At 44.1% G+C, this 44,283-nt stretch carries 41 protein-coding genes and 1 riboswitch; of the genes, 25 read left to right on the forward strand and 16 right to left on the reverse strand.

Translation table 11 applies throughout. The annotated features are described in order from the left end of the window. Positions 1-193 precede the first annotated feature (193 nt). Complete coding sequence (locus tag QUF61_RS04140) at positions 194-463, reverse strand: PAAR domain-containing protein (RefSeq protein WP_103922546.1); 270 nt, start codon at positions 461-463, stop codon at positions 194-196. A 109-nt stretch (positions 464-572) separates the two neighbouring features. Here QUF61_RS04140 and purE point away from each other — a divergent pair, with 109 nt between their 5' ends. The 5 genes from purE (at position 573) to QUF61_RS04165 (ending at position 2,784) form a co-directional block, all read left to right on the forward strand. After that, positions 573-1,085 (forward strand): 5-(carboxyamino)imidazole ribonucleotide mutase, encoded by a 513-nt coding sequence (gene purE, locus QUF61_RS04145; RefSeq protein ID WP_289680620.1) that lies wholly within the window; start codon positions 573-575, stop codon positions 1,083-1,085. 14 nt (positions 1,086-1,099) lie between these two features. Continuing rightward, a complete protein-coding gene (locus QUF61_RS04150) occupies positions 1,100-1,672 on the forward strand; it encodes an L-threonylcarbamoyladenylate synthase (protein ID WP_289680621.1) in 573 nt (190 codons plus the stop codon). Further along, positions 1,669-1,899, forward strand: coding sequence for a molybdopterin converting factor subunit 1 (gene moaD, locus QUF61_RS04155; protein ID WP_103922549.1), 231 nt, complete (start codon positions 1,669-1,671; stop codon positions 1,897-1,899). The genes QUF61_RS04150 and moaD overlap by 4 nt, the downstream gene beginning before the upstream one ends. A 1-nt stretch (position 1,900) precedes the next feature. Further along, complete coding sequence (locus tag QUF61_RS04160; protein WP_289680623.1) at positions 1,901-2,344, forward strand: molybdenum cofactor biosynthesis protein MoaE; 444 nt, start codon at positions 1,901-1,903, stop codon at positions 2,342-2,344. Positions 2,345-2,466: 122 nt separating this feature from the next. Continuing rightward, the gene (locus tag QUF61_RS04165; RefSeq protein WP_103922551.1) at positions 2,467-2,784 is read left to right on the forward strand and encodes a c-type cytochrome; all 318 of its coding nucleotides are present in this window, start codon (positions 2,467-2,469) and stop codon (positions 2,782-2,784) included. Here QUF61_RS04165 and QUF61_RS18170 read toward each other — a convergent pair. Further along, the gene (locus QUF61_RS18170; RefSeq protein ID WP_407079422.1) at positions 2,720-2,884 is read right to left on the reverse strand and encodes a 4Fe-4S binding protein; all 165 of its coding nucleotides are present in this window, start codon (positions 2,882-2,884) and stop codon (positions 2,720-2,722) included. The genes QUF61_RS04165 and QUF61_RS18170 overlap by 65 nt on opposite strands. Here QUF61_RS18170 and QUF61_RS04170 point away from each other — a divergent pair. From QUF61_RS04170 to QUF61_RS04190, 5 genes are all read left to right on the forward strand, one after another. Beyond that, a complete protein-coding gene (locus QUF61_RS04170) occupies positions 2,818-4,089 on the forward strand; it encodes an FCSD flavin-binding domain-containing protein (RefSeq protein ID WP_407079423.1) in 1,272 nt (423 codons plus the stop codon). The genes QUF61_RS18170 and QUF61_RS04170 overlap by 67 nt on opposite strands. Before the next feature lie 29 nt (positions 4,090-4,118). Further along, positions 4,119-4,340, forward strand: a complete 222-nt coding sequence (locus QUF61_RS04175) for a hypothetical protein (protein WP_289680627.1) — start codon at positions 4,119-4,121, stop codon at positions 4,338-4,340. Position 4,341: 1 nt separating this feature from the next. Then, positions 4,342-4,941 carry a lipoprotein insertase outer membrane protein LolB gene (gene lolB, locus QUF61_RS04180; protein ID WP_103922554.1) on the forward strand — a complete coding sequence of 200 codons (600 nt, stop codon included), beginning with the start codon at positions 4,342-4,344 and terminating at the stop codon, positions 4,939-4,941. After that, positions 4,938-6,626: a sensor histidine kinase gene (locus QUF61_RS04185; RefSeq protein WP_103922555.1), complete on the forward strand. Its 1,689-nt coding sequence runs from the start codon at positions 4,938-4,940 to the stop codon at positions 6,624-6,626. Before lolB ends, QUF61_RS04185 begins: the two co-directional genes overlap by 4 nt. A gap of 95 nt (positions 6,627-6,721) precedes the next feature. Beyond that, positions 6,722-8,263: a cytochrome-c peroxidase gene (locus QUF61_RS04190; RefSeq protein ID WP_289680630.1), complete on the forward strand. Its 1,542-nt coding sequence runs from the start codon at positions 6,722-6,724 to the stop codon at positions 8,261-8,263. Between the two features lie 112 nt (positions 8,264-8,375). On the opposite strand, the gene QUF61_RS04195 is transcribed toward QUF61_RS04190, so the two are convergent. Both QUF61_RS04195 and mutL read right to left on the reverse strand, forming a co-directional pair. Then, positions 8,376-9,086, reverse strand: coding sequence for an OmpW/AlkL family protein (locus QUF61_RS04195; protein ID WP_289680631.1), 711 nt, complete (start codon positions 9,084-9,086; stop codon positions 8,376-8,378). Between the two features lie 441 nt (positions 9,087-9,527). Beyond that, positions 9,528-11,402: a DNA mismatch repair endonuclease MutL gene (mutL, locus tag QUF61_RS04200; RefSeq protein WP_289680632.1), complete on the reverse strand. Its 1,875-nt coding sequence runs from the start codon at positions 11,400-11,402 to the stop codon at positions 9,528-9,530. 118 nt (positions 11,403-11,520) lie between these two features. On the opposite strand from mutL, the gene QUF61_RS04205 reads away from it, so the two are divergent. Further along, on the forward strand, positions 11,521-12,546 hold the full coding sequence (locus QUF61_RS04205) for a potassium channel family protein (protein ID WP_103922559.1): 1,026 nt from the start codon (positions 11,521-11,523) through the stop codon (positions 12,544-12,546). A 45-nt stretch (positions 12,547-12,591) separates the two neighbouring features. Here QUF61_RS04205 and QUF61_RS04210 read toward each other — a convergent pair whose 3' ends face one another. Continuing rightward, entirely contained in the window at positions 12,592-13,197 is a 606-nt protein-coding gene (locus tag QUF61_RS04210) for a Tll0287-like domain-containing protein (RefSeq protein WP_177428710.1), read from the reverse strand. Between the two features lie 88 nt (positions 13,198-13,285). On the opposite strand from QUF61_RS04210, the gene QUF61_RS04215 reads away from it, so the two are divergent. The 9 genes from QUF61_RS04215 (at position 13,286) to QUF61_RS04255 (ending at position 23,243) form a co-directional block, all read left to right on the forward strand. Further along, complete coding sequence (locus QUF61_RS04215; RefSeq protein WP_289680634.1) at positions 13,286-14,980, forward strand: ABC1 kinase family protein; 1,695 nt, start codon at positions 13,286-13,288, stop codon at positions 14,978-14,980. Positions 14,981-15,098: 118 nt separating this feature from the next. Beyond that, a complete protein-coding gene (locus QUF61_RS04220) occupies positions 15,099-15,359 on the forward strand; it encodes a hypothetical protein (RefSeq protein ID WP_103922562.1) in 261 nt (86 codons plus the stop codon). Next, positions 15,356-15,748 carry a type II toxin-antitoxin system VapC family toxin gene (locus tag QUF61_RS04225; protein ID WP_103922563.1) on the forward strand — a complete coding sequence of 131 codons (393 nt, stop codon included), beginning with the start codon at positions 15,356-15,358 and terminating at the stop codon, positions 15,746-15,748. The genes QUF61_RS04220 and QUF61_RS04225 overlap by 4 nt, the downstream gene beginning before the upstream one ends. Before the next feature lie 136 nt (positions 15,749-15,884). Continuing rightward, the gene (gene clpS / locus QUF61_RS04230) at positions 15,885-16,274 is read left to right on the forward strand and encodes an ATP-dependent Clp protease adapter ClpS (protein ID WP_289680637.1); all 390 of its coding nucleotides are present in this window, start codon (positions 15,885-15,887) and stop codon (positions 16,272-16,274) included. Positions 16,275-16,293: 19 nt separating this feature from the next. Then, complete coding sequence (clpA, locus tag QUF61_RS04235) at positions 16,294-18,552, forward strand: ATP-dependent Clp protease ATP-binding subunit ClpA (protein ID WP_289680638.1); 2,259 nt, start codon at positions 16,294-16,296, stop codon at positions 18,550-18,552. 57 nt (positions 18,553-18,609) lie between these two features. After that, positions 18,610-19,785 carry a DNA cytosine methyltransferase gene (locus QUF61_RS04240; RefSeq protein ID WP_289680640.1) on the forward strand — a complete coding sequence of 392 codons (1,176 nt, stop codon included), beginning with the start codon at positions 18,610-18,612 and terminating at the stop codon, positions 19,783-19,785. Continuing rightward, complete coding sequence (locus tag QUF61_RS04245) at positions 19,785-20,690, forward strand: NotI family restriction endonuclease (protein ID WP_289680643.1); 906 nt, start codon at positions 19,785-19,787, stop codon at positions 20,688-20,690. The genes QUF61_RS04240 and QUF61_RS04245 overlap by 1 nt, the downstream gene beginning before the upstream one ends. Positions 20,691-20,711: 21 nt before the next feature. Next, positions 20,712-21,896, forward strand: coding sequence for a putative lipid II flippase FtsW (gene ftsW, locus QUF61_RS04250; RefSeq protein WP_289680645.1), 1,185 nt, complete (start codon positions 20,712-20,714; stop codon positions 21,894-21,896). Positions 21,897-21,983: 87 nt separating this feature from the next. Next, complete coding sequence (locus QUF61_RS04255; RefSeq protein WP_103922577.1) at positions 21,984-23,243, forward strand: HlyC/CorC family transporter; 1,260 nt, start codon at positions 21,984-21,986, stop codon at positions 23,241-23,243. A 103-nt stretch (positions 23,244-23,346) separates the two neighbouring features. On the opposite strand, the gene QUF61_RS04260 is transcribed toward QUF61_RS04255, so the two are convergent. The 3 genes from QUF61_RS04260 to ligA all read right to left on the reverse strand — a co-directional run bounded on the left by QUF61_RS04260 (position 23,347) and on the right by ligA (position 28,490). After that, the gene (locus QUF61_RS04260) at positions 23,347-23,877 is read right to left on the reverse strand and encodes a nucleoside triphosphate pyrophosphohydrolase family protein (RefSeq protein ID WP_289680647.1); all 531 of its coding nucleotides are present in this window, start codon (positions 23,875-23,877) and stop codon (positions 23,347-23,349) included. Positions 23,878-23,950: 73 nt separating this feature from the next. After that, positions 23,951-25,786 (reverse strand): TonB-dependent receptor domain-containing protein, encoded by a 1,836-nt coding sequence (locus QUF61_RS04265; protein ID WP_289680649.1) that lies wholly within the window; start codon positions 25,784-25,786, stop codon positions 23,951-23,953. 85 nt (positions 25,787-25,871) lie between these two features. Further along, a riboswitch (cobalamin riboswitch) is annotated at positions 25,872-26,059 on the reverse strand. A gap of 142 nt (positions 26,060-26,201) precedes the next feature. After that, on the reverse strand, positions 26,202-28,490 hold the full coding sequence (gene ligA / locus QUF61_RS04270; RefSeq protein WP_289680651.1) for an NAD-dependent DNA ligase LigA: 2,289 nt from the start codon (positions 28,488-28,490) through the stop codon (positions 26,202-26,204). Positions 28,491-28,582: 92 nt separating this feature from the next. Here ligA and QUF61_RS04275 point away from each other — a divergent pair, with 92 nt between their 5' ends. Beyond that, positions 28,583-29,230 carry a PIN domain-containing protein gene (locus tag QUF61_RS04275; protein ID WP_289680652.1) on the forward strand — a complete coding sequence of 216 codons (648 nt, stop codon included), beginning with the start codon at positions 28,583-28,585 and terminating at the stop codon, positions 29,228-29,230. 32 nt (positions 29,231-29,262) lie between these two features. On the opposite strand, the gene QUF61_RS04280 is transcribed toward QUF61_RS04275, so the two are convergent. The 6 genes from QUF61_RS04280 to QUF61_RS04305 all read right to left on the reverse strand — a co-directional run bounded on the left by QUF61_RS04280 (position 29,263) and on the right by QUF61_RS04305 (position 35,787). Next, positions 29,263-30,654, reverse strand: coding sequence for an MBL fold metallo-hydrolase RNA specificity domain-containing protein (locus tag QUF61_RS04280; RefSeq protein ID WP_103922581.1), 1,392 nt, complete (start codon positions 30,652-30,654; stop codon positions 29,263-29,265). A gap of 35 nt (positions 30,655-30,689) precedes the next feature. Then, on the reverse strand, positions 30,690-31,043 hold the full coding sequence (locus tag QUF61_RS04285) for an acyl-CoA thioesterase (RefSeq protein WP_103922582.1): 354 nt from the start codon (positions 31,041-31,043) through the stop codon (positions 30,690-30,692). A 64-nt stretch (positions 31,044-31,107) separates the two neighbouring features. Then, entirely contained in the window at positions 31,108-32,517 is a 1,410-nt protein-coding gene (locus tag QUF61_RS04290; RefSeq protein ID WP_103922583.1) for a DegQ family serine endoprotease, read from the reverse strand. A 362-nt stretch (positions 32,518-32,879) separates the two neighbouring features. Beyond that, positions 32,880-33,593: a response regulator gene (locus tag QUF61_RS04295; protein ID WP_289680655.1), complete on the reverse strand. Its 714-nt coding sequence runs from the start codon at positions 33,591-33,593 to the stop codon at positions 32,880-32,882. Further along, positions 33,593-35,128, reverse strand: a complete 1,536-nt coding sequence (locus tag QUF61_RS04300) for an ATP-binding protein (protein WP_407080044.1) — start codon at positions 35,126-35,128, stop codon at positions 33,593-33,595. Before QUF61_RS04300 ends, QUF61_RS04295 begins: the two co-directional genes overlap by 1 nt. A 77-nt stretch (positions 35,129-35,205) precedes the next feature. Further along, positions 35,206-35,787, reverse strand: a complete 582-nt coding sequence (locus QUF61_RS04305) for an EF-hand domain-containing protein (RefSeq protein WP_289680658.1) — start codon at positions 35,785-35,787, stop codon at positions 35,206-35,208. A gap of 687 nt (positions 35,788-36,474) precedes the next feature. Here QUF61_RS04305 and QUF61_RS04310 point away from each other — a divergent pair. Genes QUF61_RS04310 through QUF61_RS04320 form a run of 3 tightly spaced genes read left to right on the forward strand, consistent with a single transcriptional unit; the run spans position 36,475 to position 39,590 of the window. Then, entirely contained in the window at positions 36,475-37,908 is a 1,434-nt protein-coding gene (locus QUF61_RS04310; RefSeq protein ID WP_289680659.1) for a hypothetical protein, read from the forward strand. Between the two features lie 12 nt (positions 37,909-37,920). Then, positions 37,921-38,826, forward strand: coding sequence for a metal ABC transporter substrate-binding protein (locus QUF61_RS04315; RefSeq protein WP_289680661.1), 906 nt, complete (start codon positions 37,921-37,923; stop codon positions 38,824-38,826). Continuing rightward, positions 38,826-39,590 carry a metal ABC transporter permease gene (locus tag QUF61_RS04320; protein WP_289680662.1) on the forward strand — a complete coding sequence of 255 codons (765 nt, stop codon included), beginning with the start codon at positions 38,826-38,828 and terminating at the stop codon, positions 39,588-39,590. The genes QUF61_RS04315 and QUF61_RS04320 overlap by 1 nt, the downstream gene beginning before the upstream one ends. A gap of 113 nt (positions 39,591-39,703) precedes the next feature. Here the strand turns inward: QUF61_RS04320 and QUF61_RS04325 are convergent, their stop codons facing one another. Next, entirely contained in the window at positions 39,704-40,096 is a 393-nt protein-coding gene (locus tag QUF61_RS04325; protein ID WP_289680663.1) for a hypothetical protein, read from the reverse strand. 473 nt (positions 40,097-40,569) lie between these two features. Here QUF61_RS04325 and QUF61_RS04330 point away from each other — a divergent pair, with 473 nt between their 5' ends. After that, the gene (locus QUF61_RS04330; protein ID WP_289680665.1) at positions 40,570-43,587 is read left to right on the forward strand and encodes an Eco57I restriction-modification methylase domain-containing protein; all 3,018 of its coding nucleotides are present in this window, start codon (positions 40,570-40,572) and stop codon (positions 43,585-43,587) included. Positions 43,588-43,977: 390 nt separating this feature from the next. Here the strand turns inward: QUF61_RS04330 and QUF61_RS04335 are convergent, their stop codons facing one another. Continuing rightward, a complete protein-coding gene (locus QUF61_RS04335; RefSeq protein ID WP_289680667.1) occupies positions 43,978-44,169 on the reverse strand; it encodes a hypothetical protein in 192 nt (63 codons plus the stop codon). Between the last annotated feature and the right edge of the window lie 114 nt (positions 44,170-44,283).

A 44,283-nucleotide genomic window follows, 5' to 3' on the forward strand; every position in this document is an offset into this window, starting at 1 on the left:
CAGGATTTTTATTCATTTTCAAGGCGTGAAAACAGGCGCATAGCAAGCTATGTAACTGTTTTCACAACGCAGAAAATGGAGGAAAAGACCAGCCAAGTTGCTGAAGTTATAAAATTCTCACTCCTTAGTATAAGACCGAAGCGGTTTTTTGCACCATCAGTGCAAAAAGAAGCTTACGTCGAATTCAGATTAATTAGCCACCAATTAAAACCGTCGGCATACCCATGGCAATCATATCCGGCGGACCCAGGCACATAGCATTATCCAGCATTCTGGCTGCGGGAAACATACCGATTAACACGGTAAAGGAACCTTTGAGTATAGGGCCGCCGACATGGGGTACCACGACATTGGTCATTGGACAGACGTGCATGTCTAATATCCGTGCGGCAGGCATACTGCCAATTAACACGGTTGGAAAACCGATGATAATAGCACCGCCATGCATGGTAGGATCACCCATTCTTGCTGCTGGAAACCCCACATTACCTCCTTGGACTGGAAATTTAATTCAAAATCCGTATAATCACACGGTTTTATTTTTGTTCAATTTTTTTAGTTTTAGGTGAGTAATGATAGCAAATAAATCGATTTTTGTTGCAGTATTAATGGGTTCTGACTCTGATCTGCCTTTGATGCAAACAACATTGGATACGCTTAAAAAACTCGCGGTTCCTTATGAAGTAAAAATCACTTCGGCCCATCGCACACCAACGGCAACCAAAGAATATGTGGCAGACGCTGAAGCGCGTGGCTGCGGCGTGTTTATCGCAGCAGCAGGTCTGGCAGCGCATTTAGCGGGTACGGTTGCAGGCTTAACCCTGAAACCGGTTATTGGTGTACCGATTGATGCAGGCCCGTTGCAGGGTATGGATTCGTTGTTATCAACCGTGCAAATGCCTGGTGGTATCCCGGTTGCTTGCGTTGCCATTGGTAAAGCAGGGGCTAAAAATGCCGCTTATCTGGCTGCTCAAATGTTGTCACTGGCTGATGAAAACCTGACAGAGCGTTTACATCAGGAACGTGCTGATAACGCGGCTGCGGTGATTGCTAAAGACCAAGCCTTGCAGGCACAACACGCTTAATTCTTAAGCCAGTTTTGAGTCCAACACAGCTACGCCGAGTTTGCCACAGCCTGCGCCGTGGCGGCATTATCGCCTACCCCACCGAAGCCGTGTGGGGGTTGGGCTGTGATCCCCGCAATGCAGGCGCGGTACGGCGTTTATTAGCGCTTAAACAACGTCCTATGCACAAGGGGCTGATTCTGGTTGCGGATAATTTGCAGGTATTATCACCCTGGCTATTACCGCTGCCAGAAAAACTGCGCATTCGCATACAACAGCCATCAGTGCATCCCATCACCTGGGTTTTAGCGGCTCACCCGCGATGTCCGCGCTACTTACGTGGCAAACATGATACACTGGCAGTGCGTTTAAGCATTCATCCAGCCGCGCACAATATGCGGAATTTATGCAGGCAATGGCGTGGCCCGTTGGTTTCTACCAGCGCAAATTTTACAGGTCACGTGCCTGCCCGCAGTTTGTGGGATTTGCGGCGTAGTGGCGTATTAAAACAAGTTGATGATTATTTGCCAGGATTGACAGGCGGTTTATCCGTTCCCAGTGAAATTCGCGATCCTGGTAGTGGTAAGGTGATACGGAGTGGCCTATGATTACAGTGCGGTTTTTTGGCAGTTTGCGGGAACAGGTGGGTTTTGCTGAGCAACAAATCAGCGCAGCGCCTGAACAAACAATAGCGCAGGTATGGCAACAGGTTTGCCCTGATTTCCCCCGACCTGAAAATACACTGAGTGCGTTAAACCAGGAATACATGGACTTTAACACCCCGGTTCAGGCAGGTGATGAAGTGGCATTTTTCCCACCTGTGACGGGAGGTTGATATGTCGGTACAACTGACTGAACAGGCATTTAATCCCTGGCAAATACTGCAAACCCATGAAAGTCAGCTTGAGGCGCGTTATGGCAAGGGGCACTGGGGCGCGGCAAGTCATTTTATTGGCACCATGCGGGATTTAAATGAAGGTGACAGCGTACAGGCCATGTTTCTGGAGCATTATCCCGGCATGACTGAGACCTACCTGAAAAAAATCAGTGATGAAGCCCTGCAACGCTGGGATATTCTCGATACCTTGATCTTGCACCGGGTGGGTACCATTTTACCTGGTGAAAATATTGTTCTGGTAGCGGCCTGGGCCAGTCATCGTGGGCCAGCGTTTGATGCCTGTCGTTATTTGATTGAAGAGCTGAAACATCGCGCACCCTTCTGGAAAAGAGAAACCTTGCCCGATCAAGCACGTTGGGTCAGCGAAAATACACCGGCCTGAATACAAGTTGGTGTTCAGTGACCGCTTCTTTTAGCCGGGATACGACTAAAAGCCACTAATACCTCAATATAAACCATTGATTCCAACAAAAAACCCGTAACAAACCAAAGGATTTCCATTTTATGCGATTTCATTTCCCAGGTTTTGGCATTTTATGCATTTGCTTTAGTTTGCTGAGCATAGCAGAAAGTCAGGCAGAAGATTCACTGACGCTGAATCTGCCGATCATGACTTATAATTGTTTCACCTGTCACGGCGACCGGGGTATCAGCCAGGGGGCTGCTCCTTCTTTGCATAAGCTGCCGGCAAAATATATTCGTCAGACCTTGCTGGAATATCGCGCAGATCGTCGTCCTGGTACAATTATGCCACGTATCAGCAAAGGTTTTTCTCCACAAGAATTGAATGCGCTGGCAAATTATATTGCGCAATTACCCTAGGGCATATCCATGAACAGAAGACATTTTTTACAAATGAGCGGTTCCGGTTTGGTGGGATTACTGGGTTTAGCTGGTTGCACTGAAACCCAAGTACGACCAGGTTTTACAAAAGCCAAAGTTATCGTTATTGGCGGCGGTTTTGCAGGCAGTACCGCAGCTAAACACTTACACCTGTTTAATCCTAATCTGGATATTACCTTAATTGAAGCAAATGCGCGTTATACCACAGGGCCTGGCAGTAACTGGGTATTGGCGGGTTTACGCGATATATCTTCCATCCGTTTTAATTATGTAAAATTAGCGCAAAATTATGGCATTCGTTACGTACAGGATACTGTCACAGCAGTTGATGCGGATAAGCAGCAAGTACACCTGCAAACCGGGGCCAAGCTGGATTATGATCGCCTGATTGTTGCGCCCGGTACGGATTTTCGTTGGGATACCATAGAAGGTTATACGCCTGAGATTGCCAATACTTTGATTCCCCATGCCAGTAAGGGTGCTGCGCAACTGGAATTATTACACAAACAACTGCAAACCATGAAAAATGGGCGGCGGGTGGTTATCTCAGTCCCTGCTGCACCTTATTCCTGCCTGGTTGCACCTTATGAACGTATCAGCCTGATTGCACATTATCTGAAACAGCATAAACCACGCTCCCGGATTTTAGTGCTGGATAGTAAGGATAATTTTGCACAGCAGTCTTTATTTGAAAGTGGCTGGAAAAAACTCTACCGTTATAAGCGCAGAAACAGCCTTATCCAGTGGCGCTCCTTATCCAAGGGCGGTAAAGTCGTGGCTGTGGATGCCAAAAAACAACGTCTGATAACGGAATTTGATCATTATAAAGGCGATGTATTGAATGTCATTCCTCCGCAAAAAGCCGCTGCACTGGCAGATATGATTGGTCTAAGCGATGCCTCTGGCTGGTGTCCGGTAAATCCACAGACTTTTGAATCCACCCAAATACCTAAAATCCATGTGATTGGTGATGCCGCGCAAGCCTCACCGATGCCTAAATCTGCTTTTTCCGCTAACTCCCAGGCTAAATCCTGTGCCGCTACTGTTGCCGCATTGCTGGATGGGAAAACCCTGCCCACACCTTCCTGGCTGAATACCTGTTACAGCCTGATCGGGCCGCAGTATGGCATATCCAACACCATGATTTATCGCCTGGACGCTAAGGGTCAGATATTTGCCATGCCCGATGCGGGTGGCGACAGTCCTGCAAATAGTAATAAACAACTGGAAGCGGTCTATGCTGATAGCTGGTATAACAATATTACGCAGAATAGTTTTGCATAGCTTGGTCAAAAAATTTGTGGATCACGCTCATGCGCCAACAAAAAATCAAAGAAACGCCGGTCATCCGCTTTGACTGGGCAATCAAATATCTCCTCAGAGATAAAGCAAATTTTGATGTACTGGAAGGCTTTTTAGCGGAAGGGAAAATTGAAATGGCTCAGAAAATGCGCAAAGATGGTCTGGAACTTACCTTAATCAGTAAATATACCGGCTTATCAATTGCCGAAATTAAACAATTGGATGTAAATTAAGATGCGCCGTCACTTAATACTTTTTTTATGTCTGTTACTCTTATCCGCTTGCAGTCTCACCCCTGAAAAAACAGAAAATGAACAACAACGGCAACAACAGTGGCTAGCCAAGCAAGCACAACTAAATAAGCTCAGCCACTGGAAAATCAATGGCAGTATTGCAGCCTATTCCCAGCAGGAAGACTGGAGTGCGCGTTTTCACTGGCGACAGCAAAATCAGGCTTATAGCTTACGTTTACATGCCCCTCTGGGACAAGGCATGTTGAATTTAAGTGGTGATGAACAGGGGGTTATCTTAAAAACTGCCCAGCAAACCCTGCGCGCAAAAACGCCTGAAGCCCTGCTTAAAGATGATGCCGGTATCAGTATGCCGGTCAGTTATCTGTATTATTGGATACGCGGCTTGCCAGTACCCACGCAGCCGATAACAGCGCAGCAGTGGAACCAGAAAAATCAGCTTGCAGAACTACAACAAAATGGCTGGGTGATTGAATACGAACGTTATCAACAATGGGACGGGGTATTGCTGCCTAAAAAACTGCGTATTAAAAATGACCAGTACCATGCCAAAATCGTGATTTCTCGTTGGGAATTAAAATGAGCGCACAACCCAGCCTATTGCCTCCGATACCCGCTCGCCATGAATACCGTTTAGTGGGTTTATTATTATTAACCGTTTATGCGGTGCATTGGCCCAATTTACCCATCTGGGGCAGTCAGATTCTTCTGGCTTTGCATTTTCTGCTGTTTCTGCTCTGGCAACCTTTATACAATCTGGATAATTTTTTATCGGCTAAAAAACTGCTGTTATCTGTTTTTTTTATGCTGATTTGCGTTCTATTCATGCATCCCTTGTGGTTATTTATCTGGAAAGTCATATTAGCAGGCTTAATGGCAGGACGTGTATTGCCCGATGTGCGTGGCAGAATGCTGAACCTGACGGGGATTGTTTTTCTGTGTCTATGTCTGTTTATTTTTGATCTGCCACGTTTATTTGCAAATCCCTGGCTGGACAGTGCCTTGTATGAGCAGTTTTTTCTGATAACTCCGGTTTTGATTGCACCGTTTTTCTTGCTTAATGCAGAAAAAGCAGATGGCTTAAACAGTGATATTAACTTTTTTCATGGTCTGATTTTTTCTTTATTATTGATACTGATTGCCCTGGTGACGCTGTGGAGCCTGCAATACGCACCCGTGGCTTACCCGGTGGCGCTGTTTCGCGCTGCCTTATTGCTGACTTTAATCATTTTGTTAATCAGTGCTGTCTGGTTGTTAGCCGGTGCCGGACAATCTCTGCAACAACTCTGGTCGCCGCACCTGCCAGGCAGTAGTAGTAGTTTTGAACAATGGTTGGCAACTTTAAGCCAACCCGGCAGTACCAAAACCATGACGCCAGAGCAGTTTCTGGAATCGGGGCTGCAACAACTCAAGCAGATTCCCTGGATTACCGGCGTAGGCTGGACCTCCAATTATGGGCATGGTGCATTAGGTGATGAAGATCGTTATAAAGCCAGCATCATTGCCCAGTCCCTGGAAGTCGTGGTGTTTGCTCGCCACCCCATACAAGGCAGTTATTACGCGCATATCAAACTGTTGGTACAGTTGCTGGAGCATTTTCACCAGGCGCGGCGGCGTGAAGAAGATTTTGCGCAGCAGGCGCATTTGCAGGCGATTCATGAAACCGGGGCCAAACTCACCCATGACATTAAAAACCTGTTACAGTCTTTATATGCTATTACCTCAGCGATTCAGACCAGCCAACCAGCACACTTTGGTGAAACCCAGCGTTTGCTGCAAGGTCAGTTGCCGCACCTGAGCCAGCGCCTGAAACGTACTCTGGACAAGCTGCAACAGCCATCGCAATCAGTCTATTCCACCACGCCAGTGCGGGTCTGGTGGGATAATCTCTGTGCACGTTATCGTAAACGTGATATTGAATTTACCATGCGTATTATGTGGAATGCCAATATTCCGGAAGAGTTATTTGATAATGTGGTAGAAAATCTGATGGAGAACGCCTTAAACAAACGTAACCGGGAATCTGAACTTGAAATCCGGGTCACCCTGGAAACCACGGAAAACCAGGTTTCCTTAACAGTATGCGATAATGGCAGCTCAGTATCACCAGAAATTGAAAAACAGTTGCTTAATCAACCGGTACCATCCCGTGATGGTTTTGGTATTGGTTTATATCAGGCGGCAAAACAAACCATCCACACGGGTTATCGCCTGCATATCACCCATAATCAAACTGGACAAGTTTGTTTTGAATTGGCTAGCGTATAAAAAATGCTGTAAGCGATGCCTATTTGATTCCTGCAAGTTTTAAAATATGTTTCTTTATTCATCATTCTGCACAGCATTTTTTGGATTTATGTACCATGTTTAGTTTTTATCGGATTACCAATACTGGATTTTACATTGGCCTGCTTATTTTATTATCGGCTTGCGGTGGCGGCGGTGGTGGCAGCCCAACCTCTGAAACACCACTCTCCCCGCAAGCTGATATTACAAGCGAAACACCCGCAGAAACATCACCTATAGTTGCTTCTGTATGGGATCAGCAATTAATGGTCTTGATTCAAGAACATGAATTAAGCGGCGATCCCCGCAAGCAGATTTTTCCTTCAATTGAATCCCCCCTGGCGCAATTAGGACGAGACTTGTTTTTCTCCAAGGCACTCGGTGGTGATGTCGATGTGGCTTGCGTCAGTTGTCATCACCCCATGCTGGGTGGTGCAGATGACTTACCCTTAGCAGTCGGTGTCAGTGCAGAACTGCCTGATGTGCTTGGCCCAGGGCGTAAGCAAGCTGCGGTTGCCGGTTTTTTTGATGGTGGCCCGAATGTGGCGCGTAACACACCAACGGTGTTCAATGCCGGTTTATGGCAAAAGGTTTTGCTGCACGATGGTGGCATTGAACGTTTAGAACAGGGGATACGCAGCCCTGAAACCCAATTTGGGCAGCCCGATCCCAATGTTGGCGCAGACCTGGTAACGGCGCAAAACCGTTTTCCACTGAGTACCTTTTCTGAGATGCGTGGTTTTAGCTTTTTTCCACAACACCTCAGCCATGAATACCGCCAGCAAATAGCCTTGCGTCTCAGTCAGCAAAGTTTGCCCAATTACTGGCTAACAGCTTTTCAGCAGGCTTTTAACAGCGATGCCGGGGCTGAGACCTTAATTGATATAAGCCATATCAGCGAAGCTTTAGGTGCGTATGTTAATTCGATGATTTTTGTGGAATCCCCCTGGAAAGCCTATGTTGAAGGGGATTTAAGCGCACTCAGCGACACTGCCAAACGGGGAGCCATCACATTTTTCAGCAGCCATGAGCAAGGCGGCGGCGCTTGTTTTGAATGTCATCAAGGAGATTTTTTCACGGATGAGGATTTTCATGTTTTAGCCATACCGCAAATCGGGCGGGGCAAAGGGCACGGTATAACGGGTGATGATGATTTTGGACACTTTAATGCCACGAAAAATCCCCAGGATCGCCATGCGTTTCGCACGCCAAGCTTGCTCAATGTCGGACAAACCGCGCCTTATGGACATAGCGGCGCTTATTTGACTTTAGAGGCAATTATCCGTCATCAACTGGATATTAATGCTGCCGTTATTGTTTATGATTATCAACTCTCTGCGCTGTCATCCATACAAGCCGGTATTCAGCAGCAAAATGCCAAAACCAATACTGAAAACGCCTTGGCAGATTTGCAAAAACGTACTGAAGATCAAGAAAAACTGCCGGTTATCAATATGAGCGATGAGCAAATTGATGAACTGGCCGCGTTTCTGCACAGTCTTACCGATCCCTGTATTCTTGATAGAGCTTGTCTGGCTCCCTGGCTGCCTGACAATCATAGCGGTGGCCCGGATCATTTACGCTTGAATGCGGTAAATCAGCAGGGTGACTTGTTGTAAAATCTGAGTGAGGGATTACCCGTCATTTAATACAAAAAACCCGTATTTCACTATAGAAATACGGGTTTTTTTATTTAATTTGAAATCAAATCAAAGCGATATAGGGTTCAGCTTAGAAGCTTTTGCCAACACCGATACCGAATACCCAAGGATTCAGTTTAACTTTGGTTTCAACGATACCTGTATCAGAAGTAATTTTGGCAGTAGGCTCTAAAGCAATGTATTTAACATCAGCATTTAAGAACCAGCCATTGTCCATCATGAAATCTGCACCAATTTGTGCGGTTAAACCGAATTCATTTTCAACTTCAGCTTTAGTAATATTATTCAGTACTGAGCTCAGATTATTATCTGCTTTCTCACTATAGAAAAATGTATAGTTGATACCAGCACCAACATAAGGCTGGAATTTAGCGTCAGGCATGAAATGATATTGTGCGATCAAAGCCGGTGGTAATACACCGGTTTCCATGATTTTGAGGCCTTTAGGTGCAGTGCCACCAGTAGGAACTTGTAAAAGAGGAATACTTTCACCACTCACTTCCACATCATGTTTGGTAGGAATATCAAGCAGTAATTCCACACCCCAGTTTTTGGAGATCATGTAGGTGATGTCGATATCCAGAGTGGCTTTACTTTGCGCTTCCACCGCGCTATCTTTTAACTCAGTACCATCAAGCTTCAGATTTTCACTGGTACCACTAGGTGCAATGTTAATAATACGACCACGAACCAGAATGTCACCGGCTTCATGTGCATAAGCAGGAATGCTGGCGGCAAAAGCGGCAGCAATACTGAGAGAGAGTGCGGTTTTTTTCATCATGGACATCTTTCATTCTCCAGAATTAATCAATATTTACAGTGTGGCATGAATACAACACTATAAAGTGTTTGTTATTAGTCTTAAGAAACTATCTATTGCCTATTTACAGGCTCTTAAGATAGGTTTTAGACACGTTAAAATCTCTAAACGTTGTTATTATACCACTTTATAATGAAATTAATATGCCTATTTGATTTTTTATCACAGATAAACCTTATGGTTATTCAATGGGTGTTCGATATACGTGTTGTTTTTTCTGCCCTATGGTTTAAGGAACGAGGATTTTATAATTCTCGAAACCAAGCTGGCCTTTTTCTCCATTTTCTGCGTTATGCCTGTTTGGACTTAGGCAGTTACATAGCTTGCTATGCGCCTGTTTTCATGCCTTGAAAATGAACAAAAATCCTGCGCCCGGTTTCGGTTCTTATTTCATCCTCGTTCCTAACGTCCACGTAAAAACAATTGATCCAACTGCTGCATATCCAGTTGCACCCAGGTTGGACGACCATGATTGCACTGATTGCTACGCGCGGTATTTTCCATATCACGCAGCAGCGCGTTCATTTCATCCAGACTGAGACTGCGGTGCGCGCGTACTGAACCATGACAGGCCATAGTTGCCAATACCCTGTCCATGTGCTCATGCAAACGTGGACTGTTTTCAAAAGTCATCAAATCTGCAATCACATCGCGCAATAATTGCCCAGCATCGGCTTTGCGTAGTAGCACGGGAATCTGACGTAACAAAAGTGTCTCCGGTGCAGCACGGGAGACTTCAAAGCCTAGTTCAGTAAAAAACTTTGTAGATTGCTCCGCTTGATCAGCTTCCCGCTCAGTGACTGAAATACTGACGGGCACTAATAAATGCTGGCTTTGTATGCTTTGTTTAGCATGTGCTGTTTTCATCTGCTCATATACAATACGTTCGTGCGCTGCGTGCATATCCACAATCACTAATCCTTGAGCATTTTCCGCGAGAATATAAATGCCTTGTATCTGCGCCCGTGCATAACCAAGAGGTGGCAATGGATTTTCCGTTGCTGGCGGTAAATGTACTTTTGCGGCAGCATCTGCGGCGGCACTGGCTTGCTGAAAGAACTGGGTATATTGCTGATTTGCTTCTTTAATTTTCAATGGGTGCTGTCTGGGAAGCGGAAATGGGGTATTTTTTTCAGCAAAATCGGGACGGTCTAAAGAGGCAATATTGGCTTTATTTTCAGATATGCTGGCATTTATTGTATTGGCATTCACAGGCGCGTTGGATAATCCCGGGTTTTGTGCTGTATTTTCCGCTTCAGTGGCTTGCGGGCGGGTTTGTGCCAGACAATCAGTCACTGCACGAAACAGAAAATCATGTACCCAGCGACTTTGGGCAAAGCGCACTTCATGTTTGGTGGGGTGTACATTCACATCAACCTGACTGGGATCAATATCCAGATACAGCACATAAGCCGGATGGCGTCCACCGTATAACACGTCCTGAAAAGCCTGACGCACTGCGTGATTAATCAGCTTATCGCGGATAAAACGTCCATTAAGAAAAAAATACTGCATATCAGCCTGGGCGCGGGAAAAAGTGGGACTTGCCACCCAACCGCTGAGTTTCATGCCGCTTTGCGCTGTGTCCACGCTCAGCGCGGCAGCACTGAAATCCTTGCCACACACTTTGGCAATACGCTGTAGTTTTTCATTATCTTCAGTTGCCGGACGTAAGGATAGACTCAGTTTATTGTGATAATTCAGTTGCAGATTCAAATTGAAACGGCTTAAACCGATACGCCGCACCACATCCTGTAAATGCCCCCATTCGGTTTTTTCGCTGCGCAGAAATTTACGCCGCGCGGGGGTGTTATAAAACAGGTCACGGATTTCAACGCAAGTGCCGACCGGGTGACTGGTAATTTCCGGCTCAGCAGAATGATTAGGTTCCAGCATCATCGCATACGCACGCTCGGCATCAATAAAGTGTGAAATTAGTTTCACCCGTGCAACTGAACCGATACTGGCCAGCGCTTCACCACGAAATCCCAGGCTGCCAATTTGTTGCAAATCACGCAGATTATGAATTTTACTGGTCGCATGGCGGCTAAGTGCTAGTTTTAATTGTTCTGCGCGGATACCATGCCCATTATCGCGCACCCGAATCAAGGCAATACCACCCTGCTCAATATCCACTTGAATTTGACTGGCTCCAGCATCCAGACTGTTTTCCAGAAGTTCTTTCACCACCGAGGCAGGACGTTCAACAACTTCCCCCGCAGCGATCTGGTTGGCAATAGTGGCAGGTAATAAGGTGATAGCGGCAGGTGTTGGCATGGTTATGTCATATCAGTTAAGGTGTGTTAGCTCTATTTTATCAGATTCAGATTTCCTAATTCACTTGCATTCGGTGTAAACTCATTCACTGCTTAAAGACCGCAATTGGCAAATAACCATGTTTTTATTCAAAGTATTTTTAAAAAATTATAAAGCCATTAAACTGGTTCGTGAAAATAAAACCATCGTACTGATATTTCTTGGTTTTTCAGTTTTATTTGCAATCTATATGATGGCATTTGAAGGCTTAAACCTGATTGACAGCTATTATTTTCTGGTCACGACAGCCACGACTGTCGGTTATGGCGATATTTCACCAAAAAGTGATGTGGGCAAACTGCTGGTGACCATTTATATGGTCATCGGCATTGCATTACTGGGATTATTTTTAGGTAAAATAACGGATCTGATGGTTGACATCAGTTCAAAACGTAAAAAAGGTCTGATTAAAATGAAAACCAGGGTCGACTTGATTATTGCCGGTTATCCGGGAGACGAAAAAGTCAGCAACATTATCACTGAATTGCGCAACGATGAAAGATATAAAAAAGCCACAATTGTTTGCGTTAATCGTCTGATTGAAGAAAAATCACCCTGGATGAATGCGCTTGATGTTGATTATGTGCATGGCGTGGCATCAGACATCAGCATACTTGAAGCTGCCGGCATCAAAAACGCCAAAACGGTTTTAATACTGGCTAATGATCCTGGTTCCATCGAATCTGACGACCTCAACACATCTATTTGCGCGGTTATCAGCCGCATCAATCCGACAGTGCGCACCATCATCGAAAAAGTCCGTCAGGACGACATGCTTTTCAAAATCGCCAATGCCGATACCATCGTTGACATTGCCCCCGCCAGCGTACTGGCGCAGGAAATTCTTGATCCGGGGGCCATTGAACTGCAAAATGCAATTTTTTCCACCGATACCCAGGGTACACAGTTCAATTTTACCTATGAAGGCGAGGAAATCCGCTGGAGCGATTTGGCATTATCTATCTTAAAACGTGATGCCATTCCTGAAGGGTTTAAAAATCCTGGCGCAGTAAATTTCAATTTATTACCACGCCAGGAGGATAAGGTGCAGTCACAAGCACTGGTGAAATACCGGGGCATTGAATTGATTAAAGACATGCTTTAGTCAAAAACACTGAAATCTAGCGCATACCCCAAAAAAGTTATGAGATCATTGTTTTGGCGTAATAACTTCATGCACGGAAAAAGCACCGCGAATATCACCCGCCTTAAAACCGGTGGCTTTATCATCGGGATACAGTGCATTAATTTGTTTTTGCACATTGGGAGGAATTTCTGTACCGTGACATTTCAGGCAAACTGGCTGGGTAGGAATGGCTTTCATATAACGGAATTCCTGATATCCTGCTTCTCCTTCCGTAACCAGGCTTGCTTCCATTTTTACCGGATCTTCACCTTTGGCTTTGCGCTGTTCAAAATCCTTCAGCATAGCCATTTCCCATTTATCCGGGGTGTTTTTTGGATTACGCGGTTTCAAACTGATGCGGCTGATGTCCTGTGTCTGTTTTTTAGATACATCATCAGTAATTGTAGCGGCTTTATCATTACAAATTGCCAAGGCAGCCATTGGCCCTCCTGCCTTCATACCTGCGCCTAACTCAGCTTTAAGTGCGCCGCCTAACGCCTTCACCGTATTGCGGTAGTCGGATAATTTTTGGCCAGGAAATTCTTCTGCCACTGCTGATGTTGCATTCAAGCCCAGCATAGTTAGTGTCAACATAGAAAGAATTTTGCTACGATGTGAATTTTTTTTCATGAACATACTCCATTAAGATTCTAAAAAAACCTACATTCTGCGCAACTCAATTTGAGTGCGCCAACCCGGTTTTTCAACTCAAATTTTTATGTCTACAGTGAATAAAGTTTATACCAGTCTGCGCGGCATCAGTTCAGTCATTAAAGACATCGGGCGTTTGCGTGAAATTTTATCAATTTTAATCAAACATGGTTTTGGTGTTTTGATTACCCGTTTGCGCCTGGTGGAAGTGATCGGGGTTAAAAACCTGAGTAAAAATCAGGATGATGCAAACAGTCACTATTCCACATCACAGCGTATTCGTATGGCGCTAGAGGAATTAGGCCCCACCTTTATCAAGCTGGGGCAAATTTTATCCACGCGCCCGGATCTGGCATCCCCGGAGCTGATTAAAGAACTTCAGCAATTACAGGATCAGGTGCCGGAATTGCCCTTTGAGCAAATACAGGCGCAGATTGAGACAGAGCTGGGACAACCACTGGCGCAATTATTCAGTGAGTTTGACCGGCGGGCGCTGGCTTGCGCTTCAATTGCCCAGGTGCATCGCGCAGTATTGGCACGCGAGAAAATTGAAGTCGCAGTTAAGGTGCAACGCCCGGAATTAACCAATCGTATAGAACGCGATTTAAATATTCTATATTTCCTGGCGCGGCGCTCGGAAGTGCTGGCTCCCGACTTGGCACTGATTGATCCGGTGGGCATAGTTCACGAATTTGAAAAAGCGATTTATCAGGAGCTTGATGCCAATCGTGAGTTGACGCATTTACAGCGCTTTCAGGAACATTTTGCCGCATTTCCTGAAGTCAAAATTCCCATACCCTATCCGCAATATTGCAGCCAGCGCATCCTGACACTGGAGTTTATTTATGGTGTGAAAATCACTCTGGCCCCCAAACAGTTTCAACTGAAACCCGAAGAGCTTGGCCCACGCCTGATGCGGGTATTATTTCGCATGATTTTTCAAAATGGTTTTTTTCATGGGGACTTACACCCCGGTAATATTCTGGTGCAGGCAGATGGTCGCCTTGTTTTACTGGATTTTGGCATGGCCGGACGGCTCTCCCGCCCACAACGGGATCATATTTTAGATGTCATGATCGGTATCAGTCAGCAGGATTATGCGCTGGTGGCGCGGGCGTTTTATGACATCGGTATCAAAATGCCGGGAGCCAGTTATGATTATGCCGCCTTTGAGCATGATGTGATTTTAATCATGAGTGAACATTTTGAGGATCGCACCCTCGGCCAGATTGAAATCGGACAGTTTTTTATGGCTTTGGTGCGCGGTGCCATCGCGCATAATATCCGAATGCCGTCAACTTATACCTTATTGTTTAAGGCATTGATGACAGTAGAGGGCATTACTAAAAATCTGATGCCTAATCTGAATTTTATTGAAGAGGCACAACCCTTGGTGCAGGAAGTTCTCGCCCAACGCTATCACCCACGCCGGATGCTGCAAGATGGTGGTTATTTATTACTGAGTATGAGTAAATTACTGCGCCAGTTTCCCGATACGGCAAGACAATTGCTGCACGATGCCGAACAGGGGCGTTTATCATTTCGGGTTGAATTAAAACAATGGGACTGTTGGCTGGAAGAACAGCGTAACCTGCGCCAGAGCATGAGTTTGAGTGTGGGTTTCGGGGCTTCAATTATCGCCGCAAGTTTAGCCCTGGACAGTGGCCCGGAAGGCTGGTTTGGCCTGAACATGCCCTCATTAGTGTTATATGGCATTGGCGGTATTTTAGGGTTTTTATTATTGTTAAGGCATTGGCGGTGATTTCACAGGGTATGCACCTATTTATGAAATATCCGGGTTCAATTATTGATGCCGTTGATTAAAGATATATGAGTCATTATAATGAGTCATATAAAGTAATAAATATGAGTCACTTATCATGAATCAATTAACTGTTCGAGGTTTTGGGCCTGAATTGGCGCAATATATAAAACTGCTTGCTGAAAATGAACATATTTCCTTAAACCAGGCTGCATTACGTTTAATGTTAAAAGGGGCAGCACTGGATAATTCTTCCAATTTATGCCAGCTTGGAAATGCTTTAGATGCATTTATTGGTAGTTGGTCTGCTGAAGAGGCACAGCAATTTGATCAACAAACAGCACAATTGCGACAAATTGATGATGAGTTGTGGCAATGAAATTAATGTTGGATACCAATACTTATTCCGCATTAATGAAAAACGATCAAGCTGTTGTCAACATCGTGCGTTGTGTGGAGAAAATCTTCTTATCAGACATTGTCATTGGCGAGCTTCTGTATGGTTTTCGTAATGGCAATCGTTTTTCTCAAAACCACCAACAACTGAACAGTTTTTTAGCCAATCCTTTTGTACAGGAGTTAGTTGTTGAACGTGATACCGCAGATCGTTACAGTCGTATCCTAATCGCTTTGCGAAAAAAAGGTAAACCGATTCCAAGCAATGATCTATGGATTGCAGCCCATGCCATGCAAAAGGGCTGTGAATTATTATCATACGACAAACACTTTTCTCATGTAGACGGGCTGGCATGGTTACATCCGGGCTAAGAACTCAGTTCTTTGTAAAGTGGAATTTTCAACGTATTGATAAAATCCTTATTCCTAAAGTCCAATGATATAATCTATACGTGACTTTTCCTGAAGTATACCTATATAAACTTCCAACAAAATTAAGTAATAAAAAATGACGACACGATTTTTGCAAAAATTAGAATACAGTGCCTGGGAAGCACAATGCAGTTTGATATTCAATTCCCAACCACCATTTACAGAAGATATTGATGATGATATTGCTGTTCAGGAAGCGCAGCCGAAATTAAAAAAGCCCCAGTTATATAAAGTGGTGCTACTCAATGATGATTATACGCCGATGGATTTTGTGATTGAAATTCTGGAGCGTTTTTTTAATATGAACCGAGAAACCGCCGTGCATGTCATGCTTAATGTACATACCAAGGGCAAAGGGATTTGTGGTACTTTTACCCGTGATATTGCCGAAACTAAAGTCACCCAGGTCAGTGAATATGCCAGTCAACATGAGCATCCCTTACGCTGTACGTTGGAACCCGCTTAAAAGCTTATGAGGTTTGTTGATGTTAAGTAAAGAACTTGAAACCACATTAAATACGGCTTTTCAGGATGCCAGAGATAAGCATCATGAATTTATGACCGTTGAACATTTATTACTGGCTTTATTGGATAATGAGGCTGCGGTACAGGTGTTGCAGGCCTGTAATGTTGAAATTCAACAGTTACGCAAAGAACTTACCCAGTTTTTAGACGACAGCACGCCACGCCTGGGCCATAAAGATGAGCGTGATACCCAGCCGACTATCGGTTTTCAACGGGTATTGCAACGCGCGGTTTTCCATGTGCAGTCTTCCGGTAAAAAAGAAGTCACCGGGGCCAATGTGCTGGTGGCCATTTTTGGGGAACGCGAATCACAGGCGGTGTATTTTCTGGATAAACAGGATGTCAGCCGTCTGGATGTGGTGAATTACATTTCCCACGGCATTTCCAAAGTGGAAAATGTGCAGGACGAAGAACTAGAGCAACAGGAAGAAGAACCCCATCAGGAAACCCAGCCGAAAAAAAATCCCCTGGAAGTGTTTACGGTCAACCTTAATGAACAGGCGATGCTGGGAAAAATTGATCCCTTGATTGGTCGTCAGGATGAAGTTGAGCGCACCCTGCAAATCTTATGTCGGCGGCGCAAAAATAATCCTTTGTTTGTGGGGGAAGCGGGTGTCGGTAAAACCGCAATTGCCGAAGGTCTGGCAAAGTTGATTGTGGATAAAAAAGTCCCAGAAATTCTGGCGGAAAGTATTATTTATGCGCTGGATCTGGGTACTTTGCTGGCGGGTACAAAATATCGCGGTGATTTTGAAAAACGCCTGAAAGCAGTATTAAACCAATTGCGTAAACAACATGGTGCAATTTTATTTATTGATGAAATTCATACCATTATCGGCGCAGGTTCGGCTTCTGGCGGGGCGATGGATGCTTCAAACCTGATTAAACCGGCTTTGGCTTCCGGTGATCTCAAATGTATGGGTTCCACCACCTACCAGGAATATCGCGGTATTTTTGAAAAAGATCGCGCCCTGGCACGGCGTTTTCAGAAAATTGACGTGCCGGAACCTTCGGTGCATGAAACCATACAGATTCTGACTGGATTAAAATCCCGTTTTGAAGAGCATCATGAAATTAAATATGCCAAACAATCTTTGCGTGCGGCTGCGGAATTATCAGATAAATATATCGGTGACAGGCATTTGCCGGATAAAGCCATTGATATTATTGACGAAGCCGGGGCGCGGCAACGCCTGCTGCCACCCTCACGGCGTAAAAAAACCGTAGGATTGCACGATATTGAGCAGATTGTGGCAAAAATTGCCCGTATTCCGCCCAAAAATGTTTCGACATCCGACAAAGATGTGCTGCAACATTTGGAGCGCGATCTAAAATTAGTCGTCTATGGTCAGGATGAGGCGATTAGCAATCTCACTTCTGCCATCAAAATGTCCCGCTCCGGTTTGGGTAACCCGCAAAAACCCATTGGTTCTTTCCTGTTTTCCGGCCCTACCGGAGTGGGTAAAACTGAAGTCACCCGACAACTGGGTAAAATTCTGGGTATCGAACTGATACGTTTTGATATGTCGGAATATATGGAGCGGCATACGGTTTCCAGGCTGATTGGCGCGCCGCCGGGGTATGTCGGATTTGATCAGGGCGGTTTGTTGACCGAAGAAATCAGCAAACATCCCCATGCCGTGTTATTACTGGATGAAATTGAAAAAGCCCACCCGGAAGTGTTTAACTTATTGCTGCAAGTCATGGATCACGGCACGCTGACCGATACCAATGGTCGCAAAACCGATTTTCGTAATGTGATCATTGTCATGACCACCAATGCCGGTGCGGATCAACTTAACCGTGCTTCTATCGGTTTTCAAACCCAGGATCACAGCAGCGATGGCATGGAAGCACTGAAACGTATTTTCAGCCCGGAATTTCGTAACCGTCTGGATGCGATTGTGCAGTTCAAAACCCTGTCGCCAAGCAGTATTGCCCATGTGGTCGATAAATTTATCATTGAGCTGGAAACCCAGCTTGAAGATAAACATGTCACCCTGGAAGTGACGGAAGCAGCAAGAAAATGGCTGGCTAAAAATGGTTATGATCCAAAAATGGGTGCGCGTCCAATGGCACGTTTAATTCAGGAAAAACTCAAGCAGCCACTGGCGGAACAACTGTTGTTTGGTTGTCTGGAAAAAGGTGGGAACCTGCTGGTGGATGAGCAGGACGGCAGCCTGGTGCTGGATTATGAAAATGAGACAATAACGGCTTAAACTAAATGCATAGATAAAGAATTCAGCATAGATTCCTTTGGCGGGATAAGATAAAAATTGAAAGATAAAACTGTAATTGACTTATTTGCTGGCGCTGGTGGCCTATCATGTGGCCTGAAAATGGCGGGTTTTCAATCATTGTTAGCAAATGAAATAGAGCCTGCCTATGCAAAAACCTACCAGCGCAATCACCCCGATACTGATCTTGTCATTGGTGATGTGCGCCAAGTTCACGCCTCAAACATTCGAGAAAGGTTAGGCCTTAAAAAAGGTGACGTTGATCTGTTGGCAGGGGGGCCACCTTGTCAAGGGTTTTCAATCAATGCACCAATTAGAACACTTGATGACGATAGAAACCATTTATTTAAGGAATATATCAAAGTTGCCCAAGCATTATTACCAAAAGCAATCTTAATTGAAAATGTACCTGGAATCGTTTCTCTGGGCAAAGGAACAGTAGTTGAACAAATTTATAATGAATTAGAAAAACTAGGTTATAAGGTTGATCACAGAATATTGTTTGCCGGACACTATGGTGTTCCACAAATGCGCTTTAGAACTATATTTATTGCCATACATGCATCTAATATTGAAATAGAATTCCCGGAACCATTATATGATGCCAAGGCGGTCACAAATTTTACTGGCGCAAAAGAGCTTTGCCTGGAAGTGTTGCCTTTATTTGCTCCCAGCCTCAAATCACAAACAAATGTATGGGATGCGATTTCTGATATGCCTGAAATAACATCCGGCGAAAAAAATGAAAAAATAAAATATGGTTCACTTAATCCACAAAGTGAATACCAAAAGATACTGAGAAATGGTAGTGATTATGTATATAACCATAGCTGTAATAATCTTGGAAAAATAAATCTTGAACGCTTAAAATATATTCCACAAGGAGGTAGTTGGCGTGACATTCCTTTTGACTTATTACCGGCAGGCCTAAAAAGAGCAAAGCGGAGTGATCATACTAAACGATATGGCAGACTTGATCCAAATGGATTGTGTTCCACGGTTTTGACAAAATGTGATCCTCATTGGGGCAGCTTTTTCCATCCAACACAAGACAGAGTTATCTCAGTTAGAGAGGCGGCAAGAATACAATCTTTTCCTGATAGTTATCATTTTACTGGCTCAGTTACACAGCAATACGAACAAGTTGGAAATGCTGTTCCACCATTAATGGCATATGAAATAGGAAAAAAAATAATGAATTTGTTGAACCAGTGATGAGAAAAAATAAAGATTTAATCGAGGTTTTTGGGTACGCGCCTAATGACTTATCAAAAGAAGCTCGTTCATTATGGAATATTGGGGGTTGTCCATTTATCAATAAATCATGTATTAAAATTAATCATGATCAAACCATCACCTATGGTACATGCTCTGTAACGTCTCCGTATGGGGATATAATTATTTGCCCCAATCGTCTATACAGTAATAATTACGAAATACTAAAACGTGTATCTAATGATGCATTTGGAAATCTACCATTTTTTCTTTTCGACCAATATATTGAAAATCGGACTACAGTAAATGATTGCATTGTTGCTCTTGGAAAGAATTCTGGAAAAGAAGTGCAGGTTGGTCGTCACTTATCTATGGATTGGGTGCTGGCAAAAATAAAAGATACTGAACTTATTGAATACGTGGGTATTGAAATTCAAAGTATTGATATAACAGGTAATTATAGAGATGCATGGCATGCTTATAAAAATCTTCCAAATACAAAACTGCCGATTGATAGTATTCCATCTTCAAACCATGGTCTCAATTGGGCCAATGTACATAAGAGATTGATTCCACAGTTAATACGAAAAGGTGTTGTTTATTCAAGATCAAACCTGGTAAAAAAAGGTTTGTACTTCATACTTCCAGAAATTGTGTACAAAAAATTTGAAGATGTGATTGGCCAGGATATTCCCAACGTCATAAAGCCCGCCCATGATACTCTGACCGTTTTTACCTATGAATTGGGAAAAAACGTACAAGCTGGAAGTCAACGAGAATTAAGCAAAGTTCGCAAGTTGCGATTTACACTGGACGATTTTTCAAACCGCTTTATTTCAGGACCAAATTTACCACCTGGAGAAGCACTTGATGATGCCGTTAAACGCATCCTCACTCCTAAGTAAAGTGTATTAACAAGCTGCTTTATGAAAAACATAAAATCTGCGAATAGCCTGCATCCCACTGCCTCCAGACGTGTACAGCAAATGTGGAATAGGCGGGATACCCTGTTCCAGCACGATGGCTGGTTAATCTTTGCGCTGCTGGGTTTATTACTCAGCGGTCTGGTGATGGTGGCTTCCACATCGGTGCAACTTGGCGATCTTCGGCATGGTGACAGTCTGTATTTTTTCTGGCGGCAGCTCATCTATAGCGGGGTAGGGGGCTTGTGCGGGCTTATCGGCTGGAAGCTGGGCACTCGACAATGGCAGCAACTCAGTGTTTTTTTCTTGTTATTCGGACTGTTGCTCTTATTATTGGTATTGATTCCCGGTATCGGGCGTGAAGTCAATGGCAGTATGCGCTGGATGGATTTGGGGCCGATTCGCTTACAGCCTTCCGAGCCAATGAAGTTGTTTATGATTTTATATCTATCCGGCTATCTGGTACGACGTAGCGAGGAAGTTCGGGAATCAGTCAGCGGCTTTATCAAACCCATGCTGGTGTTGATTCTGATTACCGCTTTATTATTGCTGGAACCAGATTATGGTGCGGTGGTGGTGTTATTTCTCACTGTGCTGGGTTTATTATTTCTGGCTGGTGTGCCACTCAAGCAGTTTTTGGTCTGGTTATTGGTCGTATCCATGACCCTATTTGGTGTCATGTTGCTGGCACCCTATCGTTTACAGCGTTTATCCAGCTTTGTTGATCCCTGGGCCGATCCCTTTAACGGGGGATTTCAACTAACCCAGGCATTGATTGCAATGGGGCGTGGTGGCTGGTTTGGCGTTGGTTTGGGAGAGAGCGTGCAAAAGCTCACCTATTTACCTGAAGCGCATACCGATTTTGTGTTTGCCATACTTGCAGAAGAACTGGGTTTAAGCGGCAGTCTCTTGATTATTGCGTTGTTTGCCTTATTAATTAGCCGAGGCTTACGCATTGCCCGCACTGCCATGTTGTTGCAACGCCCCTATGCCGCTTGGCTGGCTTATGGCATTAGCCTGAATATTGGTTTGCAGGTCACTATCAATTTAGGCGTCAACATGGGACTGTTACCAACTAAGGGACTCACGCTGCCATTGATGAGTTATGGCGGTTCTAGTATGCTGGTGGTCTGCCTGATGATGGGCTTGTTGCTGCGCGTGGATTATGAAAACCGCTACGAGAGCTGATGGATAATACCCCTTGAAGGGGGTGTTATCCGTAAAACCATCATGAAATATTATCTTATTTTTTATTAACCCCTTATTGATTTCCCTATGGATGACATTCCCATAAGCGCCTTATTTGGCAGCTTGGTTTTTTTAATATTTGCTTCTGCTTTTTTTTCTGGTTCTGAAACCAGCATGATGGCGATTAATCGCTATCGCTTGCGTCATCTCGCTGAAAAAGGCAACCGCTCCGCTCAGCGGGTACTTAAATTATTGGAACGCCCGGATCGTTTAATCGGTGTGATTTTGCTGGGCAATAATTTTGTTAATATCCTCGCTTCTTCAATTGCCACTGTGATTGCCGTAAAATGGATGGGGCAGGCGGGTATTCCGCTGGCAGCAGCACTATTAACCATTGTCATCCTGATTTTCAGTGAAGTGACACCAAAAACACTGGCTGCGCTACATCCTGAACGGATTGCTTTTCCGGCATCTCTTTTAATCCGGCCTTTGTTATGGCTGCTTTATCCTTTAGTTTGGGTTACCAATATTATCGGTAATAACCTCTTAAAACTCATGGGGGTTTCTGCGGAAAAACATGGCGATGCCGCGCTGAGTTCTGAAGAATTGCGCACGGTGGTACTCGAAGCCAGCGGTGTGCTGCCGCATAAAAACCAGCAAATGCTACTGGGCATTCTGGACTTGGAAAAAGCCACGGTTGAAGACATCATGGTGCCGCGCCATGAAATTGTCGGTATTGATATTAACGACTCGCTCACCTTGATTATTGACCAGCTTAACCATGCACCTCACACCCGCTTGCCGCTGTTTCAGGAAACGATAGATAATGTTGTCGGCGTGGTACATATCCGCAAATTGCTCAAACATTTTCAGAATAATGCCTTTGACAAGGAGCTACTCAAAAAAACCTCCAGAGATATGTATTTCATCCCGGAAGGCACCCCGCTGACCACGCAACTGCTGAACTTTCAACAACACAAAAGACGCATGGGTCTAGTGGTTGATGAATATGGTGATATTCAGGGCTTGGTCACTTTAGAAGATATTTTAGAAGAAGTGGTGGGAGAATTTACCACCAGTCCCGATACTTACAGTCAGGACATTCATCCACAACCCGATGGCAGTTGGCTGGTTGATGCCAGCATCACCATACGCGAACTTAATCGCACATTGCATTGGGCATTACCCACCGATGGCCCAAAAACCTTAAATGGACTTATTTTGGAATACCTTGAAACCATCCCCAAAACCGGCACCAGCCTGCGCCTGCATAAACATCCGATGGAAATTATGCAAATGAGCCAGAGCGCAATTAAGATGGTAAGGATTCAACCGGAACAAGGTTAATCGGAGTTTGATTCAGGCTTGATTCATCGCTTATGGTGATGAATGAAGCCTGAATTTTATGCTGGGTTTTTGCTTTTGTGTACCTAATTTGGCGTGATACAAATCAACCGCGATGATGGCTTTCCAAAATTTCCCGCTCTTTTTCCAAATCACGCTCTACTGCCTGACTGTGTTCAAATTTTTCCGGGTAGCGTGCCATGAGTTTTTTAATATTGGCTGCTTTGGCTTCTTCCGGGCTGCGATTTAAGTTACGGTATAACATTGCCAGATACCATTCAATATCACCACATTCTTCAAAAGCATTAACCGCATCAAAGTTTTGGCCTTGCATGGTAGCTAATACCGCTTCCAGCAATTCTGTGGCTTCCGTATATAAACCTAAAGCCGCATGTAAAACATCTGGCGCTAATGCCTGTGTATTCAAGTTGGAATCTGCTGTTTGCAGTGATTGTGTCGGGTGCGCTGTATCCAATGCTTTGCCATAAAACAGGCTCTTTTTAATGGCATCGGCATTTTGTCCGGCACTGATGGCATCATGCAGCGCCTGTTCTAGCATTGCGGGACTAACGATATCTTCGTGAAATTGAGTTGAGGCAGTACGTGCAGAGGCTTGCAGATAGGTTTTGCTATCCATTTTTATTTTCTTCTCGTTTCTAAATGAAGTTCATAAGAGAGATAACACCCCGTTAAAGGGGCGTTATCCCTAATCAGTGTTTACCCTGATATTGTATACTTAACCAGAATGTTCGTCCCGGCATGGTATAACGATAAGCTGTTTCATAGTCTTTATTGAAAATATTATCGATTTTCCCACGCAGTGTCCAATGTTCATTCAGGGCGTATGCAGCACGTAGATTTAACAAACCATAACCCGCCAGTTTAATACTGTTTTGGCTGTCTTCATAACGTTGGCCTTGTGCCAGCAGATGTGCGGAGAGGCGTGTTTTACCCAGTTGTTTAACCAGTTCCAGATTCAGTGTCTGACGGGCGCGGCGCGGTAGTATTTTTTCACTGTCTTGATCTTTCGGGTTACTCAGCGCCAAGTTCGCATTAATTTGCCAGTCTTCCGGTAATTGCCAGCGCGCTTCCAATTCCAAACCACGAATCCGCGCCTTATGCACATTTTGTGGCAGGAAGCTGCCATCTGCCGGATTAAAAATACTGGCAATTAAATCTTTCACCTTGTTTTCATAAAGCTGCACAGACCAGGTAACATTAGCCAGTTGCCCTGATAAACCCAATTCCAGGTTTTTGGATTTTTCCGGGCTTAACTCGGCATTGCCAAAACCCGGATAATACAACCAGTTAAAACTGGGTGCATTAAAAGCCGTAGCGTAACTCAGTCTGGCGCGCAGTTGTTTGGAAACCTCATAAGCCAATGCAATATTACCGGTTTGCTGATGACCAAATTGCTGGTTTTTATCATGGCGCAAAGCCAACTGAAAACGCCAGCGCTCAAATTGATCACGATATTGACCATAAAAGCCTTCATTTTTACGGCTGTCTTCGATATAGGCCGTGGTGCTGTCGGCACGGTCGCGTAAATAATCATAACCCAGAATCAATTGCTGGTCGGTATTAAAATTAATTTCATTAACCCAGCTAAACTGCTGGCGTTTGGTATTAAACACCGCTTGCGCCAGACCATGCCCGAAGTTATCCGCATCATCCCGGCTTTCTCCTGCCTGCAAGCGTAATTCCCAGATGTTTGTTGCCTGCACATCGGCAGATAATCCCCAGACCTGCTGTACAAAGTCAGCCTGATTCTGAAACGAGGAATCATATTCCGTGCGTCCCTGTGCGCGTAAAAAATGCGCACCCAGAGACACGTCCTGGTTAAGGTGATGTCTGATTTTTCCACTGAAAGCTGTATTACGATAAGCATCACGATCTGGCTCATCAGTGAAGCAGCCAGCACCCAAATCGGGTTTACAGGTATCAAAGCCCCGACTTTTCAGACTGCTGGCAGAGAGGTTATAAAATGTGCCCTCACCTGCACTGCCCTGAATCCCCGCTTCCACTTGCCAGGTTCTAAAACTACCTGCGGATAATTTAAGCTGAGAAATGGTCTGCGGGCTGCCTGTACGGGTAAAAATCTGAATCACGCCACCAATGGCCTCAGATCCATATAAACTGGAGCGCGCCCCACGCACCACTTCAATACGCTCAACTTCGCTCAGTGGCAGCAAATATAAAGCAGAAAGTCCCAGTGTTGGCGAGCCAATTTTAATTCCATCTATCATCACCAGGACATGGCTGGCATTACTGCCGCGCATAAACAGAGAAGCGGGTTGTCCGGCATTGCCGCTTTGGGATATATCCACGCCCACTACGCTGCGTAAGACTTCAGGTAAGCTTGTCGCTTGCTGGCGTTCGATGTCTGCGCGTTGAATGATGGTTATTGCCGCTAATGTAGATTCTACCGTTTCCGGTGTGCGGCTGGCAGTGACGACCATGTCCGGTAATTGAGTGGCTTCCGAGGCAAAAGCAGATGAAACTAAAACTGAGAATAAAACAGGACTGCCAAAGTAAAGGGTTTTCAAAATACCTCCTAAAGGTTTAAAACCAGCGGAGGTAAAACAAACAGGCGCAGAAAGCAACCCTGTCAGTCGCCCTCCGCGACTTAACAAAAGTTTTGCTTTCAGGCCGGTATCCGGGCTTACAGTATGCCTTATTCGCCTTCCCATGCATTAACACACACAGTGGCTTAGAGAATAAAACTTGGTACTGATTCACCGTTGCGGGGGCAGCGTCAGCTTTGTACTGACTTCCCGTTTAACCTGTTTTAGATAAAATGGCAGATGGCATTACGCTTATCCACCCTGCTAAAAAACAAGCACCTGAATAAAATAAACGCGAAAGCTTACCTTAAATTCAAATATTTCGCATAGGATTTTTTATATCCACAAAAAGACCTGTCCTGGCCTATGAGGAAAGCGGAAATTGCTGAGATAAAGCTTAAGCAGTATTTAACAAAATCATCAAATCCGCTTCACTTAATACTGTAACATCTAGTGCCTGCGCCTTAGCCAGTTTACTGCCCGCTTTTTCCCCAGCAATCAGATAATCAGTTTTTTTGGACAGGCTGCTGCTCACCTTAGCGCCTAAAGCCGTCAGTTGTGCTTTGACCTGGTCACGGCTCATGGTGCTTAAGCTGCCAGTCAGTACCAGGGTTTTACCCGCCAGTGGATGATTTGATTTGGATGGTGATATGCTGGCTGTTTGTGAGGTTTGAGCTGAAGTTTCAGGCCAGATTACCCCGGCTTTTTGTAATTTTTCAATCACCGCCAAATTATGCGCTTCCTGAAAAAAAGCCAGAATATGTGCCGCCATGACTTCCCCAATACCGGGGACTTTAATCAAGGTGCGGGAATGCAAAATACCGGGGTTTTCCTGTAGTGCTTGTTGCAAACACGGGGCATCCGGGTAGCGTTGCGCTAATACCGGAATCGTGCGCTGATTCAATCCCCGGATTTTTAATGTCAGTAACCAATCTGCCCAATCCTGCCCTGCTTCCGGTTGCGGATGCGCCAGAAAATACTGACTGATATTTGCCGCTGTTTTTTCACCAATGCCTTTAATGCCCTGAACTTCAATAAAATCTGTGCTGGTGGCTTGTTGCAAGGCTGCAAGACTGCCAAAATGTTCCGCCAGCGCTGTGGCGTTCACTTCACCGATTTCCGGGATGCCCAGCGCATATAAAAAACGGCCCAGGGTGGTTTGTTTACTGACTTCTAAAGCATCCAGCAGATTTTGCGCAGATTTTTCCGCCATGCGCTCCAGTGCAATCAGTGGCTCCAGTTCCAGGGCATATAAATCTGCCAGGTCTTCAACCAAACCCGCATCCACCAATTGGCTCACCAGTTTATCGCCCAGCCCGTCAACATCCATCGCCCGCCGCGAAACAAAATGAATAATGCCCTGCTTACGCTGCGCGCTACAAAACAGACCGCCACCACAACGGGTGACAACTTCTCCGGCAGCACGCACGCTTGTACTGCCACAAACCGGGCAGCTTGTCGGCAACTGCCAGCTTGTAGCAGGCGCGTCAGCCTCGCGGCGCTGGGGCAATACGCGCACAATTTCTGGAATGACATCACCAGCACGGCGTACAATCACAGTATCCCCCAGACGAATATCCTTGCGATTGATTTCATCCTGGTTATGCAAAGTGACATTAGACACGGTGACGCCACCCACCTGTACCGGGTCGAGCTTGGCAACTGGTGTCAATGCACCAGTACGCCCCACCTGAACTTCAATGCCATGAATCCGCCCCAGCACTTCTTCTGCCGGTAATTTATGCGCAATTGCCCAGCGCGGCGCGCGCGCGATAAAACCCATGTCTGCCTGCTGTTGCAGGGCATTGACCTTGTACACCACGCCATCTATATCAAAGGCTAATTGTTCACGTTGCTGCAATAGGTTTTGATAAGCTTGCAGGCAAGCGTCCACCCCCTGCACCCGGCGCAGATAACGGGAAATTGGCAAGCCCCAGACCTGTAACTGTAACAAGGTTTGTTCATAAGTTGCCGGTGACCAGTCGCCTTCCACCACGCCTATGCCATAACTGGTAAACAATAAAGGCCGCTGCGCCGTGATATTGGAATCCAGTTGCCGCAAACTGCCCGCCGCTGCGTTACGAGGATTGGCAAAAGTTTTTTCCCCTTTCTGGCGCTGCGCTTCATTGAGTTTGGCAAAACCGGCATGAGGCATGAATACTTCGCCGCGCACTTCCAGCACGGGGGGATAATCCTCACCCTGTAGACGCAAGGGAATGGCGGCAATGGTGCGGATATTTTGGGTGACATTTTCCCCGCTTTGACCATCACCACGGGTGGCAGCCTGTACCAGTTGCCCCTGTTCATAACGCAAGCTGATTGCCAGACCATCAAGCTTAGGCTCAATGACATATTCCACCGTATCCAGCTTGAGTTTTTCCCGAATGCGCCGGTCAAACGCGCTGACTTCCGCCTCATCAAAGGCATTCGACAAGGACAGCATGGGCATTATATGCTGCACGCTCTCAAATTGCGCCAATGGCGGCGCACCCACCCGCTGCGTCGGCGAGTCTGCGCTAATCAACTCAGGATATGCTGCCTCCAGCGCTTCCAGTTGGCGCATATACTGGTCGTATTCAATATCCGGCACTTGCGGATCATCATAGACATAATAAGCCCTGCTCCAGGCTTCCAGTTGTTCACGCAGCGTTTTTAGCTGCTGTTTTATGGTGGTATTTTGAGTCATATATGATAAGGTGCTTTTTTGGAATATTCTACAAAAACTATAGAATAAGTTTTTAGTTTAAAGAGTCTAAATTTTGGAGTAATTAATTCAGTATGGAAGAGTTAAATAATATTAAGAATATTAAAATTTTATTAATTGATTTGGAAAATTGCCCAAATCAAATACTTCAATTGCAAAAAAATTTAGAAGAATATACAAAAGTTATTATTTGTTATGCAAAAACAGGGGTTAAAATTCCTTTAGATTGGTTAGTTCCATTAAGCACTGTGGTGAATGATGATAAATTAAAAATTTTTAAAATGACAAATACTGGGAAAAATTCAGCAGATTTCGGTATCTGTTTTTTTGCCGGTTCATTAATGCAGGAATTTAAAAAAAATGCACATTTTGTAATAATATCAAATGACACTGACTTAGATCATGTTGTTAATTTATTAGTAAGTCAAGGCTGTACAGCAGAACGTATAGGAACAAAAAAAGATGTCGTTACTTTAAATAATAAGTTAGATTTACCTGCAATACAATTATATTGTACACATTTAGTAAATTACAGTAAAAACAGACCCTCAAAAAAAGATACTTTACTTAATAGCATTAAGAATAAGTTGAAAGATTCACCAGAAGCAGCTGAAGATATACTTCAATCCTTAATAAAAAGAAAGGCTCTTGAAATAGCTGAAAAAAAAGTAACTTATAATGATAAAAAAATAAATGAAATTGCAAACTTAACAAACCTGTAAGGCTATTCAAATTTCAAATTCAAAATATTTAGTTACCTGACAGGAATACTGACTTCATGGCCCAATGCCTGCAAAGTCTTCTGTAGCGCCTGTTTTGCACCATCATCACCATGCACCAGACGGATTTCCTGCGGTTTCTGGGGAATGCCAGAGACAAATGCCAGTAAATCAGCCTGTCCAGCATGGGCGGAATAACCGCCAATGGTATGAACCTGGGCGCGAATATTGTATTTTTCCCCATCCAGCCTCACATAACCACCATGCGGGCCATGATGCTGAATGACATTACCCGGCGTGCCGCGTGCCTGATAACCGACAAATAAAACATCGTGGCGCGAGTCACCCAGCAGGGCTTTGAGATAATTGAGTATGCGCCCACCGCTACACATGCCGCCTGCGGCAATCACCACGCAGGGACGGGCGGTTTTTTTGAGGTATTTTACCGTTTGCTGGTGTTCTTTGTGGTCGTTAATAGTGGTCAGTTGTTCAAACGCCAGAGGATGACGACCATTTGCTATTTTTTCTTTGGCTTCTGCATCCCAATATTGCTTAAGCTGGCGATAGACTTTGGTAAAACGGCTGGCGAGCGGTGAATCAACAATGATTTCCAGTTCATCCCAGGGCAGACCTGCCGCCACTTCAGTATCACGATTGCGGTGAATGAGTTCTTCCAGTTCATACAATAATTCCTGGGTGCGCCCGATGCTGAAAGCAGGCACCAGAATTGCGCCTCTATCGCGCAAAGCGTGTTCCAGCACACTTTGTAAACGCTCAATACGCTGGGCGCGGTTTTCATGGTCATGATCGCCATAAGTGCTTTCCAACACCAGCGTATCAGCGCGTTGCGGGGCTTGTGGGTCGCATAAAATCGGCGTATTGGGCGGCCCCAAATCACCGGAAAATACCACATGATGCGCGCTATCACCGCTTCCCAAACGGCATTCCACATAAGCGGAACCGAGAATATGTCCAGCGCGTTGTAAACGGATAGACAATTCCGGGGTAATTTCATACCAATCATCGTAATCCAGAGCAATGATTTTTTGTTCCAACAATTCCCGAAACCGTTCCAGCACCTTGCGATCCCGGGTCACGCCGATGCGCATGGCATCTTCCAGCACCAGCGGCAGCAACAATGCGGAGGGTTTGCTGCAAATAATCGGGCCATCAAAGCCAGCGGCAAACAAATAAGGAATGCGCCCGGTGTGGTCGATATGGACATGGGTGACGAGCAGCGCGCGAATGTGTTCTATGGGAAAATCAATCGCCAGTTGTTCCGCGCTGGCCCTACCTTCCGGGGCAGCTTCATCCCCCTGAAACAGACCGCAATCAATCAGTACGCCGTCACCGCTGGCTGTGCGCAGTTCGTGACAAGAGCCGGTTACGCCATCCACAGCGCCGTGATGAGAAATAAAATTGTGCATTTTTTTATGCTAACTCCATAAGCTTTTTATTACGGTCAGTTAATGGGACATTTATTGCCATTTTTATCGATACAAACAAAAGTGACCATTGTCGAAAATATCTCTGCGCAATCATCCTCCAATGAACTTGCCACGCTAACGATAACACGATAAGTCACAGAGGTGTTTCCGGTTTTTTCTTTCTCAACATTAAATAAAAGAATACTGCCTAACTCTACCCGTTTTTTATAGCTCACCTCATCCATGCCGACCGTGACAAAACTCTTTCCGGGGTGCTCCAATCTTGCGCAAATATAAGCTGATTCATCCACCCACTTGAGTAAGTTTCCACCAAATAAGTAGCCGTAATGATTTAAGTGTTCTGTTAAAATTAACTGATAATTTTGCATAAATTAACCTGAATCCGGTGCAAAAAATGGTTATTAAAAGGCGCAATAGGTTGACCAACAGCGTCTAATACACCCGTATCCGAATCACCTGCTCGCCGCGCAAAATCCGAATAGATAATGAGCGGTGGCGGTATTCAAAGAACTGGCTTAAGATTTTAAAGCTGTCAATATCCGTGCGGTTTAAGGACAGCAGTATATCACCACTGCGCAGCCCGATTTTATCGGCGTTAGAATCTGGTGCTACGCGATGAAATTCCAAACGTGGCAGACGTTCGCCGCTGTTGGTGCTGAGTTGGGTTTCACTCAATTGCGCGCCTTTGAAATAACGGCTGAATAAATCGCCTTTCCGGGTGGGGGTTTCCCGTATCGTGGCGCTTAACTGACGTGTTTTACCCTGGCGCAGAATGGATAACTGAACCGTTTCACCAACACGTAATAAACCCACCCGGTTTCTCATGACTGAACTGCTGGTAATGGGATGCTGATCCAGACTCAGGATAATATCACCGACTTTTAAGCCTGCTTTTTCTGCTGCGGAATCTTTATCCACCTGAGCGACAATCACGCCTTTCTGGTCTTCAAGCTGCATGGCTTTTGCCAGTGCCGGGGTGATTTCCTGTATTTCAACCCCCAGCACGCCGCGCCGCACTTCGCCATACGCACCTAAATGCTCGGTAATTTTTTTCACCATATTTACCGGAATTGCAAAGCCAATACCGATATTGCCCCCGCCGGGAGCGAGAATAGCGGTATTAATACCAATCAGTTCACCACGTAAATTAATTAAAGGCCCGCCGGAATTACCGGGATTAATCGAAGCATCGGTCTGAATAAAATCCTCATAGCCTTCAATGCCAAGCCCGGTGCGGCCCAAGGCACTGATAATACCGGAAGTCACGGTCTGACGCAGGCCAAAAGGACTGCCGATAGCCAGCACAAAATCGCCCACCCGCAGTTTTTCAGAATCTGCCAGCGGCAGGCTGCTTAAAGAACTTTGGGGAATTTCCAGCAAGGCTATATCGGTTTCCGAATCCGCGCCCAGTAATTTCGCTTCCAACTCGCGCCCGTCACCCAGTGTCACCATGATGCTGTCGGCATCGGCAATCACATGATGATTAGTCACTACCCAGCCTTTGTTTTTATCAATAATCACCCCGGAACCCAGGCTTTGGGTTTTGTGCGAAGGGCGGTCTTCATCCAGCTCCGGCACATCAAAAAAGAAGCGGAAAAATGGGTCTTTTAACAAGGGGCTGCTGAAATTGCGTACCTTGGTGCGGGTGGCAATATTCACCACCGCCGGCATGGCTTTTTCCAGTATCGGTGCCAAGCTGGGCAGGGCTTGTTGAGCGTTATTCTGTGGAATGGCGAGCGGCAAGGCCACCCTTTGTATCCCGGTGCTGTCGATTTGCTCGGCATGGCAGGCGCTTAAAGAAGGCAGCGCAAACAGTAATAAAAAAAAGTAAGGTGTTTTCATACAGTTTTACCCAATACAAGATTAAGTTAGCGTGAGATTCTGGCGGTTTTCAGCGCGATAAGCACTGAAAAAAGCTTGAATCGAACTCAGATTAATATAGGGGTAAAATTTCATATTGGTGCAATATATTAAGATTTATTCATGCTGAAAAACAGTTCCATAAGGAGTGAGGATAAAATAAATACAGAAACTGGGCGCAGGATTTTTATTTATTTTCAAGGCGTGAAAACAGGCGCATAGCAAGCTATGTAACTGTTTTTGGAACGCAGAAAATGGAGAAAAAGACCAGCCAAGTTGCTGAAGTTATAAAATTCTCGCTCCTAAGGTACAACCCGGAGCTTAATAAAAGGGCTTGTCCCAGATTAGTTAATACTATTAATTGCAGCCGGTAAAACCAGCTTATAACCCACGCCATAAATCGAATGAATAATCTCAAGGCCCGGTTGTATATTCGCCAGTTTTTTACGCAGGTTTTTGATATGGGTATCCACTGTGCGATCCGTGACGATGCGGTTGTCTTCATAAACATGGTCTAATAACTGCGCGCGGGAATAGACCTTATCCGGGTGTTCCGCCAAAACCTTGAGCAGACGGAATTCCGCCGGGGTTAAGTCCAGGCTTTGTTGTTGGAAGCGAATCTGATAGGCCGTAGTGTCAATGCTGAATGCGGGTTTCGGGTCAGTCGAGTCAGTTGTGGTCTGATGCGCATAATCCAGGCGACGGAAGATCGCTTTCACGCGGGCGACCACTTCTCGCGGGCTGTAGGGCTTGCAGATATAATCATCCGCGCCTAATTCCAGTCCCAGCAGGCGGTCGATTTCTTCCACTCTGGCGGTGGTCATGATAATCGGTACCTGGGAAAAGCTGCGAATTTCCCGGCACAGTTCAATGCCATCACGCCCCGGCAGCATTAAATCCAGCAGAATTAAATCGACAGGCTGATTTTTAAGCCAGGGGATAACGGATAATCCATTATCCAGAATATGTGGGATAAAACTGGCCTGCTTCAAATAATCCGCCAGCAAACTGGCAAGTTTTGGTTCATCTTCCACAATCAGAATCTGGCGTGATGCCATCACTTGTTATCCTTGGCTTTTGGTAATCTCAGGCAGATACCCAGACCGCCCAGTGGCGAGGCTTGGGCAGAAATCTCGCCAGCGTGAGCAGTAACGATATTCCGGCAAATCGCCAGACCCAGGCCAGCACCCCCCAAAGCCCGACTGCGCGATTGATCCACGCGGTATAAACGTTCAAATAACTTGGGCATGGCGGCCTCTGGCACTGCTGGGGCTGAGTCATTAAATATCAGGGTAAACTGTTCTGTCGCCGTTTGCAGGCTGATGTTTAACTCACCTCCGGCATCCGTGTAGCGCACGCTGTTTTCCAGCAGGTTAGTAAACAGTTGTTGCAAACGTTGACGGTCGGCAAATACCGGCATGTTTGCCATGACGTGATTTGTCACCTGGATGTTTTTACTTTGAAAACGGGCAGCAAAGCTTTCCAGACTTTGTTGCAGGATTTCGTTAACATCAGTGATTTCCTTGCGATAGTCCAAAGCACCGAGATCAGATAAGGTTAAATCGTATAAATCATCCACCAGCTTACCTAATGATAGCGTCTCTTTGTGCAGGGATAATAAATGCGCTGCTGACAAGGGTCTGATGCCATCTTGCATGGCTTCAATTTCGCCGCGCAGTACTGCCAGCGGGGTGCGTAGTTCATGGGAAATATCAGCAACCCACTGGCGGCGCATTTGTTCATTACGTGCCAGGGCTTGTGCCAGATGATTAAAATCTGTGGCCAGTTGTCCCAGTTCATCCTGGCTATGGACTTGTACGCGGGTCTGGTAATCACCACTGCTGAGACGGTGCGCGCCCTGGGTGATATGTTGCACCGGGGTTAATAACTGACGCACCAATACCCAGGCTGCCAGGGCTGAAAGTAATAAAGCCAGGGCTGCGATAATATAATAGTTTTGGGTTTGTTGCGCACGAAAAGCCTGCACGAATTCATCTTCCACCCGCTGATGTGGACTGATGCCCAGCCAGGCAATAATTTCTCCCTCTGATTTTACGGGATGCAGGTTTTCCAGCACGATAGCATTCGGGGTGGAACTGCCTTGTGAAAATTTATGTTCGGGTGTCATTACCACTTGTTTTTGTGGATCTAAAATCCACAAACGCGGCAATAAGGGAAATAAAGGATGTGAGCGACGCCCGCGACGGTGTCTGCGGTGGGGACGATGTCGCCTGTCTGTCAATTCGCGTATTTTTTGAGGCAAGCTATCTGCGGCTATTTTACGGCTCTCTTGTGCCGTTTTGTCAGTGGGTGGCTTTAAGCTCCAACGCAGGGTGCGCATGATTAAAAAGTGTTTATGTCGCAATAATTCCCAACCACCATAAGTTTGGTAAATATTACCCAGTACCGGCACAAGTTGTTCCAGTTGCGCCACTTCCTGATGATGCAGATAACGCTGTAGACCGGTCTTAAAAGTCCAATGCACCGATGCTGCCATGCCCAGAATTAACAGCATGGCGATGAGCATAAAAGCAAACAATAGCTTAGGAAAGAGTTTCAGTTTCATTCGATCTGAATTCGGCGCAAGCTTCATTCAGCGCCAAAGACACTGAAAGCCGCTTCCGCCTCATGCTCAATAATTGATTATGTGCTCATTACCTTGACAGTAACTCACTTGTAAAAACCATGACCTTGACCATGACCTCTGCCATGCCCCCGGTGTCCCCGACCACGCTTCATCGGCATATGATTGCTAAATTCTGTTTCCGAGATGATACCATCACCATCAGCGTCAATGTGAGCAAATTGCCGCCACAAGCGACCTTGCTGGCTTTTAAGTTCAGCCATTTCATTAACGTCCAAAGTAGCACTTTGATCAGTATCGGCTAAACCAAACAGCGTTGCCGCCACTACCGGGTTGCGATGCCCGGCCTGAAATTCTGCAACACTGAGTACGCCATTACCATCGCTGTCCATTTCTGCCAAACGTGTGGCACGATTTTGTGTACGTTTATTCTGCATCAGGGTCTGCAATTCCTGAAGACTTAAACCGGCATTGCCATCGCTGTCATATTGACTGAATTCCGCGCTGCGACCAGCTTGAATTTCCTGAATGGTGACTTCGCCATTGCCATCTGTATCATACTGCGCGGCAATGCGCGCCAGGTGATGCTGCCCCCACTGCGCAAAAGCAACGGTGCTGACACCTAAACCTAAAACCACTGCCAGACTGATAAGTTTTTTGTTTAACATGAGACTTTTCCTCGTCATTGTGACCATTTTGTCAAATAAATCCAGAAACTGGAAAGACTGTATTTCCGTTTTCCTTATGACATAGCATGACGCCCCAATTTGAGGGAAATTTGAAGAAAATGTGAGTTTTTAGCTAACGATCATGTTGGTGCCCCATCACCCCGGAACATAAAACAGCCCCAGAATTTGTATTGTTTTATAGTAAAGCTTGTCATATTTAAGCTATAACCCGGATAAACATCTTTACCTGAATAATAAAATTCCATTACACTATCGCTTTTTTGCCTGTCAATACAGAGAAAAACCGAGCAGTGATTAATCAGCAGCATATAACAATTAAAATTGCCATCATAAGCATTATATTGCTTATGGGGCAGTTTTTTGCGCTTATGCACTCGGTTGAACATCCTTTTCACGAGTCGGTTGAATCCTGCCAGGTCTATTTTGTACTTGAGCAATCTGGAAATGGTTTGACTTGTGATGGCATTGCAAGCATATTTTCAGGTTTCCATTCAAATTGCCGGGTAGATTTTATCAGCGCACTGGTTTCCCAATCGCTGACATCCTGCCACATTCGCGCCCCCCCTTTTCTCTCGTAATCTGAACATCATTTTAATATCTGGGAGTCTGTCAGATTTATTTTTATCAGGCAGTTTTTAAGCCTGACAAGCTTCCAGCACGCCCTCCATGAGAGCGGCATTTTATTATTTTCTGTTTACGGGACTCTATTCCATGCGTATTAAATTACTTGTGGCAAGCATTGCTATTGCCATTTCAAACACAAATCCGGTTTTTGCTGCGGATGATATTAAATTATTACAACAACAGTTGGAAAAACTGAAGCAAAATTATGATCAGCGCATACAGGCCTTAGAGGCGCGCCTGAAAAAAGCGGAAACCCATGCTGAACAAGCCAGCACCCAAGCTTCACAACTTACACATAAAGCCGGCCAGGTTGAAACGCCGAGTGCAACCAGCAATGCTCAAAATAGCTTAAATCCTGCTATCAGCCTGATTCTCGATGGTCGTTATGCCAGCTTTAAACAACAGCCGGATAAATATGAACTACCGGGATTTGCCTTAGGTAATGAAGCCGGGGTGGGAGAAGAAGGTATTTCACTGGGTCATACTGAACTGACTGTCAGCGCTAATATTGATGACAAGTTTTATGGTGAAACCACACTGGCGATCCATGAACATGAAGGCAGTACAGAACTGGAATTGGAAGAAGCCTTTGTACAAACCCTGGGGCTGGGTAATGGCCTGGGCGTAAAAGCCGGTCGTTTTTTCTCAGCAGTCGGTTATTTGAACGAACAACATGAACATATCTGGGATTTTGCCGATGCCCCGCTGATCTATCGTGGTTTGTTTGGTAATCAACTGCGTGATGATGGCCTGCAAATCAGTTATATCGCACCCACCGATACTTTCCTGCAACTGGGCGCGGAGGCCTTTAGAGGCAGTCGCTTTCCCGCAGGTGGTGAACATGGCGGCGTCGGTGCATGGACGGCATTTGCCCATCTGGGCGGTGATATAGGCGTTGAGCATAGTTGGTTGTTGGGTCTGAGCCATTGGCAGGCCAATGATATTGATGGGCGCACCAGCGGTGGTCACAGTCATGATGGCGAAGCAGTTGAAATACCGTCTTTTACCGGAAAGAGCAAAATTAATGCCCTGGACTTGGTGTATAAATGGTCGCCCAACGGTAATTCAAAAAACCAAAACTTTAAATTGCAATTTGAATATTTTGATCGGCGGGAAGATGGCGTAGTCACGCTTCTGAATAGTGACCCATTGGAAACCACCCATTATGACGGTCATCAAAAAGGCTGGTATGCACAAGCTGTATATCAGTTTATGCCACAATGGCGTACCGGGCTGCGTTATGACCAACTGGGCAGCAGCAATTCCGCTTCTGATGATGAGCTGTTAGGCGAAGCGGGGCTGGATAATGAAGGTCATACCCCCAGACGTTACAGCGTCATGCTGGAATGGCTGCCCAGCGAGTTTAGTCGTATTCGGCTGCAATTTAACCAGGATAAATCCTATGAAAATACGGATAAGCAGCTCTTTTTGCAGTATACCCATAGTCTGGGCAGTCATGGTGCGCACACATTTTAAAGGCGAAATATCATGTTAAAGCAATGGCTTAAAATAATTATATTTGTATTTTTTCCAGCATTATTGAGTGCCGGTTCGGCTTATGCTGATTTGCGGGTATTTGCCTGTGAACCGGAATGGTCAGCATTGACCCAATCTCTGGGAGGGAAGCATGTAACGCTTTACACTGCAACAAGCAACCGACAGGATCCGCATCATATACAAGCGCGTCCGAGTTTAATTGCCAAAGCGCGGCGTGCTGATTTGCTGGTATGCACGGGCGCGGATCTTGAGATCGCCTGGCTGCCGCTGTTGTTACGAAAATCTGCTAATACAAATATCCAGCCAGGTCGGGCCGGTTATTTTATGGCAAGCGATCATGTGCTGTTGCTCGATAAGCCAACACGATTGGATCGTAGTGAAGGTGATGTTCATGCAGCGGGCAATCCTCACATCCATCTGGATCCTGAACGTATTTTGCAAGTGGCGACCCGTTTAACGCATACCTTGATAAAGATTGATCCGTCAAATCAGACTGATTACAAACAAAACCTGAGCTTGTTTACCCAAAAATGGCAAAACAAGATAAGTTTGTGGCACAAACAGACACAAGCACTGACAGATAAAAGCATTGTAGTGCATCATAACAGTTGGGTTTATCTGTTGCAGTGGTTAGGTCTGAATCAAGTTGCCACGCTGGAGCCTAAGTCGGGCATCCCGCCCACCAGCGCGCATTTGAGTTCATTGCTTTCCACTCTGCAACAAAAACCTGCACATATAATTGTTCATGCCAGTTATCAGGATGCTAAAGCGGCAAACTGGCTATCACGGAAAACGGCAATTCCTATCGTTGCATTAGATTTTAGTCCAGCCCTGGATGAATCTCTGGAGTCGTGGTTTGACCGCCTGATCAGCCGGCTTTCAGGGGCTGGCGCATAATGGATGGATTGGATGTTAGCATCCTCGGGCCGGCATTTATTGCCGGCTTGTTAGTGCTGATTACTCACGTACCACTGGGTCAGGAAGTTTTAAAGCGCGGTATCATTTTTATTGATCTGGCTATCGCGCAGATTGCTGGATTGGGTGTTATCGCGGCATCACGGCTCGGTTTTGAAACGCACGGATGGGAAGTGCAAATCATAGCAATAGGTAGTGCCTTACTCGGTGCATGGGGGTTAAGCCTGTTGGAAAAACACCAGGCAAAGATCCAGGAAGCATTGATTGGCGTTTTTTTTATCTTGGCGGCAACGGGCAGCATACTGTTACTGGCGGATAATCCCCACGGTGGCGAGCAGCTCAAGGCACTTCTGGTGGGGCAAATCCTGTGGCTTACCTGGGCGCAGCTCATGCCACTCGCCCTGATAACCGGGCTGATAGCATTGTTATGGTTTTTGTTTCAACACAACAGACGTATTGTATTTTATTTAGTATTTGCCGTTGCTGTAACCAGTTCGGTGCAACTCGTTGGCGTTTACCTGGTTTTTGCCAGTCTTATTATTCCAGCGCTGGGAAGTCGTGGAATACGCAAATCCTTGATCGTGGGATATGGCATCGGTGCACTTGGGTATGGGCTGGGCTTGATTTTATCATCAGTGCTAGACCTGCCCAGTGGTGCTGTTATTGTCTGGATGATTGCTATCATTGCATTGTTGCCTGGATTTTTCATCAAATACACAACAAAGGGAACGTTACCATTTTCGTGACAAATATTTAGGTGATTAATATCAAAAATGGAAGTGTTCCCATTTTTTGATTTTTGTTCAAATTTTCCAAAATGGCGGATAGCAATCGCTTATCCGCCTTACGGGTTATCGTGCTATGAGTTACTTTTCCCAGTTGTTGCTACTGCTCCAGAGCATTTTTTAATAATTACTGATTGTTGAACAGCATCATGTTCACCCTTTAGGCGAGCGTATTCGGCTTCCTGTTCTTTTGTGCCACCGAGGGCGAATAGCGCAGGCCAAAATAAAACAGCACCTATGCCAGCGATTGCCTTGTCATTTTCTGCGGCTTCATCAAGACGTCCTGCCAGTTGACTAACTCTAACCTGAATTCTTTGATTTTCACTTGCAAGTTGTTTGCAATTATATGACTGGTATTGTATTGGTGAGACATATGCTGTTGCCACGTCTTTTGATGCTGTAGCGCATCCGGCAAGAGTAACGAGTGCAATAGCAGAATAAAATATAGTAGATATTTTGTTTTTCATGTACTTTTTCCATTTTTGTAAATAAATAATAAATATTGTTTCTATTATTACTGTTTTATAGTGCTAAAACCTCCTTACTTGTCATTTTTAGGGCTACCTGTTTGCACCCCATCATTATTGAGGCTGCCCTATTTAGTGCGGTAGTCAGCTATAGAAAAGACAACGTTTTTAGGTCTTCATAAGTTATTGTCTTTTCTATAGTCTGACGGTCTCAGGAATGCCTTGCTTCCTATGACAGGGTGGATGATGCTATCGCTTATACGCCCTACCGCGCTAGGATAGGGTAACAGAAATGGTATTTTTTCAAATTTAAGTGGGTGTCTTCAAATTTTTGCTATTTTCTTAATCAAATAATACTATATGCTATATAAAACATAATATAATATAATCGAATATATAACTTAAAACGCTTGCAACCAGTAAAAGAAATACACCAATCTTTGCCAAAAGCACAATAAAAACTGATTAACACTATGACTATTTTTCAAAATTCGGTACTACAGAAGTATTTAAAAACGCAAGATGAAAAGACGATTGATGAAGCTTATTGTCAATTTAGCCGCTATTTTCATAATACTGAAATACAACAGAATATAAGAAATTCAAAGGAGGAACAATTTCAGGAAGGATTTTTACGGGAACTTTTTGTTAAAATTTTAGGATACACTCTTAATCCTCAGCCGGATTTTAACCTGACAACAGAGCTTAAAAACGAAAAAGGGGCAAAAAAAACCGATGGTGCTATTCTAAAAAATGCTAAGGCGTTAGCTGTAATAGAATTAAAAGGCACAAATACCAAAGATTTAGATAAAGTTAATAATCAGGCATTTAATTACAAAAATAATCATAGCGACTGTATTTATGTGATTACCTCAAACTTTGAGAAATTACGTTTTTTTATTCATAATGCCGTTGCTTATCTTGAATTTAATCTGTTTACGCTGACAGAAGAAGAATTTAAAATACTCTGGCTGTGTTTGAATGCTGAAAATCTGTTAGCTGGTGTTCCGGCCCAAATAAAACAAGACAGTATCATAGTTGAAGAAAATGTAACCAAACAGCTTTATAAAGACTATTCTACATTTAAGCATCAACTCTGGCAGAATATCTGCAAAAATCAGCCTGATTTAGATAAGCTTTTACTATTCAAAAAAACTCAAAAATTACTGGATAGATTTCTATTTGTTTTTTTTGCCGAAGACAGTGGTTTGCTGCCGCCCAATTCTATTAGTGCAATGGTGAAACGCTACGAACAATTGATTAAATTAGATGCCCAAAAACCACTTTATGATATTTTTAAACAATTTTTTAATTATATCAATACAGGGCGAAAAGGCGAAACCGCTCAGGATGATATTTTTGCCTATAATGGCGGATTGTTTTTGCCTGATAAATTGTTAGATGGTTTAATCATTGATGATGAGTTACTAAAACCTCATGTATTGACAATGACTGGCTATAATTTTGAGAGTGATATTGATGTTAATATACTGGGGCATATTTTTGAAAATTCACTGAGTGAAATTGAAAATGTAACCGCACAGCTTGAGGGAAAGACGGTTGATAAAAGCAAGACCAAACGCAAAAAAGATGGGGTTTTCTATACCCCAAAGTATATTACAAAATATATAGTTGAAAACACAGTCGGGAAACTTTGCGAGGAGAAAAAAACGGAATTAAGTATTGTCGATAAAGAATACGCCAAGGGACGAAAAAACAGAAGAAAAAAAATTGTACAGACTTTGTATGATAATTTGCAGGAATACCGCAACTGGCTTTTGGAAATTACTATCTGTGATCCTGCCTGTGGCAGTGGTGCTTTTTTAAATCAGGCTTTGGAGTTTTTGATAGCGGAACATGCCTATATTGATGAATTAGAGGCTGTTTTATTAGAATCAAGTATTGTTTTTCAGGATGTGAGTGATCATGTTTTAGAGAAAAATATTTTTGGTGTGGATATTAATGAAGAAAGCATTGATATTGCAAAACTGTCACTTTGGTTACGAACTGCACAACGTGGTAGAAAACTGACCTCTTTGAATAATAATATCAAATGTGGCAACTCTTTGATTGATGATCCTGAAGTGGCAGGTGAGAAAGCGTTTAACTGGGAAAAGGAATTTCCGCAGGTTTTTGAAAATGGTGGGTTTGATGTGGTTGTTGGGAATCCTCCTTATGTTGATATGAGAAAGATGCTTACTGAAGAGATTAAATTCTTTAAAAAGAAATATTTAACGGCTTCAAACAGATTAAATCTATTTGGCTTATTTGTTGAGCATTCTTTTAATATAATGCGAAAAGGAAGTGAATATGGAATGATAATTCATAGAAATCTAATAAGGTCAAATGAATATGAAAAATGCAGAGAATTGATTTTAAACAATACTGAATTAAATTCAATATTAAGCTTTAAAAATGGTTTGTTTGAAGGAGTGACGGGAGAAATGACCATTTTAACTTTTTCAAAAAAAAATAAACCAAATTTAAAAAATGAAGTGAGAATATACAACTATGAAAATAAAATAGATAAGAGTTTTCACAAATCAATAATAAAACAAGAAATATTTAATAAATGTTTAGGAAAAAGATTCAATGTTTATATAACTAAAGAAAAAGCCAATGTTCTTGATAAGTTAAATTTAAACATTGTTCTTTTGGGTAAAATATCCGATACCCTACAAGGGATTATTGCTGGTGATGAAAAAAAATATGTTTCAAAAAACAAGTTAAGTGAAGAGTATAAGGCAATAATTAGAGGAAGGGATATTAAAAGATATTCAGCAAAAGACCACTATGAATTTATTTATTATATAGAAGGCACAAAAGTTTTAACCAGAAGTAGGAAAAAAGAAAATTTTGAATGCCCTGAAAAAATATTAACACAACATGTTTCAGGAGGTATAAATGCTTATTTAGACAAAAACAGATTGTACTATATGCAAACGATTAATGGAACAATTGTAACTGACAAAAATTATAATACAAAATATATATTAGTATTGTTGAACTCTGTAGCAATTTCATTTTATTATGATAATATTTTTAATTTAGGGGCAGAGTTTACAACTGCGGTTGCTATTAAAAATTTAGATTTAATACCTATTAAAAATATTCCTCTTTTAGAGCAACAACCCTTCATAGAAAAATCCGACCTAATGCTATCCCTAAACAAAGACCTACAAACAGAAAAAAACAACTTCCTAAACACTCTACAAGAAGAAAAAGGCATTAAAAAAATCACCAAAAAATTAGATACATTTTATAAAATGGAATACGATGTATTTAAAAAAGAGTTGGCAAAACAAAAAGTAAAAATCAGCTTAGGCAATGAAAACAACGAATGGCGAGAATATTTCAATACAACCACACAAAAAACAAATGAACTACAAACCAAAATAAACCAAACCGACAAAGAAATAGATAAAATGGTTTATAAACTCTATGAACTCACACCCGAAGAAATAGAAATCGTGGAAAATTCTGTAAAATAGAATTTCTATCGTTCCCACTCTCTCACCTCTATATAAGGAAATTGAGAGGAAATTGAGGACATCCAAGAAAATATACATACAAAACAAGGGAAATTGAGGACATCCAAGAAAATACAAATACAAAACTACACTGCCATTCCAATTTCCTCCACCAAAATTGAGCAAAATTGAGGACATCCAAGAAAATACGAAATTGAGGACATCCAAGAAAATACAAATACAAAACTACACTGCCATTCCAATTTCCTCAACCACTCAAATTATTAAAATTCAGAAATAAATCAGAAAAAACAGCCTAATCGTATGGAAAAAACAGAAATCAGCCACAACTTACCTCTGGCAGGTACTTTTACGCCATAAATATTGTTTAATCCAAAATGGAAATATACGTTATTGATATAACAACCGCACCGCGCTTTGCCCCTTAAACCATTTGCGCCCCTGCCTTTCAGTTTCTTCCAGCAAATGCCGCATAATGCCAACAACCTTATAAAAATGATTGCCATAATGCTGTATGCCATCTACCCAGTTATCTTGCTTGATTTCCAGACGTTGCAAAATAGGCTGAAAAATTGAGGACATCCAAGAAAATACAAATACAAAACTACACTGCCATTCCAATTTCCTCAACCACTCAAATTATTAAAATTCAGAAATAAATCAGAAAAAACAGCCTAATCGTATGGAAAAAACAGA

The sequence above is a fragment of the Candidatus Venteria ishoeyi genome, assembly GCF_030378065.1.
Taxonomy (GTDB): domain Bacteria; phylum Pseudomonadota; class Gammaproteobacteria; order Beggiatoales; family Beggiatoaceae; genus Venteria; species Venteria ishoeyi.

Coding starts and splice junctions, on each gene's coding strand:
- QUF61_RS04140 (WP_103922546.1), bottom strand. CDS start 463: ATGGGTGATCCTACCATGCATGGCGGTGCTATTATCATCGGTTTTCCA.
- purE (WP_289680620.1), top strand. CDS start 573: ATGATAGCAAATAAATCGATTTTTGTTGCAGTATTAATGGGTTCTGAC.
- moaD (WP_103922549.1), top strand. CDS start 1,669: ATGATTACAGTGCGGTTTTTTGGCAGTTTGCGGGAACAGGTGGGTTTT.
- QUF61_RS04160 (WP_289680623.1), top strand. CDS start 1,901: ATGTCGGTACAACTGACTGAACAGGCATTTAATCCCTGGCAAATACTG.
- QUF61_RS04165 (WP_103922551.1), top strand. CDS start 2,467: ATGCGATTTCATTTCCCAGGTTTTGGCATTTTATGCATTTGCTTTAGT.
- QUF61_RS04170 (WP_407079423.1), top strand. CDS start 2,818: ATGAGCGGTTCCGGTTTGGTGGGATTACTGGGTTTAGCTGGTTGCACT.
- QUF61_RS04175 (WP_289680627.1), top strand. CDS start 4,119: ATGCGCCAACAAAAAATCAAAGAAACGCCGGTCATCCGCTTTGACTGG.
- lolB (WP_103922554.1), top strand. CDS start 4,342: ATGCGCCGTCACTTAATACTTTTTTTATGTCTGTTACTCTTATCCGCT.
- QUF61_RS04185 (WP_103922555.1), top strand. CDS start 4,938: ATGAGCGCACAACCCAGCCTATTGCCTCCGATACCCGCTCGCCATGAA.
- QUF61_RS04190 (WP_289680630.1), top strand. CDS start 6,722: ATGTTTAGTTTTTATCGGATTACCAATACTGGATTTTACATTGGCCTG.
- QUF61_RS04195 (WP_289680631.1), bottom strand. CDS start 9,086: ATGATGAAAAAAACCGCACTCTCTCTCAGTATTGCTGCCGCTTTTGCC.
- mutL (WP_289680632.1), bottom strand. CDS start 11,402: ATGCCAACACCTGCCGCTATCACCTTATTACCTGCCACTATTGCCAAC.
- QUF61_RS04205 (WP_103922559.1), top strand. CDS start 11,521: ATGTTTTTATTCAAAGTATTTTTAAAAAATTATAAAGCCATTAAACTG.
- QUF61_RS04210 (WP_177428710.1), bottom strand. CDS start 13,197: ATGAAAAAAAATTCACATCGTAGCAAAATTCTTTCTATGTTGACACTA.
- QUF61_RS04215 (WP_289680634.1), top strand. CDS start 13,286: ATGTCTACAGTGAATAAAGTTTATACCAGTCTGCGCGGCATCAGTTCA.
- QUF61_RS04220 (WP_103922562.1), top strand. CDS start 15,099: ATGAATCAATTAACTGTTCGAGGTTTTGGGCCTGAATTGGCGCAATAT.
- QUF61_RS04225 (WP_103922563.1), top strand. CDS start 15,356: ATGAAATTAATGTTGGATACCAATACTTATTCCGCATTAATGAAAAAC.
- clpS (WP_289680637.1), top strand. CDS start 15,885: ATGACGACACGATTTTTGCAAAAATTAGAATACAGTGCCTGGGAAGCA.
- clpA (WP_289680638.1), top strand. CDS start 16,294: ATGTTAAGTAAAGAACTTGAAACCACATTAAATACGGCTTTTCAGGAT.
- QUF61_RS04245 (WP_289680643.1), top strand. CDS start 19,785: ATGAGAAAAAATAAAGATTTAATCGAGGTTTTTGGGTACGCGCCTAAT.
- ftsW (WP_289680645.1), top strand. CDS start 20,712: ATGAAAAACATAAAATCTGCGAATAGCCTGCATCCCACTGCCTCCAGA.
- QUF61_RS04255 (WP_103922577.1), top strand. CDS start 21,984: ATGGATGACATTCCCATAAGCGCCTTATTTGGCAGCTTGGTTTTTTTA.
- QUF61_RS04260 (WP_289680647.1), bottom strand. CDS start 23,877: ATGGATAGCAAAACCTATCTGCAAGCCTCTGCACGTACTGCCTCAACT.
- ligA (WP_289680651.1), bottom strand. CDS start 28,490: ATGACTCAAAATACCACCATAAAACAGCAGCTAAAAACGCTGCGTGAA.
- QUF61_RS04275 (WP_289680652.1), top strand. CDS start 28,583: ATGGAAGAGTTAAATAATATTAAGAATATTAAAATTTTATTAATTGAT.
- QUF61_RS04280 (WP_103922581.1), bottom strand. CDS start 30,654: ATGCACAATTTTATTTCTCATCACGGCGCTGTGGATGGCGTAACCGGC.
- QUF61_RS04285 (WP_103922582.1), bottom strand. CDS start 31,043: ATGCAAAATTATCAGTTAATTTTAACAGAACACTTAAATCATTACGGC.
- QUF61_RS04290 (WP_103922583.1), bottom strand. CDS start 32,517: ATGAAAACACCTTACTTTTTTTTATTACTGTTTGCGCTGCCTTCTTTA.
- QUF61_RS04295 (WP_289680655.1), bottom strand. CDS start 33,593: ATGGCATCACGCCAGATTCTGATTGTGGAAGATGAACCAAAACTTGCC.
- QUF61_RS04300 (WP_407080044.1), bottom strand. CDS start 35,128: ATGAAGCTTGCGCCGAATTCAGATCGAATGAAACTGAAACTCTTTCCT.
- QUF61_RS04305 (WP_289680658.1), bottom strand. CDS start 35,787: ATGTTAAACAAAAAACTTATCAGTCTGGCAGTGGTTTTAGGTTTAGGT.
- QUF61_RS04310 (WP_289680659.1), top strand. CDS start 36,475: ATGAGAGCGGCATTTTATTATTTTCTGTTTACGGGACTCTATTCCATG.
- QUF61_RS04315 (WP_289680661.1), top strand. CDS start 37,921: ATGTTAAAGCAATGGCTTAAAATAATTATATTTGTATTTTTTCCAGCA.
- QUF61_RS04320 (WP_289680662.1), top strand. CDS start 38,826: ATGGATGGATTGGATGTTAGCATCCTCGGGCCGGCATTTATTGCCGGC.
- QUF61_RS04325 (WP_289680663.1), bottom strand. CDS start 40,096: ATGAAAAACAAAATATCTACTATATTTTATTCTGCTATTGCACTCGTT.
- QUF61_RS04330 (WP_289680665.1), top strand. CDS start 40,570: ATGACTATTTTTCAAAATTCGGTACTACAGAAGTATTTAAAAACGCAA.
- QUF61_RS04335 (WP_289680667.1), bottom strand. CDS start 44,169: ATGTCCTCAATTTTTCAGCCTATTTTGCAACGTCTGGAAATCAAGCAA.